At 64.6% G+C, this 54,552-nt stretch carries 60 protein-coding genes and 1 tRNA gene (2 of these 61 running past the window's edge); 41 read left to right on the top strand and 20 right to left on the bottom strand.

What is annotated here, in order from left to right; all coding sequences use genetic code 11:
- From dxs to B2W22_RS17955, 9 genes are all read left to right on the top strand, one after another.
- A protein-coding gene (gene dxs, locus B2W22_RS17995) for a 1-deoxy-D-xylulose-5-phosphate synthase (RefSeq protein WP_175124664.1) crosses the window boundary here: on the top strand, positions 1–1,563 show its 3' portion. The gene continues 300 nt to the left of window position 1, outside the view; only the last 1,563 of its 1,863 coding nucleotides appear in the window; its start codon lies off the left edge, out of view; its stop codon occupies positions 1,561–1,563.
- Between the two features lie 209 nt (positions 1,564–1,772).
- Complete coding sequence (gene folE2, locus B2W22_RS17990; RefSeq protein ID WP_175124663.1) at positions 1,773–2,570, top strand: GTP cyclohydrolase FolE2; 798 nt, start codon at positions 1,773–1,775, stop codon at positions 2,568–2,570.
- A 6-nt stretch (positions 2,571–2,576) separates the two neighbouring features.
- Positions 2,577–3,500 (top strand): DUF817 domain-containing protein, encoded by a 924-nt coding sequence (locus tag B2W22_RS17985; RefSeq protein WP_175124662.1) that lies wholly within the window; start codon positions 2,577–2,579, stop codon positions 3,498–3,500.
- Between the two features lie 186 nt (positions 3,501–3,686).
- Positions 3,687–4,061: a 30S ribosomal protein S6 gene (gene rpsF / locus B2W22_RS17980; RefSeq protein WP_056322467.1), complete on the top strand. Its 375-nt coding sequence runs from the start codon at positions 3,687–3,689 to the stop codon at positions 4,059–4,061.
- Between the two features lie 50 nt (positions 4,062–4,111).
- Positions 4,112–4,435, top strand: coding sequence for a primosomal replication protein N (priB, locus tag B2W22_RS17975; protein WP_175124661.1), 324 nt, complete (start codon positions 4,112–4,114; stop codon positions 4,433–4,435).
- A gap of 99 nt (positions 4,436–4,534) precedes the next feature.
- Positions 4,535–4,807 (top strand): 30S ribosomal protein S18, encoded by a 273-nt coding sequence (rpsR, locus tag B2W22_RS17970; RefSeq protein ID WP_006218308.1) that lies wholly within the window; start codon positions 4,535–4,537, stop codon positions 4,805–4,807.
- A gap of 14 nt (positions 4,808–4,821) precedes the next feature.
- Positions 4,822–5,277, top strand: a complete 456-nt coding sequence (gene rplI, locus B2W22_RS17965) for a 50S ribosomal protein L9 (protein WP_175124660.1) — start codon at positions 4,822–4,824, stop codon at positions 5,275–5,277.
- 131 nt (positions 5,278–5,408) lie between these two features.
- Entirely contained in the window at positions 5,409–6,248 is an 840-nt protein-coding gene (locus B2W22_RS17960; protein ID WP_175124659.1) for an RIO1 family regulatory kinase/ATPase, read from the top strand.
- Positions 6,245–7,627 (top strand): replicative DNA helicase, encoded by a 1,383-nt coding sequence (locus B2W22_RS17955; RefSeq protein ID WP_175138791.1) that lies wholly within the window; start codon positions 6,245–6,247, stop codon positions 7,625–7,627. The genes B2W22_RS17960 and B2W22_RS17955 overlap by 4 nt, the downstream gene beginning before the upstream one ends.
- Before the next feature lie 65 nt (positions 7,628–7,692).
- Here B2W22_RS17955 and B2W22_RS17950 read toward each other — a convergent pair whose 3' ends face one another.
- The 5 genes from B2W22_RS17950 to B2W22_RS17930 form a co-directional block, all read right to left on the bottom strand.
- Positions 7,693–8,670 carry a bile acid:sodium symporter family protein gene (locus B2W22_RS17950; RefSeq protein ID WP_286939037.1) on the bottom strand — a complete coding sequence of 326 codons (978 nt, stop codon included), beginning with the start codon at positions 8,668–8,670 and terminating at the stop codon, positions 7,693–7,695.
- Positions 8,671–8,807: 137 nt separating this feature from the next.
- Complete coding sequence (gene pdxA, locus B2W22_RS17945) at positions 8,808–9,758, bottom strand: 4-hydroxythreonine-4-phosphate dehydrogenase PdxA (protein WP_414631985.1); 951 nt, start codon at positions 9,756–9,758, stop codon at positions 8,808–8,810.
- 48 nt (positions 9,759–9,806) lie between these two features.
- Entirely contained in the window at positions 9,807–10,115 is a 309-nt protein-coding gene (locus B2W22_RS17940; RefSeq protein WP_175184356.1) for a hypothetical protein, read from the bottom strand.
- Positions 10,116–10,197: 82 nt separating this feature from the next.
- Positions 10,198–10,656, bottom strand: coding sequence for an Lrp/AsnC family transcriptional regulator (locus tag B2W22_RS17935; RefSeq protein ID WP_175124655.1), 459 nt, complete (start codon positions 10,654–10,656; stop codon positions 10,198–10,200).
- A gap of 79 nt (positions 10,657–10,735) precedes the next feature.
- The gene (locus B2W22_RS17930) at positions 10,736–11,341 is read right to left on the bottom strand and encodes a hypothetical protein (RefSeq protein WP_175124654.1); all 606 of its coding nucleotides are present in this window, start codon (positions 11,339–11,341) and stop codon (positions 10,736–10,738) included.
- A 205-nt stretch (positions 11,342–11,546) separates the two neighbouring features.
- On the opposite strand from B2W22_RS17930, the gene B2W22_RS17925 reads away from it, so the two are divergent.
- Together B2W22_RS17925 and B2W22_RS17920 are read left to right on the top strand one after the other, a co-directional pair.
- Entirely contained in the window at positions 11,547–11,792 is a 246-nt protein-coding gene (locus B2W22_RS17925) for a hypothetical protein (RefSeq protein WP_056567399.1), read from the top strand.
- 226 nt (positions 11,793–12,018) lie between these two features.
- On the top strand, positions 12,019–12,249 hold the full coding sequence (locus tag B2W22_RS17920; RefSeq protein ID WP_224776755.1) for a hypothetical protein: 231 nt from the start codon (positions 12,019–12,021) through the stop codon (positions 12,247–12,249).
- Positions 12,250–12,261: 12 nt separating this feature from the next.
- Here the strand turns inward: B2W22_RS17920 and B2W22_RS17915 are convergent, their stop codons facing one another.
- Entirely contained in the window at positions 12,262–12,825 is a 564-nt protein-coding gene (locus B2W22_RS17915; protein ID WP_175138786.1) for a DedA family protein, read from the bottom strand.
- Positions 12,822–14,261 carry a PLP-dependent aminotransferase family protein gene (locus B2W22_RS17910; protein ID WP_218345105.1) on the bottom strand — a complete coding sequence of 480 codons (1,440 nt, stop codon included), beginning with the start codon at positions 14,259–14,261 and terminating at the stop codon, positions 12,822–12,824. The genes B2W22_RS17915 and B2W22_RS17910 overlap by 4 nt, the downstream gene beginning before the upstream one ends.
- Before the next feature lie 169 nt (positions 14,262–14,430).
- On the opposite strand from B2W22_RS17910, the gene B2W22_RS17905 reads away from it, so the two are divergent.
- The 3 genes from B2W22_RS17905 (at position 14,431) to B2W22_RS17895 (ending at position 15,478) form a co-directional block, all read left to right on the top strand.
- The gene (locus B2W22_RS17905; RefSeq protein ID WP_286939033.1) at positions 14,431–14,811 is read left to right on the top strand and encodes a hypothetical protein; all 381 of its coding nucleotides are present in this window, start codon (positions 14,431–14,433) and stop codon (positions 14,809–14,811) included.
- Between the two features lie 20 nt (positions 14,812–14,831).
- Positions 14,832–14,908 (top strand) — tRNA-Met (locus B2W22_RS17900).
- 225 nt (positions 14,909–15,133) lie between these two features.
- Positions 15,134–15,478, top strand: a complete 345-nt coding sequence (locus B2W22_RS17895) for a hypothetical protein (RefSeq protein ID WP_175124648.1) — start codon at positions 15,134–15,136, stop codon at positions 15,476–15,478.
- Positions 15,479–15,480: 2 nt separating this feature from the next.
- Here the strand turns inward: B2W22_RS17895 and B2W22_RS17890 are convergent, their stop codons facing one another.
- Positions 15,481–15,768 (bottom strand): hypothetical protein, encoded by a 288-nt coding sequence (locus tag B2W22_RS17890; protein WP_175138784.1) that lies wholly within the window; start codon positions 15,766–15,768, stop codon positions 15,481–15,483.
- A 15-nt stretch (positions 15,769–15,783) separates the two neighbouring features.
- Between B2W22_RS17890 and B2W22_RS17885 the strand changes: the two genes are divergently transcribed.
- Entirely contained in the window at positions 15,784–17,019 is a 1,236-nt protein-coding gene (locus B2W22_RS17885) for a TIGR03862 family flavoprotein (protein ID WP_286939031.1), read from the top strand.
- A gap of 50 nt (positions 17,020–17,069) precedes the next feature.
- On the opposite strand, the gene B2W22_RS17880 is transcribed toward B2W22_RS17885, so the two are convergent.
- Both B2W22_RS17880 and B2W22_RS17875 read right to left on the bottom strand, forming a co-directional pair.
- The gene (locus tag B2W22_RS17880; protein WP_175124646.1) at positions 17,070–17,474 is read right to left on the bottom strand and encodes a hypothetical protein; all 405 of its coding nucleotides are present in this window, start codon (positions 17,472–17,474) and stop codon (positions 17,070–17,072) included.
- Positions 17,475–17,538: 64 nt separating this feature from the next.
- Positions 17,539–17,898 (bottom strand): hypothetical protein, encoded by a 360-nt coding sequence (locus B2W22_RS17875; RefSeq protein ID WP_175124645.1) that lies wholly within the window; start codon positions 17,896–17,898, stop codon positions 17,539–17,541.
- Positions 17,899–18,082: 184 nt separating this feature from the next.
- Here B2W22_RS17875 and B2W22_RS17870 point away from each other — a divergent pair, with 184 nt between their 5' ends.
- The 5 genes from B2W22_RS17870 (at position 18,083) to B2W22_RS17850 (ending at position 22,189) form a co-directional block, all read left to right on the top strand.
- Positions 18,083–18,217 carry an entericidin A/B family lipoprotein gene (locus B2W22_RS17870; RefSeq protein WP_105241420.1) on the top strand — a complete coding sequence of 45 codons (135 nt, stop codon included), beginning with the start codon at positions 18,083–18,085 and terminating at the stop codon, positions 18,215–18,217.
- A gap of 132 nt (positions 18,218–18,349) precedes the next feature.
- Positions 18,350–18,781 carry a BPTD_2524 family lipoprotein gene (locus B2W22_RS17865; protein ID WP_175124644.1) on the top strand — a complete coding sequence of 144 codons (432 nt, stop codon included), beginning with the start codon at positions 18,350–18,352 and terminating at the stop codon, positions 18,779–18,781.
- A gap of 4 nt (positions 18,782–18,785) precedes the next feature.
- Positions 18,786–19,196 (top strand): hypothetical protein, encoded by a 411-nt coding sequence (locus B2W22_RS17860; RefSeq protein ID WP_175124643.1) that lies wholly within the window; start codon positions 18,786–18,788, stop codon positions 19,194–19,196.
- A 99-nt stretch (positions 19,197–19,295) separates the two neighbouring features.
- On the top strand, positions 19,296–20,588 hold the full coding sequence (locus tag B2W22_RS17855) for an aspartate carbamoyltransferase (RefSeq protein WP_056322519.1): 1,293 nt from the start codon (positions 19,296–19,298) through the stop codon (positions 20,586–20,588).
- A 125-nt stretch (positions 20,589–20,713) separates the two neighbouring features.
- On the top strand, positions 20,714–22,189 hold the full coding sequence (locus B2W22_RS17850; RefSeq protein WP_175138782.1) for a diguanylate cyclase: 1,476 nt from the start codon (positions 20,714–20,716) through the stop codon (positions 22,187–22,189).
- A gap of 53 nt (positions 22,190–22,242) precedes the next feature.
- Here the strand turns inward: B2W22_RS17850 and B2W22_RS17845 are convergent, their stop codons facing one another.
- A complete protein-coding gene (locus B2W22_RS17845) occupies positions 22,243–23,142 on the bottom strand; it encodes a recombination-associated protein RdgC (RefSeq protein WP_056567374.1) in 900 nt (299 codons plus the stop codon).
- A 150-nt stretch (positions 23,143–23,292) separates the two neighbouring features.
- Here B2W22_RS17845 and B2W22_RS17840 point away from each other — a divergent pair, with 150 nt between their 5' ends.
- Entirely contained in the window at positions 23,293–23,502 is a 210-nt protein-coding gene (locus tag B2W22_RS17840; protein WP_056322527.1) for a hypothetical protein, read from the top strand.
- 400 nt (positions 23,503–23,902) lie between these two features.
- On the opposite strand, the gene B2W22_RS17835 is transcribed toward B2W22_RS17840, so the two are convergent.
- The 3 genes from B2W22_RS17835 to B2W22_RS17825 form a co-directional block, all read right to left on the bottom strand.
- Complete coding sequence (locus B2W22_RS17835; protein WP_414631984.1) at positions 23,903–25,564, bottom strand: MFS transporter; 1,662 nt, start codon at positions 25,562–25,564, stop codon at positions 23,903–23,905.
- A 195-nt stretch (positions 25,565–25,759) separates the two neighbouring features.
- A complete protein-coding gene (locus B2W22_RS17830) occupies positions 25,760–27,136 on the bottom strand; it encodes a sensor histidine kinase (protein ID WP_286939210.1) in 1,377 nt (458 codons plus the stop codon).
- A gap of 112 nt (positions 27,137–27,248) precedes the next feature.
- Positions 27,249–27,938 (bottom strand): response regulator transcription factor, encoded by a 690-nt coding sequence (locus tag B2W22_RS17825; protein WP_175124640.1) that lies wholly within the window; start codon positions 27,936–27,938, stop codon positions 27,249–27,251.
- A 225-nt stretch (positions 27,939–28,163) separates the two neighbouring features.
- Between B2W22_RS17825 and recA the strand changes: the two genes are divergently transcribed.
- Together recA and recX are read left to right on the top strand one after the other, a co-directional pair.
- Positions 28,164–29,225 (top strand): recombinase RecA, encoded by a 1,062-nt coding sequence (gene recA, locus B2W22_RS17820; protein ID WP_175124639.1) that lies wholly within the window; start codon positions 28,164–28,166, stop codon positions 29,223–29,225.
- Between the two features lie 161 nt (positions 29,226–29,386).
- Positions 29,387–30,115: a recombination regulator RecX gene (recX, locus tag B2W22_RS17815; protein WP_286939025.1), complete on the top strand. Its 729-nt coding sequence runs from the start codon at positions 29,387–29,389 to the stop codon at positions 30,113–30,115.
- A gap of 78 nt (positions 30,116–30,193) precedes the next feature.
- Here recX and B2W22_RS17810 read toward each other — a convergent pair whose 3' ends face one another.
- Positions 30,194–31,111, bottom strand: a complete 918-nt coding sequence (locus tag B2W22_RS17810; RefSeq protein WP_175138779.1) for a LysR family transcriptional regulator — start codon at positions 31,109–31,111, stop codon at positions 30,194–30,196.
- A 184-nt stretch (positions 31,112–31,295) separates the two neighbouring features.
- Between B2W22_RS17810 and metE the strand changes: the two genes are divergently transcribed.
- The 14 genes from metE (at position 31,296) to B2W22_RS17740 (ending at position 44,817) form a co-directional block, all read left to right on the top strand.
- Complete coding sequence (gene metE / locus B2W22_RS17805; protein WP_286939022.1) at positions 31,296–33,593, top strand: 5-methyltetrahydropteroyltriglutamate--homocysteine S-methyltransferase; 2,298 nt, start codon at positions 31,296–31,298, stop codon at positions 33,591–33,593.
- A gap of 286 nt (positions 33,594–33,879) precedes the next feature.
- Entirely contained in the window at positions 33,880–34,482 is a 603-nt protein-coding gene (locus B2W22_RS17800) for a DUF2889 domain-containing protein (RefSeq protein ID WP_175124635.1), read from the top strand.
- A 10-nt stretch (positions 34,483–34,492) separates the two neighbouring features.
- A complete protein-coding gene (sucC, locus tag B2W22_RS17795; protein WP_056567354.1) occupies positions 34,493–35,653 on the top strand; it encodes an ADP-forming succinate--CoA ligase subunit beta in 1,161 nt (386 codons plus the stop codon).
- A 21-nt stretch (positions 35,654–35,674) separates the two neighbouring features.
- Positions 35,675–36,556 carry a succinate--CoA ligase subunit alpha gene (gene sucD / locus B2W22_RS17790; protein ID WP_056567350.1) on the top strand — a complete coding sequence of 294 codons (882 nt, stop codon included), beginning with the start codon at positions 35,675–35,677 and terminating at the stop codon, positions 36,554–36,556.
- Between the two features lie 264 nt (positions 36,557–36,820).
- On the top strand, positions 36,821–37,519 hold the full coding sequence (locus B2W22_RS17785) for a TerC family protein (RefSeq protein WP_105238013.1): 699 nt from the start codon (positions 36,821–36,823) through the stop codon (positions 37,517–37,519).
- A gap of 114 nt (positions 37,520–37,633) precedes the next feature.
- Positions 37,634–38,353: a TerC family protein gene (locus B2W22_RS17780; RefSeq protein ID WP_056322555.1), complete on the top strand. Its 720-nt coding sequence runs from the start codon at positions 37,634–37,636 to the stop codon at positions 38,351–38,353.
- A complete protein-coding gene (locus B2W22_RS17775; RefSeq protein ID WP_255357201.1) occupies positions 38,340–38,462 on the top strand; it encodes a hypothetical protein in 123 nt (40 codons plus the stop codon). Before B2W22_RS17780 ends, B2W22_RS17775 begins: the two co-directional genes overlap by 14 nt.
- A gap of 9 nt (positions 38,463–38,471) precedes the next feature.
- Entirely contained in the window at positions 38,472–39,413 is a 942-nt protein-coding gene (gene hemC / locus B2W22_RS17770; protein ID WP_286939019.1) for a hydroxymethylbilane synthase, read from the top strand.
- Positions 39,413–40,231: a uroporphyrinogen-III synthase gene (locus B2W22_RS17765; RefSeq protein WP_175124633.1), complete on the top strand. Its 819-nt coding sequence runs from the start codon at positions 39,413–39,415 to the stop codon at positions 40,229–40,231. Before hemC ends, B2W22_RS17765 begins: the two co-directional genes overlap by 1 nt.
- A gap of 37 nt (positions 40,232–40,268) precedes the next feature.
- Entirely contained in the window at positions 40,269–41,459 is a 1,191-nt protein-coding gene (locus B2W22_RS17760) for a uroporphyrinogen-III C-methyltransferase (protein WP_175124632.1), read from the top strand.
- A gap of 4 nt (positions 41,460–41,463) precedes the next feature.
- Positions 41,464–43,101, top strand: coding sequence for a heme biosynthesis HemY N-terminal domain-containing protein (locus B2W22_RS17755; protein ID WP_175124631.1), 1,638 nt, complete (start codon positions 41,464–41,466; stop codon positions 43,099–43,101).
- 29 nt (positions 43,102–43,130) lie between these two features.
- Positions 43,131–43,661 carry an inorganic diphosphatase gene (ppa, locus tag B2W22_RS17750; protein WP_175124630.1) on the top strand — a complete coding sequence of 177 codons (531 nt, stop codon included), beginning with the start codon at positions 43,131–43,133 and terminating at the stop codon, positions 43,659–43,661.
- Positions 43,662–43,951: 290 nt separating this feature from the next.
- Entirely contained in the window at positions 43,952–44,647 is a 696-nt protein-coding gene (locus B2W22_RS17745) for a fumarylacetoacetate hydrolase family protein (protein ID WP_128827800.1), read from the top strand.
- Between the two features lie 38 nt (positions 44,648–44,685).
- On the top strand, positions 44,686–44,817 hold the full coding sequence (locus B2W22_RS17740; protein ID WP_056567326.1) for an entericidin A/B family lipoprotein: 132 nt from the start codon (positions 44,686–44,688) through the stop codon (positions 44,815–44,817).
- A gap of 71 nt (positions 44,818–44,888) precedes the next feature.
- Here B2W22_RS17740 and B2W22_RS17735 read toward each other — a convergent pair whose 3' ends face one another.
- From B2W22_RS17735 to B2W22_RS17725, 3 genes are read right to left on the bottom strand one after another with little or no spacing between them, the layout of a single operon-like run.
- The gene (locus B2W22_RS17735) at positions 44,889–46,589 is read right to left on the bottom strand and encodes a PhoH family protein (RefSeq protein ID WP_175138774.1); all 1,701 of its coding nucleotides are present in this window, start codon (positions 46,587–46,589) and stop codon (positions 44,889–44,891) included.
- 55 nt (positions 46,590–46,644) lie between these two features.
- Positions 46,645–47,109 carry a peroxiredoxin gene (locus B2W22_RS17730; RefSeq protein ID WP_286939014.1) on the bottom strand — a complete coding sequence of 155 codons (465 nt, stop codon included), beginning with the start codon at positions 47,107–47,109 and terminating at the stop codon, positions 46,645–46,647.
- Complete coding sequence (locus tag B2W22_RS17725) at positions 47,106–47,567, bottom strand: Mth938-like domain-containing protein (RefSeq protein WP_175124628.1); 462 nt, start codon at positions 47,565–47,567, stop codon at positions 47,106–47,108. Before B2W22_RS17725 ends, B2W22_RS17730 begins: the two co-directional genes overlap by 4 nt.
- Positions 47,568–47,802: 235 nt before the next feature.
- Here B2W22_RS17725 and alaC point away from each other — a divergent pair, with 235 nt between their 5' ends.
- From alaC to B2W22_RS17705, 4 genes are all read left to right on the top strand, one after another.
- Positions 47,803–48,990 (top strand): alanine transaminase, encoded by a 1,188-nt coding sequence (alaC, locus tag B2W22_RS17720; protein ID WP_056567313.1) that lies wholly within the window; start codon positions 47,803–47,805, stop codon positions 48,988–48,990.
- Positions 48,991–49,182: 192 nt separating this feature from the next.
- Entirely contained in the window at positions 49,183–50,487 is a 1,305-nt protein-coding gene (locus B2W22_RS17715; RefSeq protein WP_175138809.1) for a homoserine dehydrogenase, read from the top strand.
- Positions 50,488–50,538: 51 nt separating this feature from the next.
- Positions 50,539–51,948 carry a threonine synthase gene (gene thrC / locus B2W22_RS17710; protein WP_286939012.1) on the top strand — a complete coding sequence of 470 codons (1,410 nt, stop codon included), beginning with the start codon at positions 50,539–50,541 and terminating at the stop codon, positions 51,946–51,948.
- Positions 51,949–52,125: 177 nt separating this feature from the next.
- Positions 52,126–52,347 carry a YgdI/YgdR family lipoprotein gene (locus B2W22_RS17705; RefSeq protein ID WP_056567306.1) on the top strand — a complete coding sequence of 74 codons (222 nt, stop codon included), beginning with the start codon at positions 52,126–52,128 and terminating at the stop codon, positions 52,345–52,347.
- 91 nt (positions 52,348–52,438) lie between these two features.
- On the opposite strand, the gene B2W22_RS17700 is transcribed toward B2W22_RS17705, so the two are convergent.
- Together B2W22_RS17700 and pepN are read right to left on the bottom strand one after the other, a co-directional pair.
- On the bottom strand, positions 52,439–53,458 hold the full coding sequence (locus B2W22_RS17700) for a class 1 fructose-bisphosphatase (RefSeq protein ID WP_175124626.1): 1,020 nt from the start codon (positions 53,456–53,458) through the stop codon (positions 52,439–52,441).
- 10 nt (positions 53,459–53,468) lie between these two features.
- On the bottom strand, positions 53,469–54,552 hold the end of the coding sequence (gene pepN / locus B2W22_RS17695) for an aminopeptidase N (protein ID WP_286939010.1). The gene runs 1,622 nt beyond the window's last position; only the last 1,084 of its 2,706 coding nucleotides appear in the window; its start codon lies off the right edge, out of view; it ends in the stop codon at positions 53,469–53,471.

Here is a 54,552-nt window from a genome sequence, read left to right as displayed (position 1 = left end):
GGCTTCCCGAAGCGCAGCGAATCCGAGTACGACGCCTTCGGCACCGCGCATTCGTCCACGTCGATCTCCGCGGCCCTGGGCATGGCGGTGGCCTCGCGCAATGCGGGCGAACAGCGCCAGCACATTGCCGTGATCGGCGACGGCGCCATGTCCGCGGGCATGGCGTTCGAGGCCATGAACAACGCGGGCGTCACGCCCGACATCAACCTGCTGGTGATCCTGAACGACAACGACATGTCGATCTCGCCGCCGGTGGGGGCGCTGAACCGCTATCTGGCGCGCCTGATGTCCGGACGCTTCTACGCCACGGCCAAGAACGTGGGGCGGGCGGTGCTGCAGCACGTGCCGCCGGTGCTTGAGCTGGCGCGCCGCTTCGAGGAGCACGCCAAGGGCATGGTCACGCCCGCCACGCTATTCGAAGAGTTCGGCTTCAATTACGTGGGCCCCATCGATGGCCATGACCTGGACGCGCTGGTTCCCACGCTGCAGAACCTGAAAGCCCTCGAAGGCCTGCAGTTCCTGCACGTCGTCACGCGCAAGGGCCAGGGCTACAAGCTGGCCGAAGCCGATCCCGTGCTTTATCACGGTCCCGGCAAGTTCGATCCGGCGGTCGGCATCCAGCAATCGAAGGCGCCGGGCAAGCGCACCTTTACGCAGGTGTTCGGCACGTGGCTGTGCGACACGGCGCAGCAGGATGCGCGCCTTGTGGCCGTCACGCCCGCCATGCGCGAAGGCAGCGGCCTGGTCGAATTCGAACAGCGCTTCCCGCAGCGGTATTTCGACGTGGGCATTGCCGAACAGCATGCCGTCACGTTCGCCGCGGGCGTGGCCTGCGAAGGCCAGAAGCCGGTCGTCGCCATCTATTCCACCTTCATGCAACGCGGCTACGATCAGTTCATCCATGACGTCGCCCTGCAGAACCTGGACGTCACATTTGCGCTGGACCGCGCCGGCATCGTGGGCGCGGACGGCGCCACGCACGCCGGCAATTACGACATCGCCTTCCTGCGCTGCGTGCCGAACATGGTGGTGGCCACGCCTTCCGACGAAAACGAAACCCGCCTGCTTCTGTCGACCTGTTATCAGCACCCCGGTCCGGCATCGGTGCGTTACCCGCGCGGCGCGGGCTGCGGCGCGGCTGAAAGTCAGAGCCTCGATACCGTTGAACTGGGCAAGGGCGTCGTCCGCCGCGAAGGCAAGAAAATCGCCATCCTGGGCTTTGGCACGCTGGTGCAGGCTGCGCTGGGCGCCGCCGGCAAGCTGGATGCCACCGTCGCCGACATGCGCTTTGCCAAGCCGATCGACCGCGAGCTGATCCTGGATCTGGTCAGCCGCCACGACGCGCTCGTCACCCTGGAAGACGCCTGCATCATGGGCGGCGCAGGCAGCGCAGTACTCGAGGTGCTGAGCGCCGCCGGCGTGCTGATTCCGGTGCTGCAGCTTGGCCTGCCGGATGAATTCATCGACCACGGCGAGCAATCGGCCCTGCTGGTGGGGCTGGGTCTGGATGCCGCGGGCATCGAGCAGTCGATCCGCACGCGCTACGCCGACCTGTTGAAGTGATCCGGCCGGCCTGATTCCGGCTGATCCTTGCGTCCGAGGACATGCGTCTTCGGACGCAAGGATGAAACACACTGTTCCGGCCCCGCCCGCATGGCTCCGTGGGGTTACCCCTTCTCATTGCGCGTGGCTGGGCGATAATTAGCCCCTTCTCAAGACAACTGGGCCAGCACGTTGCGCCATGGCGGACCGGCCCGGACAGGTAAGCCGAAATGAATTCTCCGATCGACCCCGCCATCGTGATGCCCGACGTCCAGAGCGCCACCGACACGCGGCATATCCCGATCCAGCGCGTTGGCATCCGCGGCGTGCGTCATCCCATGCTGGTCCAGAGCGGCGACGGCTCGGCGCAAGGCACGGTGGCCAGCTGGACGCTGACCGTGGCCCTGCCGCCCGAAGAAAAGGGCACGCACATGTCCCGCTTCGTGGCCCTGCTCGAAAAATACCGCACCACGGCCATGACGCCGGCGCTGTTCCGCACCATGGCGGCCGACATGCTGCCGCTGCTGCATGCCGAACGCGGCGACATCACGGCATCGTTCCCGTACTTCATCAACAAGTCCGCGCCGATCTCCGGCGTGCAGAGCCTGCTGGATTACGAGGTCCAGTGGATCGCGCGCGCGCAGGCCGACCGCGTCGAATTCGAACTCGTGGTCCAGGTGCCGGTCACCAGCCTGTGCCCGTGTTCGAAGGCCATCTCCGAATACGGTGCGCACAACCAGCGTTCGCACGTCACGGTGTCGGCCATCCTGAATGAAGACATCTCGATGGACGGCGTGATCCGCCTGATCGAAGACGAAGGCTCGTGCGAACTGTGGGGCCTGCTCAAGCGCCCCGACGAAAAGTTCGTCACTGAACGCGCCTACGACAATCCCAAGTTCGTCGAGGACCTGGTGCGTGATGTGGCGGCCCGCCTGAACGCGCACCCCGGCATCGCGCGCTATCGCGTCGAGGCCGAAAACTTCGAGTCCATTCACAACCACTCGGCCTACGCCGTCGTCGAAGGCTGAACGCCCGTGCGCCACCCGGCGGCCAGCGACTGGCCGCTCATCGCCGATCTGCAGCAATGGGAAGCGCGGCTGGCCAGCAATCTGGCGAGCCGCGGCCGCTTTGGCGTGGCGCTTTACGAGTTCTTCCGCTTCGGCGTGAAGCAGGCGTGGGCGTGCCTGTTCGGCGGCCTGATGTGCGCGCTGCTGCTGGGCACGCACTGGTGGTATCCCAAGGATGCCGCGCTGGCGCGGTACGACTTCCTGACGCTCGCCGCGCTCGGCATCCAGGCCGCGCTGCTCGCGCTGCGCATGGAAACCTGGAGCGAAGCGCGCGTGATCCTGATGTTCCATGAGGTCGGCACCTGCATGGAAATCTTCAAGACCGCCGCCGGCTCGTGGATCTATCCCGAAGCCAGCGTGCTGCGCATCGGCGGTGTGCCGCTTTTCACGGGATTCATGTACGCCGCGGTGGGCAGCTACCTGGCCCGGGTGTGGCGGTTGTTCGATTTCCGCTTTCGCGCGCATCCGCCGCTGGCCGCGACCGCCGTGTTGTCGGTGCTGATCTACGTGAACTTCTTCGCGCACCATTACGTGATGGACTTCCGGTGGGCGCTGTTCGCCATGACCGCCGTCCTGTTCGCGCGCACGTGGGTGTATTTCCGGATCTGGCAGGTCTACCGGCGCATGCCGCTGCTGCTGGGTTTCGTGCTGGTGGCGCTTTTTATCTGGTTTGCCGAAAACATCGGTACCTTCGCCAATGCGTGGCGCTATCCCAACCAGGCGCAGGTCTGGCAGGCCGTGTCCATCGCCAAGCTGGGATCCTGGTTCCTGCTCATGATCATCAGCTACGTCATGGTCAGCGCCGTCAACCGGCCTCGGGCGATCACCGCCGCCGACCTGCCTGCAACTGGCGGGCAGGAACGTGCCCGAAACGCGTCCCTTATTTCTTAAGCCTACGCCGGCTTGCAAGCGACCGCCCAATCGGTGATAATCGAGAGCTTTCTTGCTCGACCACCCATGGTTTTTGGGTAGCGGGCTGCCCCTTGCGGCGAAACGTCAACGATGTTGATCCACCCATGATGGAAAGCGCGGGTGCAAGACGTTTGGTTAGCAAGACATCCTCAAGGAGTTTTACTCATGCGTCACTACGAAGTAGTGTTTATTGTTCACCCCGACCAAAGCGAGCAAGTGCCCGCCATGGTCGAGCGTTACCAAGCGCTGGTCACGGGCCAAGGCGGCTCGATCCATCGCCTGGAAGACTGGGGCCGCCGTCAACTGGCCTACCCGATCCAGAAGCTCGTCAAGGCTCACTACGTCTGCCTGAACATCGAGTGCGGCCAAGCCACGCTGGATGAGCTGGAACACTCGTTCCGCTACAACGACGCCGTGCTGCGCCACCTGGTCATCAAGACCAAGAAGGCCCAGACCACCCCGTCGATCATGATGAAGTCGGTCGAGCGCGAAGAAGCCCGCAAGGCTTCGGCGGAAGCTGCTCCGGCTCAGGCCGAGTAAGCAGGCTCACGCAGAGCTCATTGCATCAAGTCCCCTCGGTACCAGGCAGGATGAATAAGCTGGAACTCAGCGCCCGCGTTCTCGAATGCGAGCCTTTGCGCCACACACCCGCCGGTTTGCCAGCGCTGGAAATGCTGCTGGCGCACGAGTCGGAAGTCATCGAAGCCGGCCACCCGCGCCGTGTCGAACTGACGATTTCCGCCGTGGCACTGGGAGATCTGGCGCTGCTCTTGAGAAACACCGCTTTAGGGTCTGAATTGCTGGTGCAGGGGTTTTTGGCTCCCGCCCGCAAGGACTCGGTGAAGATCAAGCTGCATCTGCAGCAGGCGCGCAAGATCAGCGGAAGCGCTGGGCGCGATCCGCAGGTGGCCTGAAGGCAATGAGACACAGGGTGCGAGAGCGCCTTCTGAATTCGGATAGGTTATGGGGAAGTGGGCATTGACCCAGTCCCCTCAAACATAAAGGCACATATCATGGCTTTCTTCGGAAAACGCAAAGAAAAACGCAAATTCACGCAGCAGAACCCGCTCTTCAAGCGTCGTAAGTTCTGCCGCTTCACCGCAGCCGGCGTCGAAGAGATCGACTACAAGGATCTGGACACCCTGCGCGACTTCGTGCAAGAAAACGGCAAGATCATCCCGGCTCGCCTGACCGGCACCAAGGCAATCTACCAGCGCCAGCTGGACACCGCCATCAAGCGCGCGCGCTTCCTGGCTCTGTTGCCTTACACCGACAACCACAACTAATCCGGGGCACTGAAATGCAAGTTATTCTGCTCGAAAAAGTCGTCAACCTGGGCAACCTGGGTGAAGTCGTGCGTGTGCGTGATGGCTACGCCCGCAACTTCCTGATTCCCCAGAAGAAGGCCCGTCGCGCAACCGACGCCGCCCTGAAGGAATTCGAAGCCCGCCGCGCCGAGCTGGAAAAGGTCCAGGCTGAAAAGCTGGCCGCTTCCCAAGCCCTGGGCGAGCGCCTGAACGGCTACCAGCTCAAGATCGTTCAGAAGGCCGGCGTTGACGGTCGTCTGTTCGGTTCGGTCACCAACGCCGACATCGCCGAAGGTCTGAAGAAGGCTTCGTTCGAAGCCGTCGAGAAGGCCCAAGTGCGTCTGCCCAATGGCCAGCTGAAGGCCATCGGCGAGTACCCGGTCCAGGTCGCCCTGCACGCCGACGTCGTGGTCGACATCACGGTTCTGGTCGAAGGCGAACTGTCCTGATCCGGCAGTCGCGGTAAAAAGAAGCCGGCCCGCGCGCCGGCTTTTTTTCTTTTTTCAGCCCTGTGCCGATGTCGTGCTGAATGGTGCGCGGCGACGCACCCTCGTTTTACGCTGTCATTCCAGAGGACCTCTTGACTCATCCGCCTGTCCATCACAACGCGCCGCCCGGCCTGCGAGCCTGGCTCGACAGCGTGGATGCGTCGCGTGAACCTTCGGTGCGGGATGTGACGATAGATGGCGTGCGCTGCATCATCAAGCGGCGCCGGCCCGGCATCCTGCAGAGCGTGAGCTATGTGCTGCGCTACGTGCGCGCCTTGTTCCTCGCCGTGGGCTGCAAGGTCTTCCTGGGCGAGTTTCCGCGTCCCAGCGTGCTGTTGCGCAATGGTCTGGCCCACGAAGGGCAGCGCCTGGCGCAGTTGCTGGAAGCAGGGTCGCGCGTCCCCGAGGTGTGGTGGCGGGAGCAGAACCTGCTGGTGCTGGAGTTCGTGGGCGAAGACCTGGCGGACCTCATCCGCAACGAAGACTCCACCTCGCGCATGTGGCTCGCGCGCGCCGCGGCGGCCGATCTGGCCGCTTTCCATGCCCGCGGCATGTGGCATGGCGGGGCGCAGATCCGCAACGTTACGCTGCGCGATGGCGAGATCTGGCGCATCGACTTCGAGGAAAACATCGGCGCGACGCTGTCGCGGCCGCTGGCGCAGGCCTATGACCTGTTCCAGATGCTGGCCTCGCTGGTCTCGCTGCGCAAGTTGGGCGATGCAGATGCGCGCACGCTGGGCAAGCTGGCGCTCGATGTCTACCTGGACTGCAATCCCGACCCCGAGGTCAGGGCCCGCTTGAAGCGCCTGGCGCGCGTGCTGTGCGGCATCGCCATGCCGCTGCGCCCCATCCTTGCCCGATTCCCCTCGCGCGACATCCAAGGGTTTTTCCGCGTCGCGGATATCCTGCAGCCGTTACTATTGAAGCCATGAACACACCCGCCGATTCCCAGCTCGAGTACCTGCGCGTCCCCCCGCATTCCATCGAGGCGGAGCAGTCGGTCCTGGGCGGACTGATGCTGGACAACGCTGCCTGGGACCGTATCGCGGATGTGCTTCTCGAAGAAGACTTCTACCGTCACGACCACCGGCTGATCTGGCACCACATTGCGCGCCTGATTGGTCTGGCGCGCCCGGCCGACGTCATCACCGTGCACGAGTCCCTCGTCAGCGCGGGCAAGGCCGAAGAGTCCGGCGGGCTGGCTTACCTGAATGCCCTGGCGCACAACACCCCGTCGGCCGCCAACATCCGCCGGTACGGCGAGATCGTGCGCGAGCGCGCGATGCTGCGCAAGCTGGTGTCGATCGCGGACGAAATCTCGTCGGCCGCCATGAACCCGCAGGGCAAGGAAGCGCGCCAGCTGCTGGACGAGGCCGAATCCAAGGTGTTCAAGATCGCCCAGGAAGGCGCGCGCGGCGCGGCCGGCTTCCAGGAGATCCAACCGCTTCTGACGCAGGTGGTCGAGCGCATTGACGAGCTCTACCACCGCGAGAGCACGTCCGACGTGACGGGTGTGCCCACGGGCTTCACCGATCTGGACAAGATGACGTCGGGCATGCAGGGTGGCGACCTGATCATCGTGGCCGGCCGTCCGTCCATGGGCAAGACGTCGTTCTCCATGAACATCGGAGAGCACGTCGCCATCGAAGAGGGCCTGCCCGTGGCGGTGTTCTCCATGGAAATGGGCGCGGTGCAGCTCGCCATGCGTATGCTGGGTTCCGTGGGACTTCTGGACCAGCACCGCATGCGTACCGGCAAGCTGATCGCCGAAGACTGGCCGCGCGTCACGCACGCCGTGCAGCTCATGCAGGATGCGCAGGTCTACATCGACGAATCGCCGGCGCTCAGTCCCATGGAAGTGCGCGCCCGCGCGCGTCGTCTGGCGCGCCAGTGCGGCCAGCTTGGCCTCATCATCATCGACTACCTGCAGCTCATGTCCGGCAACGGTTCCGGCGAAAACCGGGCCACCGAAGTGTCGGAAATCAGCCGCTCGCTCAAGGGTCTGGCCAAAGAATTGAATTGCCCGCTGATCGCGCTGTCGCAGCTCAACCGAAGCCTGGAACAGCGTCCCAACAAGCGCCCCGTCATGAGTGACCTGCGCGAATCCGGCGCAATCGAACAGGATGCGGACGTGATCCTGTTCATCTACCGCGACGAGGTCTATAACCCCGATTCGCCAGACAAGGGCACGGCCGAGATCATCATCGGCAAGCAGCGTAACGGCCCGATCGGCACGGTGCGCCTGACGTTCCAGGGTTCCAGCACGCGCTTTTTGAACTTCTCCGGCGCGCAGCCGCGGGACATGTACTGATTCCGCAACTCGCCACCTCGAAAAAAAACCGCGCAGCAGCGCGGTTTTTTTGTACGAGACGGCGATCAGTGCGTGGCGTCGGGGCGCTTGCCGTAGCGCGCCGCAAGTACGCCGCAGACCATGAGCTGGATCTGGTGGAACAGCATCAGCGGCAGCACCACAGCACCCACGGCGTGACCGGCGAACAGCACCTGGGCCATCGGAATACCGCTGGCCAGGCTTTTCTTCGAGCCGCAGAAGAGCAGCGTGATGCGGTCTTCGATGCTGAAGCCGAACATGCGGCCGGCCAGTGCGGACAGGCCCAGCGCCAGCGCCAGGATCACGCCGCAGCTCACGACCAGGCCGACCAGCGCGGGAATCGGGGTGCTGCTCCACAGGCCTTCATTGATGGCCTCGGAGAACGCCGTGTAGACCACCAGCAGGATCGAGCCCTGGTCCACGAACTTCAGCATGGCCTTGCGCTTGTGCACCCACGCGCCGATCCATCGCCGCGCGAACTGGCCCAGCACGAACGGCAGGAGCAGTTGCAGCATGATCTTGCCGACGGCGTCGAACGAGATCGGCGCGCTGCCGGCGTTGGCGACGACCGTGCCGACCAGCAGGGGCGTGAGGAAGATGCCCAGCAGGCTGGAGGCCGACGCGCTGCACACCGCGGCGGGCACGTTGCCGCGCGCCATGGAGGTGAACGCGATGGCCGATTGCACGGTGGCAGGCAGGCAGCACAGGAACAGGATGCCCAGGTAAAGCTCCGGGGTGACCAGCGGCTCCAGCACGGGTTGCAGCGCCAGCCCCAGCAGCGGGAACATCAGGAACGTGGCCGAGAAGATGGTCAGGTGCAGCTTCCAGTGCGTGAGGCCGGCGATGATGGCCTCGCGCGAAAGGCGCGCCCCGTGCAGGAAGAACAGCAGGCCGACGGCCACGTTGGTGATCCAGCCGAACACCTCCACGCCTTGCCCATGGGCGGGCAGGAAGCTGGCGATGATGACGGTGCAGATCAGGTAGAGGGTGAAGCGGTCGGGCAGAAGTCGAACGAGGCGGGACATGGGAAGGGAGGAAGAACGGAAAAGCGGCGGCGCGGGCGCCGGAAACGGGGCGTATTGTAGACCCGCACCGTCGCGGACCCGTCGCGAGAAGGCCGCAAGCGTCCGCGCGCTGAGGCAGTCTGCGGATCTTTACGCGCTCAAGGCGTCATCGCCAGCGCCAGATCGAACGCTTCCACCAGCGATGCGTGGTCGGCCACGCCCTGGCCGGCGATGTCGAATGCGGTGCCGTGGTCCACGCTGGTGCGCACGAACGGCAGGCCGACGGTGACGTTCACGCCGTGGTCCAGGCCCAGATACTTCACCGGGATGAGGCCCTGGTCGTGGTACTGCGCCACTACGATGTCGAACTCTCCGCGGCGGGCGCGCATGAAGACGGTATCGCCCGGCCAGGGGCCGCTGGCATCGATGCCTTCCGCGCGGGCGGCAGCGATGGCCGGTTCGATGATGTCCATGTCTTCGCGGCCGAACTTGCCGCCTTCGCCCGCATGCGGATTCAGACCCGCGACGGCGACGCGCGGCTGCGCGATGCCCATCTGGCGGCAGGCGCGGTCCGCAAGCCGCATCGCGGTCAATTCGGCCTGCGGCGTGATGCGCGCCATGACGTCGGCCAGTGCGACGTGGATGGTCACGAGCAGCACGCGCAGCTCATTGTTGGCCAGCATCATCGCAAAGTCCTGCGTGCCGGAGCGGTCCGCCAGGATTTCGGTGTGGCCCGGATAGTCGATACCGGCCTCGTGCATGGACTTCTTGTTGAGCGGGGCGGTCACGACGGCGCGGATGTGTCCGGCAAGCGCATCGTCGATGGCCGCGCACACATAATCGTAGGCGCCGCGGCCCGCCAGGGCGCTGACCTTACCCAGCGGCAGGTCGGCGGGCAGGGTGGGGCTGCAAGCCACCACCTGGATTCCAGTGGCGTCCGGCCGGGCCTGGCTGATGTCCGCGATCTCGGTGATATCCAGGCGGGCGCCCAATTGCGTCGCCGCGCGGCGCAGCGCGCCAGCATCGCCATACACCACACAGGGCGCGCCCAATCCCTGCGCACAGGCCTTGATGACGATTTCGGGACCGATGCCGGCGGCATCGCCCATGGTGATGCCCACAGGCAGGAGATTGTTCACGATGGTGACCGTGGGCGCTTACTGAGCGGTGTTCTTGGGAGGATCGATGGGCGCGCATTCGAACGTGACCGTGGCGCGCTTGGAACCCAGCCCGGTGGCGTGATTGGACGTCACGCTGGGCTTGACCAGCTTGCGGCCAAGCGACTGGCAGTGCTGGTCGGCGCGCTGCAATGCCTGGTTCTTGATCTCGACCCAGCTCAGCAATTGCGTGCCGGAACTATAGGTGACGCTGTATTGGTCCTTGTTGACGGACGTGACCTCGCTCATGCTGGAACACGCGGTCAACAGGATGAGGAGGGCGGCGGCAGGGGCAAGGCGAGCAAGCATGAAAAATCCAGGATTCGCGACAGGCCCCATTACACCACCATGTGGCGCCCGCCGGAAAGACGCGAAAGGGGCGCGCGGCGGCTCAGGGAGCGGCAACCGCGCTGCGCCGATCAACCTTGCGGCTGAGCACGATCGAGGTCTGCGTCTGCTTCACGCCGTCGATGAGCCCGATACGGTCCAGCAGCGCGTCCAGTTGTTCGTGGGTCTCGCAGCGCAGGAAGATCAGGTAGTCGTAGGGACCGCTGACCGAGGACACTTCCTCGACCTCCGGCATCCGCTCCAGTTCACGGATCACGGCGGCCGGCGTCTTGGGCAGCACGCTGATGAAGCAATAGGCGCGCACCGCCGCCTCTTCGAGCAGCCGGCCCAGGCGCACGCCGTAGCCGGAAACGATGCTTTCACGTTCCAGCCGCGCGATGCGCGCCACCACGGTGGTGCGCGCCAGCCCGAGCTTGCGCGCGAGGATGGCGGCGGGTTCGCGCGCATTGGCCTGCAGAAGGCTCAGCAGTTGCCGGTCGATGGCGTCAAGTCGTTCGTTCATGCGATGAGCGATGGCGTTGAGCGGGAGGGCGAAGTGGCGACGGTACAGGCGCATGCCCGCCCGCGTCAATGCGTTGCCGCTAGCCGTCGGACTCGGGCGGAATGCCGCCGTGATAGATGCGGCCGTCGAACTCGAAGCGCGTGATGGTCTTGTGCGCGGCATCGAAGATGCGGTCGCGGCTGGCGGCGTCCAGGCCGTCGTGGTCCGCAAAGCTGAAACGGCACAGGTCGATGTCGCTGTCATAGAACGCGCTGTGCACGAAGCGGCTGACATCCGATTCGTGCGCAAAATGGGCGAACTCGCGCAGTTGCTCCATTTCGTGGAACGAGCCGTTGCGGCTGACCAGCAGCATGCCGAACTTGCGCTCTTCGTCCGCCATCGGTTCGGGCGGCGGCGCCGCGCCATCGCCGTGCGGATCCTGGCAATCGAAATGCGCGCCGGCCTCACGCATGGCGGCCAGCACGCGTTGCCATTCCGGTTCTTCCAGCGTCAGACGGGCCATCATGTAGAACAGCCGCTGCCGGCCCAGCGTGCGAGGTTCCGGCCCGCCCACATAACTGGGCCAGGGTGTCGAGGCGTCCAGTCCGGCCAGCTCGGCCATTCTGCTGTCGGGATAGCCCAGCCTGTCCTGCAGCCGTTGCAGCGACTGGGCGCTTGGCGGGACATAGTTCTGGATCGTTTTCATGTGCGCGCTCCGGTTGAGCCGGGCGCCCGGAGACAGCGCCGGCGGCGTGCGCCGCGGTGCCTCTTGCGGCTACGCTTCATGCTAGCGCCGCGTCCGGTGCTTGCCTAGCCGCGGCAGGGGAGGCGCGCCGCTTGCTGTCAGCCCTGGCGCGCCCGGCCGCCATGCTAGGATTCGCGCCAGATTTCATCGCCAGGAGGCTTACATCATGGACATCCAGGAACAGATCGCCGTTGTCGTGCACACCATCTCGCATCAGGGTGGGCGCATCGACGCGCTCAATACCACGCTGCTCTCGATGCTGCATCTGGCGAAGAATTCGCCGGGCCTGCGCGAGGCCATCGAGGCGCAACTGGAGCAGAATTACTCCGGCCTGCTGGCGCGTTCCGAGAATCCCCAATACGTCGCGGGTTTCGAAAGCGTGCGTGACATGGTCCTGACCGCCCTGAAGTGATGCGCCCGGCGGCAGTTACCCACAGGTTCTGTGGACAAGCCTTGGGATAGCGCGGGCATAGATTCACAAACTCCTTCAATTACAACGGCTTGCGCGGGGCGGTCAAAAGCGGCGCCATTGCGCCGAAGCAACGCGCAACCGGCGCGCCGCCACGGCAGGCCAAGCCCGGGTAATATGCGGCCCCATGCGGAATCAGTATTCATTGGAAGGCCGGAACCGCGCCCTCGTGGCGCGCGTTTCGGAAGCGGCAAAGCTGGCGGCATTTGACCCCGGCAAGCTTTCCCCCGAGGCGAGGGAGAGCTGGGAGCGCATGGGCCATGGCTTCAAGGCCTGGCACGACTTCGACCAGCGTCACCCGATCCTGCGCCGCCTTGCAAAGCTGCCCATCATCGGCATGCTGTACCGCAACGCGCGCCGCCGCCATGTGCAGCGCGCAAACGGCAAACTGGTGTTCTGAACGCGCCCGCCGCTATTTGCGGCGGCGTGCGTAGACCTGATAGGCCAGCCACACCAGCACGCCGAGCGCTACTGCCACGGCCAGCTTGGTTTCCACGCCGTGCAGGCGTCCCAGCAGCGCTTCGATGGTCCGGCCGAACACAAAACCCAGCAGGCTGAAGCAGAGCGCCCAGATCATGGCGGCGATGGCGTTCAGCACCAGGTAGCGCAAGGCCGGCACCTTGGACACGCCCACGGCAACCGGCCCCACCGTACGCAACCCATATAGAAAGCGCAGCGCCAGTATGAAGCCGTTGGGATATCGGTCGATGGCCGCCAACGCCTTGCCGAACGCCGGCTTGGCGCGGATGCGCTGCACGTAGCGATGGTCGCGGTAGCGGCGGCCCAGCAGGAACAGCAGTTGATCCGCCATGAACGAGCCGGCGAACGCGCAGAGCATGACGTAGGGCAGATGGAACAATCCCTGGTGCGCCAGGAATCCCGCAAACACCACCACGCTTTCGCCTTCCAGGAAGGTCCCGCCCAGCACGGCCCACAGGCCATAGTCCGCGATGAATTGATGCAGTTCCGCGTTCATGCTGTCCTTTCTTCCACGATGCGCGCGAGCGTCACCAGTGCGTGCGAGATCTCCGGCGTGATGCGTTGTCCGCAACTGATGCGCAGGAAGTGGTTGTAGCGGGCGCCATTCGAGAACATCGCGCCGGGCGCCACGCGTATCCCTTGCCGCAGCCCGGCCTCGAAGACGTCCATGCCCGACACGCCCTCGGGCATTTCCACCCAGAGCAGCATCCCGCCTTGCGGCACGCTCAGCCGCGTGCCCCGCGGAAAATGCGCGGCGATCGCCTCGGCGGTCAGGTCGCGCTGCGTCTTCAGTTCTCGCCTCAGCCGGGCCAGATGGCGATCGTAGGCGCGCGAGCCCATGTACTCCGCCACGGCGATCTGCGCCAGCGGTTCGTTGGGCCGGCTTTGCGCGAACTTCAGCATGGCGATCCGGGCTTTCCACCGGCCGCCCAGCAGCCAGCCCAGCCGCATGCCGGGGGCCAGCGTCTTGTGCATCGACGAACAATAGATGACGTTGCCCGTGGCGTCCCAGGATTTCGCCGCGGCCAGCGGGGTATCGTCGTCGGTCAGTGCGCCGTATGTGTCGTCTTCAATGAGCGGCACCTGCTGGCGCTCGCACAGCGCCACCAGCCGCGCCTTGTGCGCGTCGGGCATGACGCAACCGAGCGGATTCTGGAAATTCGGCACGACGACGACGGCGCGGATATTGCCGTGCGTCTGGAAGGCCAGGTCCAGGGCTTCGATCGACAGCCCGTGCTGGGGGCTGGTGGGAATCTCGAGCGCGCGCATGCCGAGGCTTTCCAGGATCTGCAGCAGACCGAAGTAGGCGGGCGATTCCACGGCGATGGTGTCGCCCGGCCGGGCTACGGCACGCAGCGCCAGATTCAGGGCCTCGATACAGCCATGCGTGACGATGACGTCGTCCGGCGTGGCGTTGATGCCGTTGGCCAGCGCGCGACGGGCCAGCACACCGCGCAGGTCAGGATGCCCTTGCGGCGGCACCGGGCTGACCAGCACCTCGGGCGACTGCCGCAGTGCGCGCGTCATCGCCTGCTTGAGCGCCTCCATGGGATAAGCCTGGGGCACCGCCGCGGCCAGCGCAAAGTTGGCGCTGACCGGGTGCGCTTCACATTTGGCGATGAAGTCCGAAACCCGGTCGTGGATGCCGACATACTGCGCCGCGCCCAGGGTCTGGCGGATGTCCGGCTCGGCCACGGGCGGAATGCTGTTGCGGCGAGGTTTCAGCACGAAGTAGCCGGAGCGGGGACGGGCCTCGATCAGGCCATCGTCCTCGAGCTGGCGGCAGGCCTGCAGCGCCGTGGACAGGCTGACATGATGGGTGCGCACCAGCGTGCGAACCGAGGGCATGCGCTGGGCGGGGGCCAGCACGCCCGTCTGGATGGCGCGCCGGTAGTGATTGGCCAGGCGTAGGTACAGCGGTTGAGGTTCCATGCGCCGATCTTGCTCCCCGGGGTTGGACGGTGGGTAGGCACAGATGCAGGCAAAGTACACCATAACAGCCACAAAATCGACCCTCTGCATCGGTACAGAAAGCCGATTTTTGTGGCTGTTGCGCAAAGCAGGGCGCGCGTAGTCTGTGATGGTCCTTCTGGAGATCATCATGACCCCGCATTCCGACCCCGCCTCGCCAGGCCTTCGCCTGGAACTACCCGCCGGCGCCAGCCGGAGTTTCGTCCTGCGCGCAGGCGCTGCCGTTGTCTGCGTCGAAGGCAGCGTGCGCGTCGAGGAAGCGGCAAGCGGCCTGGAAGCCGCAGGCGGCCTGCATCGCGTCGTACCGGCCCGGCTCAACGCGGGCGAGGTTCACGGGGTGTCCTACGGCGGCGCGGTGCGCCTCACCGCGCTGGATAGTGCGCAGGTGATCTGCCTGAATTGCACCGGGCGCCTTGGCACGATCCTGCGCCACGTCGCCAATGTTTTTCGCGGTTTTCTGTCGAAAAACGGAAACATTCGCGTGGGTGCGCTGCACAAGATTTCAAAATGATGTATGATTCACACATCAGACGCGGGGTGGAGCAGTCTGGCAGCTCGTCGGGCTCATAACCCGAAGGTCGTAGGTTCAAATCCTGCCCCCGCAACCAGTTTCAAGCAGTACCCGGTCTCCCGGCGGCGCATTTCAAATGCGCCCGGCAAGACCGCAGTAAAAAAGGCCGCGACATTGTCGCGGCTTTTTTTTCGCCTGGCGATTGCGCTGGGTCATGCCCGGTTCGCGTCCGGAGTTTCCCGGGTGTGCGCGGCCGCACACGGCCGCAACCCTGCGCTACCATGGGCCACGCGCGCTACATTGCCGCACAGAAGGAGTGTCCATGGGAACCGCAAAATACGATCATCCCGGCTACGTTGCTGATACGGGCGCTGAGGGCAAGTACCACGTGGGCATCTGGTGCCCGCACGGGTATCCCGCCCACATCCATATCGGCCGTCCGGCCGACCGCGGCGATCCCTCTGCCTTGCTGAGGCTGCGCATCCCCGACGGCGTGTTCCAGTCGCTGCCCGACGATCCCGAAACCCTATGCCGCCGCGCGCTCGGTCAGGCGCTAGATGCCGGCCTTCTGCGCAGCGTCGCGGTCGACGGCGAATATCAGGAACTGCGTTTCCAGCTCGATGCCGAGCCCTGGTCCGGCCCCATGCACGCGGCCGAGCGCGCCTGACGTCATCCCCAGAACGCGGCAGTTACCCACAGGGATTGTGGAAAACCCTTGGGATAGCTGCTGCGTATATCGGATTTTTCCAGCAAAAACATAGGCTTGGCGCCTGCGGTCAAGAAATGGCCGCTGCGAGCCTTTCGGGACACTGGAACGCGCAGATGCGACGCGCGCTCGTGGGAAGCCCACTGACGCCGTGAGACAATCTGCGTCCCATGGCTGCGCCGTGCTTTCGTCCCTTTTTCTTCCGACTTCTCCCGCATGCTTTCCGCCTTTTCCCGCTCGCGTCCTGTCATGAAGGCGACGGCGCCATGAGCCTGTCCGCCAAACGCGTTGCCGTCATCGGGGGCGGCCCCGCCGGTCTCATGGCGGCGGAAAGGCTGAGCGAGGCCGGGGCGCAGGTAGACGTCTTCGACGCCATGCCCTCGGTGGGACGCAAATTCCTGATGGCGGGAAGGGGCGGCCTGAACTTGACGCACAGCGAGCCCGCCGAGCCTTTCCTTGCCCGCTTTGGCGACGGCGCCCCGTTCGTGCAGCCATGGCTGCAGACGATGGACGGCGCCGGTCTGCGCAATTGGGCGCATGCGTTGGGTATCCAGACATTCGTGGGCTCGTCGGGCCGGGTGTTTCCACAGGAGATGAAGGCGGCGCCCCTGTTGCGGGCCTGGCTTGCCCGGCTGCGCGGACAGGGCGTGCGGTTTCATATGCGACATCGCTGGCTTGGCTGGCGTGGCGACAATCCCGGTGTGGATTTGCTGCGCTTTGCGACGCCCGACGGTGAAGCGCGCCATGCAGCGGATGCGGTCGTGCTGGCGCTGGGCGGCGGCAGTTGGGCCAAGCTGGGATCCGATGGCGCCTGGGTGCCGGATCTGCAGGCGCACGGCGTGCCGGTTGCGCCATTGCGGCCCGCCAACTGCGGGTTCGACGTGGACTGGTCCGATCATTTTCGCAGCCGCTTTGCCGGCCAGCCGGTCAAGTCGGTGGCCATGTCCTGCGGCGGGCCTGGCCGTCAGGGCGAATTCGTCGTGTCCGAAGCGGGCATTGAAGGTAGTCTCGTCTATGCATTGTCCGCAACCCTGCGCGACCAAATCGAGGCCGATGGCAGCGCCGTGGCCATGCTGGATCTTGCACCGGACTGGCCGCACGCAAAGGTGATGGCGGCGGTGACGCATCCGCGCGGCGCCCGCTCGATGTCAAGCCATCTGCAAAGCCGGCTGGGACTGACGGGGGTGAAGGCGGGCTTGCTGCGGGAATGCGCCAGCGCCGAAGACTTCAAGGACCCCGAGCGCCTGGGTCAGCGGATCAAGGCCTTGCCGTTGACGTTGCGGCGAGCTCGCCCGATCGACGAAGCGATCAGCACGGCGGGCGGGGTGGCGTTCCAGGGACTCACGGCCGGGCTGATGCTCAAAGCCGTGCCCGGCGTTTTCTGTGTGGGGGAAATGCTGGATTGGGAGGCGCCGACGGGCGGCTACCTGCTGACCGCCTGCATGGCCAGCGGCGCATGCGGCGCGGCCTGCGTGGTTGATTTTTTGAAGGGACAGGCTTGAAAGGTCTGTCCTGAACTCGCAGCGCTGAGTGGGCTGCGAGCCCCGGAAGATCAGGAGCCCGTCGGATGCGGCGCCATGCTCATCGGCGCGCGGGGCGCCAGATCGCTGACGACGTGACCAACCACCGGCGGCTCGCCTTCGGGCTGCGAGATGATGCCGATCACACGGGTGATGGCGCTGGCGGGAATGGTGGTCCCGTGGGCGGGATCCTGCACCAGCTGCCAGATCGTGGCGTTCGCCATGCCCGTGTCGCCCTCGGTCAGGTCGAGGTTGTCCAGGCAGTTGCGTGCAAAGGAAGACCAATCCGAAGCGTTGCACGGCAGACCGTGTGAGGTTGCCAAGCGGGCCAGGGCCAGCGGCGCGTCTGCCTGGCTCGCGGCGTGCTGGGCAGCGGTGCCCAGCGTGACGTCCAGGGACAGCAGGCGGAGAAACTCAACAACGTTGTCCGTGCTCATCTTGTAGTCTCCTTCCTTTGGGGGCTGTACTCTGCGATCGCCAGCCGGGCCGCTTGCCGGGTTGTCATCCCGGACCTTGTCCCAGCATCGACACCAGCGACTGCTTCAGGCGCGGCGAAAAAATCGGCACCGTATGCGCTACGCCGCTGCGGTCGATGCCTTCTTTGAGTTCGACTGACTGCCCCAGAAAAATTTCCGGAGCGGCAGAAATTTCGTTGTACCGCGCCAGCAATTCATTGACCTGGGCCTGCGCGTCCGCCAGCGTGCTGCTATCCGCCAGCTTGCCGGCGGCATGGGTCTGCAAGATGCGATGCAGGTCGTCGATGAACAGCGCCAGGGCGGCCTGTCCGCGGCACTGGGGCTGTTCCCAGCCCCAGCCTTGCGGGCTGGCGCCAGCGGATTGTGATGCTTGTTTCTTCGTCATGTGCGCATCCTAATCCATTGGCGGCAAATACGCGACAGGCGAGAATGCGTCGCAAGTGTCACCGGCGCGTAAGGGTGGTGACGGTTTTTTGTCGGTGTTGTTACACGTGACCGGCTTGTGTCACCGAGGCGGCCTTTGAGGTATGCTGGGTTCGGTTTTTTCCATGCCCAGACAGGAGATGTTTATGAAGAACAAAGTCTTTCTCGTCATGATGCTATCGATTGCTGCGCTGACGGCGGGGTGCAACACCGTCGCCGGGGCCGGTAAAGATATTCAGCGGGGCGGAGAAAAGATCGAAGGGGCCGCGGAAAAGCGGTAGGGCATCAGGCCCTTTGCCGTCATGACGGCGCAAGGCCACGCAGGAAGTGCCGCACTTGGGCACTTTCGGCGTGGCCTTTTTGCAGCCGCTGGCATAATCGCGAAAGTCCGAATAGCAATGGCGGGAAGAATCATGCGCAAGTCTGTATGGGTGGCTGTCACGTTGGCGGCCACGTTGGCCGGATGCGCCAGCACCGGGGTCTACGAGTCGGAAACGGCAAAGAAGGAAACCTTCAGCGTCGACACCAATTATCAGGCGGCATTCCGCCGTGCCGGCGAATACGTGCGCGCGTGCCATACGCAGGTCAGCCATCCTTATGGCGTCTCTTATGCCTGGCGCCATAGCCTTGGCGAGAAGGGCGCGCCGGACGAAATCCAGCTTTACAAGGTCGGCCAGCCGGCAACCGTGCTCGAGCTGATTTCCGCGGAGGCCGATGGTCCCGCCACCTCCAAGGTGACCGTGACGGTGCTGGGCGAAGGGCGCTGGGACGAGGCCGAGATCGCGGCGGCGCGCAAGTCGATACAGAGCGCGACGCCGACGTGCCGTAGCGCGACCGGCGGCTAATACCATGGACGCCCGCGCCCAGCAGCTCCGCGCAAACGGCACGTCGTTCGCGCTGCTGGCCGGCGCGTTTCGTTTTCTGGGATGGTTGAATGGCGGTGCCGCCCTGATCCTGGTCGGGTTCACATTGGGCATCGTGGGGCCGGATATCGCCGCGCCCGATCTGCAGATTCCCCTGTTGTTTTTCCTGGCTGGCCTGGTGCTGGCAGGCCTGGGGGTGGCGTTTGCGTACCTGGCGCAGGTCAGCCTGTTGCGGCAAGGCTACAGCGGCCATCTGACGCGAGGCCACTGGCCCGCGCAATTGCTGGCGCTGATTTGCTTCGTGGCCAGCATGCTGGCTTTCTGCGCGGCGTGCTGGTTCGCGGCCGGACAGGCCGTGACGGCGACACCACAGGCGGCGGCCTACGCTCAGCGATAAAAGCGCGGGTAAACCCGTATGCGCAAAAATATTGGACTTGTGTAGATGGTCGGAATAATATGCGCACTGCGTATATAAATCCTCTTTTTGGGGCCCGTCATGAGCATCTCCCAGCAAGCCTTTCTGCGCGACGCCATGCGCCGCCTCAACCTCACCCGCGACGTGTTTGCCACGCGCATTGGCGTCAAGCGCCGGGCGCTTGATACCTGGCTTCTGCCTGAAGGTTCACAGGAATTCCGCGCCATGCCGGAAGTTGTGCAGCGCTTCGTCAGCGAAATCGTGCAAAACGGTGTGCTGCTGGAAAAATATACGCAAAGCGTACAAGACGGTCCCTTGCGTGATCGCATCGCCGTTGAAGGCAAGAACCAGCTTCTGTCGGTGGATCAGTTCACCCGCGACTCCGTCGAAGACCTGTTCCGCGTGGCCGACATGATGCAGCCCATCGCGCGCCGTCAGAAGGTCTCGCGCGTGCTGGAAGGCGCCGTGCTGGGCAACCTTTTCTTCGAGGCCAGCACCCGCACCCGCGTCAGCTTCGGTTCCGCCTTCTGCCGCCTGGGCGGCTCGGTGTGCGACACCACCGGTTTCACGTTCTCGTCGATGGCCAAGGGCGAGTCCATCTACGACACCAGCCGCGTCATGAGCGGCTATGTGGACGCGATGGTCATCCGCCACCCCGACCAAGGCTCGGTGGCGGAATTTGCGCGCGCCACGAACATTCCCGTGGTCAACGGCGGCGACGGCCCGGGCGAACACCCCAGCCAGGCGCTGCTGGACCTGTACACCATCCTGACCGAGTTCTCGCGCCTGGGTAAGTTGCTGGACGGCGCGCACATTGCGATGGTCGGCGACCTGAAATACGGCCGCACCGTGCATTCGCTCATCAAGCTGATGGCGCTGTACAAGAACGTGAAGTTCTCGCTGATCTCGCCCAAGGGCCTGGAGATGCCGACCTACATCGTCGAGCAGGCCAGCCGCAACGGCAACATCATCGAACAGAAGTCTTCGCTGGCCGAAGGCCTGGCCGGCGCCGACGTCATCTACGCGACGCGCGTTCAGAAGGAGCGCTTCGCCAACGAAGAGAACGAAGGCTACACGCCGGACTTCCAGGTCAACCGCGCCATCATCGACGCCTATTGCAGCCCCGAGACCATCGTGATGCACCCGCTGCCGCGCGACAGCCGCCCGGGCGCCAACGACCTCAGCGTGGACCTCAACCACGATCCGCGTCTGGCCATCTTCCGCCAGACCGATAACGGCATTCCCATCCGCATGGCGATCTTCGCCGTGCTGCTGGGGGTGGAAGGGCTGGTGCAGCATTCGCTGCGTGATGTGACGTGGCAGCATCCGTCGCATGTCGGTCCCGACGATTCGGTCTTCCACGGCCTGGATTGACGTCAACGGTTCTTGGCGGCGCCGCAAGCGCGGCCCCGCCGCGGTGAATTCAAGCATAATCCGCGCTGGTTTTTCGGGCGCGCGCCGCTGCCAGGCGCGCACGCCGTTCTTGGGCGGATGAGCTTATGTCTTCGAGCAGTACCGGTGTTCCTCCTGCAGCCACCGCAAAGGCGGCCCCCGCAAAGGCGGCCCCCGCAGAGGCGGCCCCCGCAAACGCGGCCGGCGGCCACGATTGCTACCTGAGCGCATCCAACGCGCAGGCCTGGGAGGCGGTCTATCAATCGGTCGACGCCGATACGCGCGGCAAGGTTGCGGCGGTAGTGTCGGACCACGCCACGCAGCTCGTCGACGCCTTCTATTCCACCTTGCTCGCCGATGCCGAGGCCGGCCCGCGGCTCTCGCATGAAATCGTGTCGACCCGCCTGCATCGCGGCATGACGCATTGGCTGAAGGGCCTGCTGTGTGTGCGCGACCAGGGCGACATCGACGTGCTGTTGGCCACGCAGAAAAAGGTCGGCGAGGTCCATGCGCGCGTCCACATTCCGATCCATCTGGTGATGGCAGGCGCCCGCATCCTGAAGAACGAGATTGCGCAGCGTCTGCGCGCAAGCGGTCTGGATGGCATGGCGACATCGGTGGCCACGCAATACGTCTGCAACCTGTTCGATCTGGCGATCGAGCAGATGAGCCGCGCGTTCATGCGCGACATCAACCGCGGCGCGCGCAACGACGAGGCCTATCGCCTCTTCGCGCTGGGGCAGAACATCTCGACCGAACGGGAGCGCCAACGCGCCGCGTTGCTGGAGTGGAGTCAGGCGGTGCTGATCGGCCTGCATTACCGGACGCCAGAGCAGGCGCTGCCGCGTCTGGCAGCCTCGGAGTTCGGTCTGTGGCTGCAGCACAAGGGCGCGGTGCTCTTTGAAAGCGCGCCGGCGCTACGCCAGATCACGGAGGCCGTGGCGCGCCTGGATGACACGGTGCTGCCGCGGATGATGCAAGGCAGCGGCCACGAACAGGAATCGCTGCCCGACCAGGTTCGTGAACTGCAAGAGCTGGTGGCGCGGATCAAGCATCTGCTCAACGGCCTGTTCGACATGGTGGCCGAGATCGAAAGCGGCAGCGATCCGCTCACCAACGTGCTGAACCGGCGATTCCTGCCGTCCGTCATCGGCCGTGAGATCTCGCTGGCCCAGCGTCAGCGGTCGAGTTTTTCGGTGCTGCTGCTGGATATCGATCACTTCAAGGCCATCAACGATGCGCATGGCCACGCGGGCGGTGACCAGATCCTGCGCCAGTTCGCCGAGGTCGTCCATCAGACCTGTCGTTCCAGCGACTTCGTGTTCCGTTATGGCGGCGAGGAATTTCTGGTCGTGCTGGTGGATACGGGACTCGGCGCCGCGCTGGCCGCTGCCGAAAAGCTCAACGCCGAGATCCGCCGGCACCGCTTCATGCTTGCCGAGGCGGGCGCGCTGCAGGTGACGGCCAGCATCGGCGTGGCGACCTTCGATGGCCATCCCGATTACGCGTATCTGATCGATCGCGCCGACAAGGCGTTGTACAAGGCCAAGCAGGCCGGCCGCGACCGCAGCGTCGAGGCATGAAAAAGGGCTGCTCCGTCAGGGGCAGCCCTTGTTGTCGATGCAGGTAAGAAGGCTTAGATCTTCTTTTCGCCGCCCAGCGCCTCGACCAGCTCGGCCATCATCTTGGCCAGCTCGCCGGTCATCAGCATCATGTCGGAATCGAACTTTTCGTCGTCATTCGCGGCGACGCCTTCGTTGCCTTCCTTCAGTACGTCCAGCGGCGCCACGCGCTTGACGTCCAGGCCTTCGGTCAGGACGAACGACACGCGGTCGGCCCAGGTCATGGCCAGGCGCGTGCACTGCTTGCCGGACTGGATGTGGCGGCGCACGTCGTCGGCGTCGATGGAGTGCTTGACGTAGCGAATGGCCGCGCCGCTTTCGCCGGACGAGCGCAGCTCGGTGTCCTGGTCGATGGTGAAGTTGCTGGGCGCTTCGTCCTCGGCCAGCCAGCCGGTCATGGCCGACGCTGGCGATTGGGCGACGTACAGGTTTTCCAGCGGGAAGGGATCGACGCACTTGGCCAGCAGGCCGATGACTTCGTCGGCCTTGGCCGACGCAGCCGCGTCAATGACGAGCCAGTTGTTCTTCGGGTCGATCCACACGCGCGTGTCGCGATAGACGCTGAAGGCGCGCGGCAGAAGCTCGTCGGTGACGCGCTCCTTGATTTCCTTCATCTGCTTGCGGCCCGGCTTGTACCCTTGCTGCTCTTCGATTTCCTGGGCGCGCGCCTTGGCGACCTGGTTGATTACGGTGCCCGGCAGAAGCTTCTTTTCGGCGCGCAGGCTGAGCAGGATCTGGCCATTGACTTCGTGGGCCAGACCGCCGTTCTCGCGCGGGGGCACCCAGCCCAGGCTTTGCATTTCGAGGTTGTTGCCGGACTGGTATGCATGCTTTGCCAGCGTGTCTTCAAGCTGATCGCCGGTCAGGGTCCAGGGCGAGGAGAGGCGGTAAATCTTGAGGTTCTTGAACCACATGAGCGTCGGCCAAAAGGGTTGATTCTATACGACACGGCGGCTTTGCCGAAGGGGCTGAGTACGCCCGCAACAGGCGACACGTTCTGTCACTGACAGCGATCAGCCTATCCGGTAATGTCCCGCGCACCAACGTGAGATTGGAGTAAATACATGAAAATCATTGGCGCGATCCTGATTGTCCTGGGCGTGGTTGCCTTGGCCTACAAGGGCTTCAGCTACAAGTCCGAGGAAACGGTCCTGCAGATCGGATCCGTGAAGGCCACCGCGGAAACCGAGAAGTCGGTTCCCATCCCGACGTGGGCAGGCATTGCCGCGATCGTGGCGGGTGTGGTCGCGATCGGCGTGGGCATGCGTCGTTGATCCGCGCCGGCCGCAAGGCCGGCCGTGTGCCATCGAAAGGCATGAAGAGGGCGGTCGCATTGCGGCCGCCCTTTGTCTTGGCGCGAGCGGTTGCACGATCCGCGGCCACAAAAAAAAGCGGCCCGGCTCAATAAAGAGTCGGGCCGGTACGGGAGCACACAATGCCGCGTCATAAAAGGCTCGCGGGGAACGCGGCATCGGTGTCAGAAGAGCAACCCTGCAATCGTCTGACAGGGGGATCAATCGTCAGGCAATCTTGCGCAAGGCCGTAATCTGAGCGCTCAGTCTACTGGCGCCGGTCTGACATGGTCCTGAAAGTGCGAATAAAAAAAAAGCTCCCATAAGGAGCTTTTGAAAGGCCGGGCAGGCGCAGCAGTCCCGCCCGGCGGGGGATGGTCTATCAGGCGTTGATGTCGTTGTCCTTGGATTCGCGCACGAACAGCGTGCCGATGACCAGGGTCATGACCGCGATGATGATCGGATACCACAGGCCGTCGTAGATGTTGCCGGTGGCAGCCACCACCGCGAACGCGACGGGAGGCAGGAAGCCGCCGAACCAGCCGTTGCCGATGTGGTAGGGCAGGCTCATCGACGTGTAGCGGATGCGCGTCGGGAACATTTCCACCAGCATGGCGGCGATCGGGCCGTACACCATGGTCACGTACAGCACCAGGATCGTCAGCAGCACCACAACCATCACGTTGTTGGTCTGGGCCGGATCGGCCTTGGCCGGGTAGCCGTGGCTGCGGATGGATGCGGTCAGCGTCTTGTCGAGTTCAGCAACCTTGGCCTTGAACTCGGCGGGCGCCAGCGAGCGGCCGTCGAACGAGGTGAACTCTTCGTTGCCGATCTTGACGCGGGCCACCGAACCGGCCGGAGCCGCTTCGTTGCGGTAGTTCACCGAGTTGCGGGCCATGAACGACTTGATCACGTCGCAAGAGCTGGTGAACGACGCGGTGCCCACGGGGTTGAACTGGAACGAGCAAGTGCTGGGGTCCGCGATCACGGTGACCGGAGCGGACGCCTGCGCCTTTTCCAACGCCGGGTTGGCGAAGTGCGTGAGGCCCTGGAAGATCGGGAAGTAGGTCGCGGCAGCGATCAGGCAGCCCGCCATGATGATGGGCTTGCGGCCGATCCTGTCGGACAGCGCGCCGAAGATCACGAAGAACGGCGTGCCCAGCAGCAGCGCGATGGCGATCAGGATGTTCGCGGTGTTGGCGTCGACCTTCAGCGTCTGCGTCAGGAAGAACAGGGCGTAGAACTGACCCGTGTACCAGACTACGGCCTGGCCGGCGGTCAAGCCCAGCAGCGCCAGGAGCACGACCTTCAGGTTCTTCCATTGGCCGAACGATTCGGCGATCGGCGCCTTCGAACCCTTGCCTTCTTCCTTCATGCGCTTGAAGGTGGGGGATTCGTTCAGCTGCAGCCGGATCCAGACCGAGATGCCCAGCAGCACGACCGAGATCAGGAACGGAATGCGCCAGCCCCAGGCCTTGAAGTCGTCTTCGCCCATGAACGTGCGGATGCCCAGGATGACCAGCAGCGACAGGAACAGCCCCAGCGTCGCGGTGGTTTGAATCCAGGACGTATAGAAGCCGCGGCGGCCGTGCGGGGCGTGTTCGGCAACATAGGTTGCCGCGCCGCCGTACTCGCCGCCGAGCGCCAGGCCTTGCAAGAGGCGCAGGACGATCAGGATGGCGGGAGCGGCCAGGCCGATGCTCGCGTAGCTGGGCAGGATGCCGACGAGGAACGTGGACAGGCCCATGATCACGATCGTGACCAGGAAGGTGTATTTACGTCCGACCAGGTCGCCCAGCCGGCCGAACACCAGCGCGCCGAACGGCCGCACCGCGAAACCGGCCGCGAAGGCCAGCAGCGCGAAGATGAAGCCCGCGGTCGGGTTCACGCCGGAGAAAAAGTGTTGGGCAATGATGGCTGCGAGCGAGCCGTACAGATAGAAGTCATACCACTCGAACACCGTGCCGAGTGAAGACGCGAAGATGACCTTGCGCTCCTCCTTGGTCATCGGACGCGGATCCGCGGATGGACCGCGGCCTGCCATGGTAGTTGTGCTCATGATGTCTCCTCGTTTTTTAGGCCGGCGGTTTTCCGCCGTGCTTGACCCTCCGTCGGCGAGACCGACATCGAGCTATCGCCACATTGGGGGCCGAGGCTGACGAGGTTCTGACGTGACCCTTACTTGAATCTTAAAATTGAAACAAACAGTAAACGCGCCGGGGAAGGCTAGGGATAGTCCTTAGCTGTCGGACGTCTCGGATGGCGGCGTGTAGAGGGGAAAAACGACACGGATGCGGGTGCCTGGCAAGTCGGAGTGTTCGGTGGGATGGTCGCCGATTTCGACGCTCGCCTGATGCTTCTGCGTGATTTCGCGCACGATGGCCAGGCCCAGGCCGCTGCCGTCGGATGACGTGCCCAGCACGCGGTAGAAGCGGTCGAACACGCGCTCGCGTTCGTCGGGCGCAATGCCCGGTCCGGAGTCCTCGACTTCCAGGATGCCTTGGCCGTCCGCTTGCAGCACGCGCACGGTGATATGGCCGCCGCGCGGGGTGTAGCGCAGCGCGTTGTCGACCAGGTTGTTCAGCAGCTCGGCCAGCAGCAGCGGATTGCCATTGATCTCGACAGGCGTGTCCGAGCCTTCGAACCCCAGATCTGTGCTGAGCGACAGCGCCAGCGGCACCCAGTGCATGGTCTGCTCGTAAGCGATGGCGTTGATGTCCGTGCGTGTCAGGCCGATCGCGCTGGGATTTTCAGCCCGGGCCAGCAGCAGCAACTGATTGACGAGCCGGGTTGCGCGCTCAGAACCGGTCACGAGCTGGCGCAGGCTGGATTGCATTTCCTCGGGACTGGCGTCCCGCAGCGCCAGTTCAGCCTGTGTGCGCAATCCCGCCAGGGGCGTCTTCAACTGGTGCGCCGCGTCGGCCACGAAACGGCGCTGCGCCTGCACGTTGGCGGACAGGCGGTCCAGCAGGTCGTTCATGGCCGCGACCAGCGGGGCAATCTCGGAAGGCGCGGCGCGTTCGTCGATGGGCGAGAGGTCGTCGGGCCGGCGTGCGCGCAGCCGCTGCTGCAGCGCATTCAACGGCGCCACGCCGCGCGACAGGCCGAACCAGACGAGCAGCACGGCGATGGGCAGCACCACGAACTGCGGAATGATCACGCCCTTGATGATGTCGTTGGCGAGCTGCGTGCGCTTTTCCACGGTCTCGGCCACGATGAACAGCGCGGGCTGCGTGCCGGGCAGGTGCAGGTCCACCCAGGCGAAGGCCAGCCGGATGCCAAAGCCGCGCAGCGTGTCGTCTTCGTACTGGACTTCGCCGGGGCGGGGCTGGCCCACGGTCGTCGGCAGCGGCAGCGCGCGGTCGCCGCCCAGGTATTCGCCGCGGCTGCCCAGCGCCAGCCAGAACACGCTGTCGGTCTCGTCGGCGCGCAGCACGTCGCGGGCGGCATCGGTCATCTTCAGCACCGCGCGGCCATCCTGCGCGTGAACCTGGCGCGTCAGCACGTGCAGGTTGTTGGCCAGAGCCCGGTCGTACGGCACGTTGGCGATGTTCTGCGCCACCACGTAGGTGATGGCGACACTCATGGGCCACAAAAGGAACAGCGGCGCCAGCATCCAGTCCAGGATCTCGCCCAGCAGCGACCGTTGCGGCGGCGCGAAACTCGGGCCCTTGGACCCGGCTTGCATGATGTCCAGGGCTTCCTGGTTGAGCGGCTCTGGAGCGGGCTCAGCTTGCGAGGTACGCCGCACCCTGGTCCCGCTCAAGACAGTAGCCCAGGCCGCGCACGGTGACGATCTTCACGCCGCTGGGCTCGAGCTTTTTGCGCAGGCGATGCACATAGACCTCGATGGCGTTGGTGCTGACTTCCTCGCCCCATTCGCACAGGTGGTCCACGAGCTGGGTCTTGCTGACCATGCGGCCGCTGCGCGTCAGCAGGATCTCGAGCAGGCTGACCTCACGCGCCGACAGATCCAGCGTCTGGTCGTCGACGATGGCGACGCGGCCGGTCTGGTCAAAGAGCAGCTTGCCATGCTTGAGCATGGTGCCGCCGCCTCCCGCGCCGCGTCGCGTCAACGCCCGCACGCGGGCTTCGAGCTCTGACAGCGCGAATGGCTTGGCCATATAGTCGTCGGCGCCCAGGTCCAGGCCCTTGACGCGCTGTTCGATGCTGTCGGCGGCGGTCAGGATGAGGACGGGCAGGGCGGAATTGCGGGCGCGCAGGCGGCGCAGCACTTCAAGTCCGGCCAGTTGCGGCAGGCCGAGGTCCAGGATGAGCAGGTCGAAAGCCTGGGCGGCCAGCGCGGAATCGGCGGAAAGACCATCGCGCACGGCATCCACGGCATAGCCGTTGTGGCGCAACGAGCGGGACAGGCCGTCGGCCAGGATGCTGTCGTCTTCGGCGATCAGGATACGCATGGGCTGCTGCTAGGAAGAAACACCGCGGCCCGGGGGCGGAAAAAGGGCAAAATACCGGGATCGCTCCGGATTCTGTCACACGCCGCCGGGCTTGCCACTCAGGGTATACGTGCAAAGAACTGGCACACTGGTTATTTGTCCAGTACAATCCGATGCCATAATCTGAACCTTATTGCCAGACCCGCAGTTTTCCGACTTCCAGATACGTTACAGACAGGACTCCTCATGGACGACAAAACCACCAAGGCCGCCGCTTCGGAAAAAGCCAAGGCGCTTGCCGCCGCACTTTCGCAGATCGAAAAGCAGTTCGGCAAGGGCTCGATCATGCGCTACGGCGACAACGAGGTCTCGCACGACATCCAGGTGGTTTCCACGGGCTCGCTCGGTCTGGACATCGCGCTGGGCGTCGGCGGCTTGCCGCGCGGCCGCGTCGTTGAAATCTACGGTCCGGAATCGTCGGGCAAGACCACGCTCACGCTGCAGGTCGTCGCCGAAATGCAAAAGCTGGGCGGCACCTGCGCCTTCGTCGACGCCGAACACGCCCTGGATGTCCAGTACGCCTCCAAGCTGGGCGTCAATCTGTCCGACCTGCTGATCTCGCAACCGGACACGGGCGAACAGGCACTGGAAATCACCGACGCGCTGGTGCGCTCGGGCTCGGTCGACCTGATCGTCGTCGACTCGGTGGCCGCGCTGGTTCCCAAGGCTGAAATCGAAGGCGAAATGGGCGATTCGCTGCCCGGCCTGCAGGCCCGCCTGATGAGCCAGGCCCTGCGCAAGCTGACCGCCACCATCAAGAAGACCAACTGCATGGTCATCTTCATCAACCAGATCCGCATGAAGATCGGCGTCATGTTCGGCAACCCCGAAACCACCACCGGCGGCAATGCGCTCAAGTTCTACGCATCCGTGCGTCTGGACATCCGCCGCATTGGCTCCATCAAGAAGGGCGACGAGGTCGTCGGCAACGAAACCCGCGTCAAGGTCGTCAAGAACAAGGTGGCGCCGCCGTTCAAGCAGGCTGAGTTCGACATCATGTACGGCGCGGGCATCTCGCGCGAAGGCGAAATCATCGACCTGGGCGTGGCCGCCAACGTCGTCGACAAGTCGGGCGCCTGGTACAGCTACAACGGCAACCGCATTGGCCAGGGCAAGGACAACGTCCGCGAATACCTGAAAGAACACAAGGACATGGCCATCGAGATCGAAAACCGCGTCCGCGAAAACCAGGGCATTGTCAGCCGCGCCGCTGAATTCGTGCCCACGGCGGAAGACACCGCCGAGTAATCTCGGGCATCCGACTGGGCTCGCCGCGGTTCGGGCTAGCCCCTTCGCCGGCCCGTCTGGGCTGGGAAACGCGGCAGGCGCCACTTGGGCCTGCCGTTTTTTTCTTGGGCCTGCCGTTTTTCCCTTGGGCCTGCCGTTTTGTTTAGCAAGCAGGAAAGCGCATGAGCTGGAAATCGACTCCCGCATCTGCCGAGCGCCAACGCGCCAGGTTGGACGACGAATTCGAAACGGTCGCCAAGCCGCAAGGCTTGCGGCGCACGTCCGATGCGCGGGTGGCCCGCGAGGCCGCGGCGCCTGACGATTCGGCCGATGGCGTCGAACCCGCCGGCCTGTGGCAGCGCAGTTCCGAGCAACGTAGTTCCGCTCAACGCGGCGCCGCGCGCGGCCGGCGCGCCGACCCTGCCGACAGCGCTGGCGAGGCAACCACGTCTGATGGCAAGCCGGCCCGCAAGGGGCCGTCGCTGAAGATGCGGGCAGTGGGGTATCTATCGCGGCGCGAACACGCGCGCGAAGAACTGGCGCGCAAGCTGGCCGCTTATGCCGAAGACGCAGCCGAAGTCGAATCCGTGCTCGACGCGCTCGAGAAAGAGGGCTGGCTGTCCACCGAGCGCTTCGCCCAAAGCCTGGTCCATCGACGCGCCTCACGGCAGGGTGCGGCGCGCATCGTGCAGGAACTGCGCCAGCACGGCGTGGACGACAATCAGGTGGCGGAATTGCGCGACCAGCTTCGCGCCACCGAATACGACCGGGCGCTTGAGGTCTGGAAAAAGCGCTTCAGCGCCAAGCCCGAAGATCGCACCGTCTATGCAAAGCAGGCGCGCTTTCTGGCCAGCCGCGGTTTCGCGCACGACGTCATCCGGCGCATCCTGGGCGAGGGCGACGAAGACTGACGCGGGGAGCGGCGGGCGTTGTTCCCGCGGGCGTCGGCCCAGCCGGCGCCGCTGCAGTCGCCGCTGTCCCTTACGTGATCACTTCGCCGACTTGATGCCCGACAGCGTCTTGAAGCAGACGTCGCGGGTAATGGTCAGAAATTCATCGATGTAAGAGGCGTCCGTGTCTTCGCTGCGCACCGTCGCATACAGCGTGCGCCACACGCCTTGCGGGCCCAGGCGGCAAAGCCGCAGCCATCCCTGATTCATGTATTCCGTCAGCGCCCAATTGGGCAGGGCTGCCACGCCGCGATTGCTCGCCACCAGTTGCGCAATGATCGGCGTCAGCTCGGCCTTGCGGATGGCGGCCGGCTCCACGTCCGCCGGGTCCAGGAAGGCGGTAAAGACGTCCAGGCGCTGCTTGTCCACCGGATAGGTGATCAGCGTCTGGTCCGCCAACTGCTCCGGCATGACGAATTTGTTGCCGGCAAGCGGGTTGGATTCGGACACGGCCAGCACCAGTTCATATTTGAATAGCGGCAGGTAGTCCACTGCGTCCAGCGGCTGCGGGTCCGACGTGATGACCAGGTCCAGGTCGCCGCGCACCAGCGCGGGCAGGGGGGCGAAGGAGAACGCCGCGGACAGGTCCAGCGCCACATCCGGCCATTGCACGCGGAAGGCGTCCAGCGCCGGCATCAGCCACTGAAAGCAGGAATGGCAGTCGATCGCCAGGTGCAGCCGGCCGGTGCGTCCTGCAGCCAGGCGCTGCAAATCGCGCTCCGTGGCGCGGATGCGCGGCAAGACCTCGTCGGCCAGCGCCAGTACCCGCAAGCCCGCCGTCGTCAGCCGGGCCGGCCGCGTGCGGCGATTCAACAGGGGCGTACCCAGCCGGGTTTCCAGGTCCCGCAATTGATGCGACAGCGCCGATTGAGTCAGGTGCAGGCGCTCTGCAGCTTCCTGCAGGCTGCCGCCGTCACGGATGGCGGTCAGTGTTTCAAGGTGGCGAATTTCCAGCATCGGGGCGGCTTCATACAAGACGAAACTACAAGGGCATCCCGGCGACGAATCTAGCTTCCCGGGACCAAGCCGACATTCTATGAGGTTTCTTCATCTTATGAATGTAGACATTGATTTTGATTCATTTTGATTTGGCGTCAGAATGCTCGTCACTTGAACAAATTTTGTGGGATGGCGAGTTCACATGACTACGATTCATAATTTGGGATTCCCCCGCATTGGCGCCCAACGCGAGCTCAAGCGGGCCGTTGAAGGCTATTGGGCCGGCAAGCAAACCGCCGCAGCATTGGAGGAAACGGGCCGCGAACTGCGCGCCCGCCATTGGCGCCTTCAGGCGGCGGCGGGCGTCAAGCTTGTGCCCGTGGGCGATTTCGCGTGGTACGACCAGATCCTCGAATGGACGACCCTGCTCGGCGCGGTGCCCGCGCGCTTCGGTCAGAAGGACAATGAGCCGGTCTCGCTGGACACGCTCTTTCGCATGGGCCGCGGACGCGCGCCGTCGGGCAAGCCCGCCGCCGCCTGCGAAATGACGAAGTGGTTCGATACCAACTACCACTACATCGTCCCCGAGCTGGTGCCCGGCCAGACCTTCCGCGTTGCCCGCGACACCCTGTTTGAACAGGTCAAGGAAGCGCAGGTGCTGGGTCTGCAGGTCAAGCCGGTCATTCCCGGCCCGCTGACCTGGCTGTTCCTGGGCAAGGGCGACGCATTCTCCGGCGGCCCCGCCGATGCCGGCAAACTGCAGCTTCTGACGGCGCTGCTGCCGGTCTACCAGGACGTGTTGGCGCGCTTTGCCAAGCTGGGCGTCGAGTGGGTGCAGATCGACGAGCCCATCCTGGCGCTCGATCTGCCGCAAGCCTGGCGCGACGCGTTCAAACAGGTTTACGAAACGCTGTCCGCCAACCCGGTCAAGCTGCTCGTCGCGACCTACTTCGATGGTCTGAAGGACAACCTGCCGACGGCGCAGGCCTTGCCGGTGGCCGGTTTGCACGTGGATCTGGTGCGCGCGCCGGAGCAGCTGGCCGCGGTGGTCGCCGGCCTGAATGACGGGCAGGTGCTGTCCGCGGGCATCATCAATGGCCGCAACATCTGGCGCACCGACCTGGACGCTGCCATCGCCACGCTGGCTCCGGTCGCGCGCCAATTGGGCGACCGCCTGTGGCTGGCGCCGTCGTGCTCGCTGCTGCACGTGCCGGTCGACCTGGAAAGCGAAACGGATCTGGACGCCGAACTCAAGAGCTGGCTGTCCTTTGCCGCCCAGAAGCTGGATGAGCTGAGCCTGCTGGGCCGCGCGCTCGACAGCGCCACGGACCCGACGGTGCAGGATGGGCTGGCCGCGCAACGCGCTGCACTGGCCGCGCGACGCGCTTCGGCGCGCATCCACAATCCGGCCGTGGCCCAGCGCATGGCTGCCGCCCCGGGCGTGTCGCGCGACCGAGCGCCGTTCGCCGGCCGCATCGCGCGCCAACAGCAGCAGCTGGGGCTGCCTGCCTATCCCACCACGACCATCGGCTCGTTCCCGCAAACCACCGAAATCCGCGCGCTGCGCCGCGACTGGAAGGCCGGCGCCCTGACGGATTCCGCGTACGAAGCCGCCATCCGCAAGGAGATCGAGGAAGTCATCCGCTTCCAGGAAAAGGTGGGCCTGGACGTACTGGTGCACGGCGAGCCCGAGCGCAACGACATGGTGGAGTATTTTGGCGAGCTGCTGGCCGGCTTCGCCTTCACGAAGAACGGCTGGGTGCAGAGCTACGGCTCGCGCTGCGTGAAACCGCCGATCATCTTCGGCGACGTGGCGCGCCCCGCGCCCATGACGGTCGGCTGGTCGTCCTACGCGCAGTCGCTGACCGATAAGCCGGTCAAGGGCATGCTGACGGGCCCGGTCACCATCCTGCAATGGTCGTTCGTGCGCGATGACCAGCCGCGCGAACAGACCTGCCGCCAGCTTGCGCTGGCCCTGCGCGACGAGGTCGTGGACCTGGAAGCGGCCGGCATCAACGTCATCCAGATCGACGAGCCCGCCATCCGCGAAGGCCTGCCGCTGCGCCGCGCCGACTGGCAGGCGTACCTGGACTGGGCCGTGGACTGCTTCCGCCTGTCGACCGCCGGCGTGCGCGACGAGACGCAGATCCACACCCATATGTGCTATTCGGAGTTCAACGACATCATCGAATCCATCGCGGCCATGGACGCTGACGTGATCACGATCGAAACGTCGCGGTCCAATATGGAACTGCTCAAGGCGTTCGAGGATTTCCGTTACCCGAACGACATCGGCCCCGGTGTGTACGACATCCACTCGCCCAACGTGCCCGAGGTGGACTGGATGGTGGACCTGATGAACAAGGCTGCCGCCCGCCTGCCCAAGGAGCGCCTGTGGGTGAACCCCGATTGCGGCCTGAAGACGCGTGCCTGGCCGGAAACCGAGGCGGCACTGATCGGCATGGTCCACGCGGCCCGCGCGCTGCGCTGCGCGGCCTGAAGCCATGGGCCAGCCCCGGCGCGCGGGCGCCGGGCGCCGCATTCCCCCGCCCGGCCGTGCTCCCTTGCGCGCGCCGGGTTTTTTGCGATCCACCGACGGTGAATCCAGGGCCGATCTGGCGACGGCCCAACGCGAGTGGCCGCCGCCGCGCATGCCAGCGTGTGGGATAGCGGGCCATCCCCCGGCCAATTAATACGATTGCGGCAGGCCGCCTGCGCTATACTTTGAAGGTTTTGTTGCCGCGCACCATTACGCGCTGGCCGTCTCTGCCCCGCAGGCCCCACGCATGCCCTTGCCACCGCCGGATTGTCCTCGTCAGCCGCTGCATACGCGTTCCATACGTGTGCAGTCGTACGCGCGCGACGACGGCAACTGGGACCTGGAAGCCGAGCTTATCGACGTCAAGGCGTACGATTTTCCCAAGCGCGACGGCGAGATGTTCAAGGCGGGGCAACCCATCCACCATATGCACCTGCGCATCACCATCGACGAACAATTCTCGATCGTGGCGGCTCAGGCCGTCTATGACGCGGCGCCTTACGGCGAGCATTGCAAGGCCATCGAGCCGGCGTACACTGACCTGATCGGCATGAACCTGCTCAAGGGGTTCCGTCGCCAGGTCAAAGAGCGGTTCGGGCATGTGGAAGGCTGTACGCACATGACCGAACTGTCGCAGGTGCTTCCCACCGCGGCGGTCCAGACGATGGCCAACCGCCGGCGGCAGGAACCCAACCCGAACCGGCGTCCATTCCAACTGGACGGCTGCCATGCGCTCAGCACTGGCGGCCCTGTGGTGGCTGAGCATTATCCCGAGTGGTACACCGGGGGTAGCGCTGAGGCATCGGCCGAGTCGTCCTCCGATTCACCTTCTTTTTCTCATACGTCCTGACAGGTAACACATGAAAATCCACGAGTATCAAGGCAAGGAACTGCTGAAGCAATTTGGCGTCCCCGTGCCGCGCGGGATCCCCGCTCTTTCCGTCGACGAGGCCGTGGCTGCCGCTGAAAAGCTGGGTGGACCGGTTTGGGTCGTCAAGGCACAAATCCACGCGGGTGGCCGCGGCAAGGGCGGCGGCGTCAAGCTGGCCCGCTCGCTGGACGACGTCCGCAAGCTGGCCTCCGAAATCCTGGGCATGCAGCTCATCACGCACCAGACCGGCCCCGAAGGCCAGAAGGTCCGCCGCCTGTACATCGAAGACGGCGCCGACATCCAGAAGGAATACTACGTGTCGCTGGTCACCGACCGCGCCACGCAGAATGTCGCCTTCATCGCTTCCAGCGAAGGCGGCATGGACATCGAGGAAGTGGCTCACTCCACGCCCGAAAAGATCATCACCGAATACATCGACCCGCTGACCGGCCTGTCCGCCGAGCAAGCCACCAAGATCGCCAACGCGATCGGCCTGCCCGCCGACTCGACCGCCCAGGCCGTTGACGTGTTCCAGAAGCTCTACAAGTGCTACATGGACACCGACGCCTCCCTGGTCGAAATCAACCCCCTGAACCGCGACAGCAAGGGCAACATCATCGCCCTGGACGCCAAGTTCAACTTCGACTCCAACGCCCTGTTCCGTCACCCGGAAATCGTCGCCTACCGCGACCTGGACGAAGAAGATCCCGCTGAAATCGAAGCCAGCAAGTTCGACCTGGCCTACATCCAGCTCGACGGCAACATCGGCTGCCTGGTGAACGGCGCCGGCCTGGCCATGGCCACGATGGACACCATCAAGCTGTTCGGCGGCGAGCCGGCCAACTTCCTGGACGTCGGTGGCGGCGCCACGGCCGAGAAGGTCACCGAAGCCTTCAAGATCATGCTGGCCAACAAGAGCGTCAAGGCCATCCTGGTCAACATCTTCGGCGGCATCATGCGCTGCGACGTCATCGCCGAAGGCGTGATCGCTGCTTGCAAGGCCGTCAACCTGAACGTGCCGCTGGTCGTCCGCATGAAGGGCACCAACGAAGAGCTCGGCAAGAAGATGCTGGCTGAATCGGGTCTGCCCATCATCAGCGCCGACACGATGGCCGAAGCTGCCACCCGCGTCGTAGCCGCCGTCAAGTAAAGAGAAAATCAAGGATTCACAATGTCGATTCTGATCAACAAGGACACCAAGGTCATCACCCAGGGCATCACGGGCAAGACGGGCCAGTTCCACACCCGCATGTGCCGTGAGTACGCCAATGGCAAGGCCGCCTTCGTGGCCGGCGTGAACCCCAAGAAGGCTGGTGAAGACTTCGAAGGCGTGCCGATCTTCGCATCGGTCAAGGACGCCAAGGCTGACACCGGCGCCACCGTGTCGGTCATCTACGTGCCGCCCGCCGGCGCCGCTGCCGCCATCTGGGAAGCCGTCGAAGCCGAGCTGGAACTGGTCATCTGCATCACCGAAGGCATCCCGGTCCGCGACATGCTCGAAGTCAAGAACCGCATGAAGGCCAAGGGCAGCAAGACGCTGCTGCTGGGCCCGAACTGCCCCGGCCTGATCACCCCGGACGAAATCAAGATCGGCATCATGCCCGGTCACATCCACCGCAAGGGCCGCATCGGCATCGTCAGCCGTTCGGGCACCCTGACGTACGAAGCCGTGGCGCAAGTCACCGAACTGGGCCTGGGCCAATCCAGCGCTGTCGGTATCGGTGGCGACCCCATCAACGGCCTGAAGCACGTCGACGTGCTCAAGCTGTTCAATGACGATCCCGACACCGACGCCGTCATCATGATCGGCGAAATCGGCGGTCCGGACGAAGTGAACGCCGCGCAGTGGGCCAAGGACAACATGAAGAAGCCGGTCGTCGGCTTCATCGCTGGCGTCACCGCCCCTCCCGGAAAGCGCATGGGCCACGCCGGCGCGCTGATCTCCGGCGGCGCCGACACGGCCGACGCCAAGCTGGAAGTCATGGAAGCCTGCGGCATCCGCACCACGCGCAACCCCTCCGAAATGGGCAAGCTGCTCAAGTCGGTGCTGTAAGTCTCAGCATTGCGCAATAAAAAGCCCGCTTCGGCGGGCTTTTTTTCGTCCATCTTTTTGGTGATTTCTTAGGGTAATCCCGCGTCCAGGAAGCGGTCGGGGCAATCATACGGAAAGCTGAACGAAACTATAATGAAAGAAATTTTGCGCGTACCAGCAAGAATGCCGTCGGGCTCGCACCAAGACGGTCAGTACGTTTCTCCGTTCAAATTCATCCATTAATTTGGTTTTGTCCTAGGGGGATCACACCTAGGAAAGAGAGGCATGGAACTCAGTTCAGCGGCATTCTGGATCGCGTTGCTCCAGATCATTTGGGTCAACATTCTGCTATCAGGCGACAACGCCGTGGTTATTGCGCTGGCGGCGCGTTCACTGCCTCCGGCACAACAGAAAAAAGCGATCGTGGTCGGTTCCGCCGCTGCGATCATCATGCGTATCGTGCTGACGCTCGTGGCGGCCAAGTTGTTGCTGCTGCCGTGGCTCAAGCTGATCGGCGCACTGCTTCTGGTCTACATCGGCGTTACGCTGCTGCTGCCGGAAGGCGAAGAAGACGGCGCCGGCAAGACGCAGGGCAATCTTTTCACCGCCATCCGCACCATCATGATCGCCGACCTGGTCATGAGCCTGGACAACGTGGTGGCCGTCGCCGCCGCGGCAATGGGCGATACGACGTTGCTGGTGCTCGGCCTGGCCATCAGTATTCCCCTGGTCATCTTTGGCAGCACGCTGCTCCTGAAGGTCATCGAACGTTTCCCGCTCATCGTCTGGGTCGGCGCGGCGCTGTTGGGCTTCATCGCGGGCGAACTGCTGGTGGGCGATCCGGCTTTGCAAGAGCCCGTTGCGCGTATTGACGCCGCGCTGGGTGTGACGCAGCATAGCTTCGCGCTGATGTCGGGCGCACTCGGTGCAGTGCTGGTGCTGCTGATTGGTAAAGTTTTACTGATGCGCCAGAAAGCTGACTGAAAGCTGAACTACAATAATATGTTTTTCTAAATAAACCTGCCGCGCGAAGGCGCGCGGCAGGGCGGCCGGGCCGGGACCGGCCATTCTTTTCATAAATGCCTTCGGGGGTTCAAAGTGCTTGAGTTTTTTCAGACGCTGAGTTGGGCAGCGGTATTCCAAATCATCCTTATCGACATCCTGCTCGGCGGCGATAACGCTGTCGTGATCGCGCTGGCGTGTCGCAACCTGGCGCCCAAGCAACGGATGCAAGGCATTTTGTGGGGCACCGCAGGGGCAATCATTCTGCGCGTCGTGCTGATCGCCTTCGCAATGCAGCTTCTGAACATCCCGTTCCTGAAGGTCGTGGGCGCGCTGCTGCTCGTCTGGATCGGCGTCAAGCTTCTGGTTCCCGAAGACGATGCGCATGGCGACATCAAGGGCGGCACATCCATCGTCGCGGCCATCAAGACCATCATCATCGCTGACTTCGTGATGAGCCTGGACAACGTGATCGCCATCGCCGGCGCCGCGCAGAATGCGCATGCCGACCATCAGCTGGGTCTGGTCATCTTCGGCCTGGTCGTCAGTGTGCCGATCATCATCTGGGGCAGCACGCTGGTGCTCAAGCTCATTGACCGCTATCCGCTGGTCGTCACCTTCGGCGCGGGCCTGTTGGGCTGGATCGCTGGTGGCATGCTGGTCACCGACGTTATTGTCGAGCGTCAATTTGGCGTTCAGCCGACTACGGTTAAAATCGCCGCTGAAATTATTGGCGCCTTGCTCGTTGTTGTCCTTGGACGGTGGCTTGCAAGCCGCAAGAACGCTTCCAAGGAATCAGCACATGAGTCTGCGTAGATCCACCGATCCCCAGCAATCCGAATCGGGCCTGAGCCTTCTTCAGGGTCTGTTCGTGCTGGCCATCCTCGGCGTAGTCGCGACGATCATCGTCTCCAACTTCGTTTGATGGCATCACGTGTCTCTGCCGCAACGTCTGGTCATTGCGACCCGCGCCAGCCGGCTTGCCCTGTGGCAAGCCGAGCATGTGCGCGATCGGCTGCGCACGCTGTACCCAGCGTGCGCAGTTGAACTTCTTACCCTGACGACCCGAGGCGACCAGATCCTCGACCGCACGCTGTCCAAGGTGGGCGGCAAGGGTCTGTTCGTCAAGGAACTCGAAAACGCGCTGCTCGACGGGCGCGCCGATCTCGCCGTCCACTCCCTCAAGGACGTGCCGGTGGATCTGCAAGCCCCGTTCGAGCTTTGCGCCGTCCTCGATCGCGCGGATCCGCGCGATGCCTTCGTGTCCAACCGGTATGCCTCGCTGGCGGACTTGCCCGCAGGCGCCGTGGTCGGCACGTCTAGTCTGCGCCGCGAATCCCAGATCCGTGCCCGGTTTCCCGCCCTGGTGGTCAAGCCCCTGCGCGGCAACCTGGATACGCGCCTCGGCAAGCTCGACAAAGGCGACTACGCCGCTATCGTGCTGGCGGCGGCGGGTCTGGAACGTCTTGGCATGGGCGAGCGCATTCGCAGCCTGCTCGACCCGGCCGACAGCCTGCCGGCCGCAGGGCAGGGCGCTCTCGGCATTGAAATCCGCGACGATCGCGACAACATGCGTGCGTGGCTCGCGCCGCTGGTCAGCGCAGATACCACCGCCTGCGTGCTCGCGGAGCGCGCTGTGTCTCGCAAGCTGGGCGGCTCCTGCCAGGTTCCTCTGGCCGCGTTTGCCCAGATCGCCGGCGACACACTGTCGCTGCGCGCGCTGGTCGCGTCGCCCGACGGCACCCGCATCGTTCACGCCACGCACACCGGTCCGGTGGATCAGGCCGAAGCCATCGGCGAAGCCGCCGCCTCCGAATTGCTGGACGCGGGCGCCGCGGCGATCCTCCGCGAACTCCTGCACAACGAGCCGCACTGATGGATCCGGCGTTTGCAGCCGCCGAAGGGCCGCGCATCGCCATCCTGACGCGGCCCGCGGGGCGCAACGAAGCGCTGGCTGGCCGCCTGCAGGGCGCCGGTTGGCAGCCTTGCATCCTGCCCGCGCTTGAAATCCATCCCATCTCCGTCGCATCCGAAGACCTGCCCCGGCCTTCGGCGTTCGACCTCGTCGTGTTCGTCAGCGGCAATGCGGCCCGCCAGTACCTGAACCAGCTTTCCCAGGCTGAAGGCGCCGCCGATTGGCCCGCGGGCGTGGCCGCGGCCACGGTCGGGCCCGCCAGCGCACAGGCGCTGCGCGAGACGGGCTTTTTTGGCGCGAATACAACAGTTCTGCATCCGGACGAGTCCGCACCCACCCACGATTCCGAGGCGCTGTGGCGAGTGCTCGAGGCCCAGCCTACGCTGCCCGCGCGCGTGCTGGTGGTGCGTGGCACCCAGGGACGCGATTGGCTCGGCGACAAACTCGAGGCCCATGGCGTCCACGTAACGCGTCACGCCGCCTACCAGCGGCGCGCGGCTGACTGGACCTCTGACCAGCTTGGCGCACTGCGGCGCTGGGCCGAAGCGGACGTCTCTGCCACTTGGCTGCTCACCAGCGGGGAGGGCGCAGACGCCGTCCAGAATCAGCTTCACGCAGCAGGTCTGACTGACTGGTGGCTGCGCTGCCGCTTTGTGATCACGCACCCCTCGCTGGTGCGCCGCCTGCCACCGTCCTGTCATGGCGCGTCCGGAGCGGCGATGGTAAAAATCTGCGTGCCGAACGACGAGTCGATATTCCAGGCTTTTGTTGCTGCTTGATTCGTTGGTTCGGACTGACACCGAATACAATCGCGTCATGACAGATAAGACTCCCGCTACCGATTCGGCCGTTCATCCGGCCGCCCCGGACGCAAGTGCGTCCGCATCGGCCCCGGCCGACTCCGTCAAGGCCCGTCCGGCCAAGCGCGGCAGTGGCCCCTTGGTCACCGCCCTGATAATCGTCATCCTGCTGGCCGTTGGCCTGGGTTATGCGCTGTGGAAGCAACGCACCCAGTTCGTCTCCGCCGGCCGCGAAGTCGCAACGCGCCTGGATACGCTCGGCGCCGACGTCGCGCAAGCCCGCAAGGACACCCGCGAAGCCCTCGCTCTGGCGCAGGCGCAGTCGGGCCGCGTCGCCGAACTCGAAGACACGCTGCGCGAGACGCAAAGCCAGTACAACGCCCTGCAGCAGGCTTGGCAGAACTTCAACGACAGCGCCAGCGACGAACTGCTGGCCAACGACGTCGAGCGTCTGCTGACGATCGCCAACCAGCAATTGCGTCTGGCGGGCAATGTCTCCAACGCGATCGTTGCGCTGGAAACCGCCCAATCGCGCCTTGCGCGCGCCGACCGTCCGCGTTTCTCCAGCCTGCAGCAATCCATCAACGGCGACCTGGACCGCCTGCGCGCCGTGTCCACCGTCGATATCCCCGCCCAGTCGGGCCGCATCGAGCGCCTGGTCGCGCTGATCGGCAAGGCGCCGCTGCTGGTGCCGGACACCGTGTCGCCCGGCGTGGCGCCGGTAGGCCAGGCCCAGCCTCCCGCGCCGGCCCCCGTCGTTGATCCGCAGGCAGGGCTCCCCGCCGACGCGCCCTGGTGGCAGCGCTGGCGCGCCGAAGTCGCCTCGTGGCCTGGCCGCGCGGGCTCCGCGCTGGCCCATGAACTTGGCGGACTCATCACCATCCAGCGCGTGGATGAACCCGCCGCGCTGTTGTTGTCGCCCGAGCAAGCCGATCAGGTGCGCGGCACGCTGCGCCAGCGGCTGCTGACGGCGCAATTGGCAATGCTGATGCGCCAGCCGTCCGTCTGGAAGAGCGAGCTCGATAACGTCGGTTCGACGCTGTCCAAATACTTCGATGGCCGTTCGCCCGACACCGTCGCCGCGCAAACCCTCGCGCGCGAGCTGGCCCAGACCGACATCGCCGTGCGCATGCCGGACGTGGCGGACAGCCTGAATGCCGTCGCGGCCTTGCGCGCCGCGGGCTTCAAGACCAGCGAGCAGGACTGAGCTCATGCGTACCTGGTTCTGGACCCTGCTGCTCGCCGTCGTCGCCGTCGCCTTGGCGGTGGTTCTGCGCTCGCATTCGGGCAACGTGCTGCTTCTGGTGTGGCCGTGGCGCATCGAGATGTCGCTGACGCTCGCCGTCCTGCTCATCGTCGCGACGTTCATCATCCTGTATGTCGGCCTGCGCCTGCTGGCATGGCTGCTCGCCATTCCCGATCGCGTCCGGGCCTGGCGCGGCAAGCGTGCCCAGGCGCGCGACCATGAATTGCTGGAACGTGGCTGGATTGGTCTTCTCGAAGGCCGCTATTCCCATGCCGAAAAAGACCTGACGAAGCTTCTGGACCAGACCAAGGTCCGTACGCGCCGCGTCCTGGCCGCGCTGTCGGCCGCCCGTGCCGCGCATGGCCTCGGTGAATTCGACCGGCGCGATCGCCTGCTTGCCAACGCGCAGGAACAGGCCGGCACGGATCCCGGCCTGCTTGAAGCCACGGCCACGGTTTCCGCCGATATGCTGCTGGATCAGGGCCGCGCCGAGCGGGCCTTGACCGTGCTGGGGCCACTGGCCGACGGTGGCGCGCGCCATCTGCACACCATGCGCCTGCTGCTGCGCGCACATACGGCCTTGAATCACCAGGAGCAGGTATTCACGCTGGCGCGCGGTCTTCTGCGCCGCAATGCATTGGGCCGCCCTGAAGCCGACGTGCTGATCGACGCGGCCGGCGCCGCGCGCCTGCGGGCTGCGGCAGGCCAGGATGCCTGGCGCCCCATCTGGAAGGACCTCAAGGCCGAAGAGCGCCTGCTGCCTGAAATCGCCCTGGCGGGCGCGGCGGCCTTCGAAGCCGCTGGCGAACCCAACGAAGCCGCCCGTGTGCTGGAGTCGGCCATCGCCGTCAAGTTCAATCCCGCCCTGGTGGCGGCCTACGCCCGCTGCGACGCCGAACACGTGTCGCGCCGCCTGGCCAAGGCCGAAACCTGGCTGCATCAACGTCCTACCGATCCCGACCTGCTGACTGCGCTGGGCATGCTGTGCCTGAACGGCCAGCTTTGGGGCCAGGCCGAACGCTATCTGCTGCGCAGCCTCGCGCGACGCAGCGATGCGCAAACGCATGCATTGCTGGGCAGTCTCTACGATCGCCTGGATCGCCCGGTCGACGCCGTGCGCCACTGGCGCCTGGCGACGGCCGCCAGCATGGCTCTGCCCGTGCTGGCCTCGGATGCAGCGCTTCCCGCCGCGGACACCGGTTCGGATCCCTACCGCGTGGACGCCGAAGGCGGCTATGCCGTCGGCCTGTCGGACACCGACAGCGACACGGACGTCGGCGGCGATTACCCGGCCTTGCCCGCTGGTGCCGCGGCAGCGCCCGTCGCCGCGTCGGCCTCGGACTACGTGTTGGACCCGGACGCGCGCGTCAGCAAGGCACAGCACGACCGCGCCCTTGCACCCGAAGATGCGCCGCTGGCACGCGGCACGTCCGACATTGATGAATACTTCGACAGCGCGCCGATCCCGGCTGCCGCTTTCGACGAGCCGGTGCCCACGTACGCACCGATGCCTGCGCCTGCGGCGCCCGCCGCCAAGCCGGCGCCGCCCGCGGCGCCCGTGCCGACCACCAAGCCGCCGTTCAAGGACGACGGCTCGATTTGAATATCTTTTCAGACAAACAAGGTTGAACCATGAGTCTTGATCGCGTCTCCCCTGGCAAGAAGCTGCCCGAAGACTTCAACGTCATCATCGAAATCCCCATGAACGCCGACCCGGTGAAGTACGAGGTCGACAAGGATTCCGGTGCGATCTTCGTTGACCGCTTCATGCTGACGGCCATGCACTACCCGTGCAACTACGGCTACATCCCCCAGACCCTGTCCGAAGACGGTGACCCCGCCGACGTGCTGGTCCTGACGCCGTTCCCGATCCAGATCGGCGCCGTCGTGCGCTGCCGCGCCATCGGCGTGCTGGAAATGGACGACGAGTCGGGCGGTGATGCCAAGCTGCTGGCCGTGCCGATCGAAAAGCTGTACCCCCCGTACCGCAACATCAAGTCCTACGAAGATCTGCCGACGGAAGACATCTCCCGCATCCAGCACTTCTTCGAGCACTACAAGGACCTGGAAAAGGGCAAGTGGGTCAAGGTCAAGGGCTGGAAGGGCGTGGACGCCGCACACGAGGAAATCGTGCGCAGCGCCGAGCGCTACACCAAGGGCTGATCGGGCTATCGGCCAGCCGGCATCATCGCGCCGGCTGGCACTTTCCTGCGGCGCGGCCGCGACGGCTGCGGCCAGTCGCAGCCGCGCCGCTGTCTTATGGGCGCCCGATCCATCCGGCACTCGCTTTGGCCGCAGAAAGGGCTACACTCGCGAGTGCTTTTTCAAACGCCCGGCCGCCCAACAACAACACCGCCCCATCGCGGGGTCACAGGGCAAGCCAAGCGCGCGCGCGTCGGGGTAATATTTTTCCCGGTTTTTCCGGTCACGTATTTGTCATAGGTTGATAGCTCATGGACTACGTTTTGCCTCCCCAGCCGCCCGTCGCGGTTCCCGTTGCCGGCAGCGCCGCGCTGTTCCCCGTGCGCCGCGTGTATTGCGTCGGCCGCAATTACGCCGAACACGCCAAGGAAATGGGTTTCACCGGCCGTGAAGATCCGTTCTTCTTCTGCAAGCCCGCCGACGCGGTGCTGTTCGTGGCCGATGGCGAAACCGGCAAGATGCCGTACCCGCCCAAGACGTCCAACCTGCACTACGAAATGGAGCTGGTCGTGGTGCTGGGCAAGGGCGGCCGCGACATCCCCGTCGATCAGGCCAACGAATGCGTGTGGGGCTATGCGCTGGGTCTGGACATGACCCGCCGTGACCTGCAAGGCGAAATGAAGAAGCAGGGCCGTCCCTGGGAAATCGGCAAGGCGTTCGACCAGTCCGCGCCGCTGGGTCCCATCCACCCGCGCAGCGTGGTCGGCACGCTCGACAAGGGCGCCATCTGGCTGGACGTCAACGGCGAGCGCAAGCAATCCAGCGACATCTCGCAGATGCTGTGGAACATTCCGGAAAGCATTTCTTATCTGTCGGGCCTGTTTGAACTGCAGCCCGGCGACATCATCTTCACCGGTACGCCTGAAGGCGTGGGCGCCGTGCGCCAAGGTGACGTGATCACTGGCGGCGTCGAAGGCCTGGGCGAACTGCGCGTGCAGATCGCCTGAGCATAGGCGCTTTCATCTTTTCATTTTGGAGTTAGAGCATGCGCGGCAAGTTTGTGCTGACTGCCTTTGTCGTATTCGGCTTCGTGCTGGCCGGTTGCAATACCGTTGCCGGCATGGGCAAGGATGTGTCCCGGGCGGGCAATGCCATCACCAACGCCGCCGACAAATAATCGGCGCGCGGCAGTGAAAAAAAGCCCCTTGAGCAATCAAGGGGCTTTTTTGTTGCGAGCGCGAAGAAGAACTACAGCACGTCGCCCGCGTAGTCGGCCAGACGCGAACGTTCGCCGCGTTGCAACGTGACGTGGCCGGAGTGCGGCCAGCCCTTGAAGCGGTCGACCACGAACGTCAGGCCGGAGCTGCCTTCGGTCAGGTAGGGGGTGTCGATCTGGGCGACGTTGCCCAGGCAGATCACCTTGGTGCCGGGACCCGCGCGGGTGACCAGCGTCTTCATCTGCTTGGGCGTCAGGTTCTGCGCTTCGTCGATGATGAGGTACTTGTTCAGGAAGGTGCGGCCGCGCATGAAGTTCAGGGACTTCACCTTGATGCGCGAGCGGATGAGGTCCATGGTAGCCGCGCGGCCCCAGTCCCCGTTGCCTTCGCCATCACCCATGTTCAGCACGTCGAGGTTGTCTTCCAGCGCGCCCATCCAGGGCAGCATCTTTTCCTCTTCGGTGCCAGGCAGGAAACCGATGTCTTCACCGACAGGCACCGTGACGCGCGTCATGATGATCTCGGTATAGCGCTTGGTTTCGAGCACCTGCGTGATGCCCGCCGCCAACGCCAGCAGCGTCTTGCCGGTGCCCGCCTGGCCCAGCAGCGACACGAAGTCGCATTCCGGGTTCATCAGCAGGTTCATGGCGAAGTTCTGCTCGCGGTTGCGCGCCGTGATGCCCCAGACATTGTTCTTGCCGTGGGTGTAGTCGCGCAGGGTGGCCAGCACCGCCATCTTGCCGCTGACTTCGCGCACCTGCGCGTACAGCGGCATCTGGCCTTCGAAGTAGACGAACTGATTGACGACGAACTGCGAGCACAGCGGGCCGTGGATGCGGTAGAAGGTGGTGCCGCCCTGTTGCCAGGATTCGACGTCCTTGCCGTGCTTGTTCCAGAAGTCTTCGGGCAACTGCATCACGCCCGAATACATCAGGTCCGAGTCTTCAAGGACGTGGTCGTTGAAGTAGTCTTCGGCGGCCATGCCCAGCGCGCGCGCCTTCAGGCGCATGTTGATGTCCTTGGACACCAGCACGACCTCGCGCTGCGGGTACTTTTCCTGCAGGGCGCGCACCACGCCCAGGATCTGGTTGTCGGCCTTGCCCATCGGCAGGTCCGAGGGCAGGGTGCTGTGGATGGCCGTGGTCTGGAACATCAGGCGGCCCGTGGCATCCTTGTTGCCCAGCTTGGCCAGCTCAAGGCCTTCGTCCAGGTGCGTGGCGTCCTGCACCAGCGAATCGAGCGACCGGCTGACCTGGCGCGCGTTGCGCGCGACTTCCGACATGCCCTTTTTCTGGTGGTCCAGTTCTTCCAGCGTCATCATCGGCAGGAAGATGTCGTGCTCTTCGAAGCGGAAGAGCGAACTGGGATCGTGCAGCAGCACGTTCGTGTCCAGCACGAACAGCTTGCGAGGTTCATTCTGGGCGCGCGCCTTGCCGCGCTTGGCGGGGGCGGGCGCGGCCTTGGTCTGCTGGCGCGCTGGGGCGCGAGCGGCCGGCGCGGCGGGGGGCGGTGCCTGGTGAGCGGGCGACGGCGTGTGGGCTTTGCGTGCCGGCGCCGCCATGCCTTCAAGTTCTGGTTGTACCAGCAGTTCGTCCTCGTCTTCGGCGAGGGCTGCCTGGGTGTTGGACCGCGCAGCGGCAGTCTTGGTGGTGCGGGCCTGCGCCCGGGCGGATTCGCCCGAGGGGAAGGTCAGGATGGCTGCGGGGCGGGTAGGCAACTTCGGAAGCGGCATATGCGTCACTCTCCTGTTTGGGCCGGCTATAGCGCCTGACGGGTTTCCTGTGCGGCTAACCGATGCTTTTGGCGGCTTGCAGGACTTCCTTGGCGTGGCCCGGGACCTTCACCCCGCGCCACTCCTGCACCAGCACGCCATAGGCGTCGATCAAGAAGGTGCTGCGTTCGATGCCGCGCACCTGCTTTCCATACATGTTCTTCTGCTTGATGACGCCGAACAGGTTGCAGACGGTTTCGTCGGCGTCGGAGATGAGAGGGAAAGGAAGCTCGTACTTGGCCTTGAAATTCTCGTGCGACTTCAGCGAGTCGCGCGAGATGCCGATCACGATCGCACTGGCCGACAGGAAGTCGCCATGCAGATCGCGGAAATCCTGGCTTTCGGTGGTGCAGCCGGGCGTGTTGTCCTTGGGGTAGAAATACAGGATCACGGCCCGCCCCTGGCATTGTTCAAGGCTGATGGGGCCTATCGTGCTTTCGGCGGTGAACAGCGGGGCGGGTTTGCCTATGCTCGGCGTCATTGACTGGTAGCTCCATTGGGCGGGATGAGGGCGACGACCACGCGCCGTCCCTCAGCCATCAGGATGTTGTAGGTGCGCGAGGCGGCGTGGGTGTCCATCGTTTCCACGCCAATGCCCACGGCCAAAAGGGGACGCAATACTTCAGGGCGCAGGAACTGCTGCTTGCCGCCGGTGCCCACCAGCAGGACTTCGGGCGCGTTGGCCGGCCGGCTGGGCGCGGCTTCCGGGGCATCCAGAAAATCCAGGGGGTTGCGGGCGGGCTCGGACAATCCGGCTGCCTGGAGCAAGAGGGAGGAGGTAATGTCGGCCGGCGACTCAACGGGCCAGATGGTCACTTCGCCTTCGGGGCCGAAAGCGACCGAGGAGGAAAAACGTACCTGGTTGACCTCGATATAGCCATCGCCGTAAGCGGTGACAGTGTTAAGAGCGGCCGTCGCAGGATCGGTATGCAGCTTCAATAAAAACTCCGGCTATACGTGCTTGATAATAGCGCATCGGACACGGCGCATGTTGCAACGTATCCACGAGGGAAAAGGGGCTTTTTTTTCCCATTTGCCCCTCAGGCGTCGTTGCGCTAGATTACAGGGTTTTGCTGCGCTGCAATCGTGTGCTGGCGCGGTTCTAAGCTCCCCTTTCCCCTTCGCGCGACCGCGCCCTGGTCTTTTTGCCTTTTCGCCCCTAAGGATTCCCATCATGAGGAAGTTCTCTCGCATCGAGCGTTTGCCCCCGTACGTTTTCAACATTACCGGCGAGCTCAAGATGGCGGCGCGTCGGCGTGGCGAAGACATCATCGACATGTCGATGGGCAATCCGGATGGGGCGACGCCCAAGCACATCGTCGACAAGATGGTCGAGGCGACCAGCCGTCCCACCACCCACGGCTACTCGGTGTCCAAGGGCATCCCGCGTCTGCGCAAGGCGATCTGTGACTGGTATCAGCGCCGCTACGCGGTCGAGTTCGATCCGGACTCCGAAGCCATCGTCACCATCGGTTCCAAGGAAGGCCTGGCCCACCTGATGCTGGCCACGCTGGACCGCGGCGACACCGTGCTGGTGCCCAATCCCAGCTACCCGATCCACATCTATGGCGCCGTCATCGCCGGCGCCAACATCCGTTCCGTGCGCATGACGCCGGGCGTGGACTTCTTCGAGGAACTGGAACGCGCCGTGCGCGAATCCATCCCGAAGCCCAAGATGATGGTGCTGGGCTTTCCCAGCAACCCGACCGCGCAGTGCGTCGACCTGTCGTTCTTCGAGCGCGTGGTCGCGCTGGCCAAGGAACACGACATCCTCGTCGTGCATGATCTGGCCTACGCCGACATCACGTTCGACGGCTACGTGGCCCCGTCCATCATGCAGGTGCCCGGCGCGCGCGACGTCGCCGTCGAGTTCTTCACGATGAGCAAGAGCTACAACATGGCAGGCTGGCGCATCGGCTACATGGTCGGCAACCGCGAGCTCGTGAACGCGCTCGCGCGCATCAAGAGCTATCACGACTACGGTACGTTCACGCCGATCCAGGTGGCGTCCATCGCCGCGCTGGACGGTCCGCAGGACTGCGTGAACGAAATCGTGGCGCAGTATCAAAGCCGCCGCGACGTGCTCGTGCGCGGCCTGCATGAAGCAGGTTGGAATGTGGAAATTCCCAAGGCGTCCATGTACATCTGGGCGCAGATCCCCGAACCCTACCGGGCGATGGGCTCTTTGGAATTTGCCAAGCGTGTCCTGTCGGATGCGAAAGTGGCCGTGTCCCCCGGGATCGGCTTCGGCGAGTATGGCGACGAATACGTGCGCTTCGCTCTTATCGAAAACGAGCAGCGTACCCGCCAGGCGGTGCGCGGCATCAAAGATATGTTCCGCAAGGACGGTCTGCTGAAGTGATGAGTGCCCACCCCCGCAGCGCTGCGCGCTTCCCCCTCTAGGGGGCATGCCTGCGGACCGGCGGAGCCGGATCCGCGGCATCCCGATAAGGGGCGACCGCTTTCTTGCGGCGGGGGTGCTGCGAGGCATCACTTGGCATTACGGAGAACTGAAATGAATTCCCCTCAACGCCCGCCCGCAGAGGGCGGCGCGATGAAACCCATGAAGGTGGGTCTGCTGGGTCTTGGCGTGGTTGGCGGCGGCACGTGGACCGTGCTGTCCCGCAACGCCGAGGAAATCGCGCGCCGCGCTGGCCGCCGCATTGAAGTCGTTCGCGCCGCCGTGCGCGACGTGGAAAAGGCCCGCGCCCGCGTGGGCGATTCCATCGTGGTTGATACGGACGGTCACGCGCTGGTGCGCGATCCTGAGATCGACATCGTCGTCGAGCTCATCGGCGGCGACACGCTGGCCCGCGAGCTGGTGCTGGAAGCCATCGCCAACGGCAAGCATGTGGTCACGGCCAACAAGGCGCTGCTGGCCAAGCATGGCAACGAGATCTTCGCCGCCGCCTCTGAGCGCGGCGTGATGGTGAACTTTGAAGCCGCCGTCGCCGGTGGTATCCCCATCATCAAGGCGATCCGCGAAGGCCTGACCGCCAACCGCATCCAGTGGGTGGCCGGCATCATCAACGGCACCACCAATTTCATCCTGTCCGAAATGCGTTCGCGCGGCCTGCCGTTTGCCGACGTGCTGGCCGAAGCCCAGCGGCTGGGTTACGCCGAAGCCGATCCCACGTTCGACGTGGAAGGCGTGGACGCCGCGCACAAGCTCACGCTGCTGGCCTCGCTGGCATTCGGCGTGCCGGTGCAATTCGACCGCGCCCACATCGAAGGCATCTCGCAACTGGCAGCCGAAGACATCGAGCACGCCGAGCGCCTGGGTTACCGCATCAAACTGCTTGGCATCACCAAGCGCCGCCCCGACGGCATCGAGCTGCGCGTGCACCCGGCGCTGGTGCCGTCCGAGCGTCTGCTGGCCAACGTCGAAGGCGCGATGAACGCGGTGCTGGTCAAGGGCGACGCCGTCGGCCCCACGCTGTATTACGGGCAGGGCGCGGGCGAAGAGCCCACCGCCTCGGCCGTCGTGGCCGACTTGGTCGACGTGACGCGCCTGCACACCGCCGATCCGGGCAACCGCGTGCCGCATCTGGCCTTCCAGCCGGACGCCATGTCGGACACGCCCATCCTGCCGATCGAACAGGTCAGCACGTCCTACTACCTGCGCCTGCGCGTCGACGATCAGCCGGGCGTACTGGCGGACATCGCCCGCATCCTGGCCGACCGCGGCATTTCCATCGGTTCGATGATCCAGCAACCGTCGCACATCGGCGGCGCGGACATCATCTTCCTCACGCACGAGGCCATGGAAGGCAACGTCAACCAGGCCATCGAGCGCATCGAATCGCTTCCGTTCGTGCGGTCCAAGGTGACGCGTCTGCGCGTGGAGAACCTGACCTGATGAAGCCTGGCTCCCTCGCCAGGGAGTCCGGCCCATCGAGGAGCCATTGATATGAAATACATCTCGACGCGCGGCGGCATGGCCCCGCTCGAATTCTCCGACATCCTGCTCGAAGGCCTGGCGCCCGACGGCGGGCTGGCCGTGCCGCAGACGCTGCCCCAGGTCACTGCTGACACGCTGGAATCCTGGCGCGGCCTGTCGTATGCCGACCTCGCATTCGAAGTGCTGTCGCTGTTCGCCACGGACATTCCCGCGGACGACTTGCGCCGTCTGACCCGCGCCGCCTACACGCCGCAGATCTTCAGCAGCGAGGACATCGTGCCGCTGCGTCCGCTCGACGGCGGGCTGTCGTTGCTGGGCTTGTCGGAAGGGCCGACGCTGGCGTTCAAGGACATGGCCATGCAGTTTCTTGGCCAGGTTTTCGAATACGTGCTGGAAAAGCGCGGCACCACGCTGAACATCGTGGGCGCCACCTCCGGCGACACGGGCTCGGCGGCGGAATACGCGCTTCGCGGCAAGAAGGGCGTGGCGGTGTTCATGCTGTCGCCGCATGGCCGCATGAGCGCCTTCCAGCGCGCGCAGATGTACTCGCTGCAAGACGAGAACATCCACAACATCGCCGTGCGCGGCGTGTTCGACCAGGCGCAAGACATCGTCAAGTCGCTGGCCGGCGACCTGGACTTCAAGAGCCGGTATCGCCTGGGCGCCGTGAACTCGATCAACTGGGCGCGCATTGCCGCCCAGGTCGTCTACTACTTCCACGGCTGGCTGCGCGCCACCGAACGCGCCGGACAGCAAGTGTCCTTTGCCGTGCCGTCGGGCAACTTCGGCAACATCCTGTCGGGTCACATTGCCCGCCGCATGGGCTTGCCGATCCGCCGCCTCGTGCTGGCCACGAACGAGAACAACGTGCTGGAAGAGTTCTTCCGTACCGGCGTGTATCGTCCGCGTCCCGCCGAGCAGACGTACGCCACCTCCAGCCCGTCGATGGATATCTCGCGCGCCTCCAACTTCGAGCGCTTCGTGTTCGATCTGGTGGGCCGCGATACCGATCGCGTGAAGGCGCTGTGGACGGCGCTGCCGCGGGATGGCGCGTTCGATCTGTCCGACATGAAGGATCAGTTCGAGTCGCAGTATGGCTTCGTGTCGGGCGCCAGCTCGCATGTGGACCGTCTGGCGACGATTCGCGCCTTGTACGACGCTACTGGCGTGCTGGTCGACCCGCACACCGCGGACGGCGTGAAGGTCGCGCGCGAATTCGTCGAGCCGGGCATCCCCATGCTCGTGCTGGAGACCGCGCTGCCGGCCAAGTTCTCCGAGACCATCGAGGAAGCGCTTGGCCGTCCCGCGACGCCGCCCGGCAACCTCGCCGATCTTGAATCGCTGCCGCAGCGCGTCGAAGTGATGGACTGCGACGAAGCGTCCGTACGCCGTTTCATCGAGGCGCACGCCAAGGTGTAAGCACGCTTGCCGCTTGTATACGGTTGCAACCCCTCTCAGGCGCCCCCTTAGAGGGGCTTTTCTTTATTGGGGCCGGGTCCGATTACGTTCTTAAGCATTTTGCGCACAACCCGACACGATTTCGGGGGTCGATTCGGCTAGAGTGAAATCACTATTCAACACTCGGAGAACACGACCATGAACCTGAAGACCATGACGTTGGCCCTGGTGATGACCGGCGTTGGAGTACTGGCCGGATGCTCGTCGCCTTCGGTTATCAACCAACGCGACGGATCTTCGACCGTAGCGCCCGACGAGCCCGAATACGACAAGAAGTCGGGCATGTATGAATACGAACAGAACGGCAAGAAGGTTCAGATCAACAAGGACGACGTGAAGTCGATCGAAGAGGTCAAGTAAGCCAGCCTGACTCTTTACTGTCTGCACCAAGCAAAAGCCCCGGCTGTCATGGCCGGGGCTTTTGTTTTGGTGCGGAACGAACGGGCGCAGTTTACTTGCCCGCGTCCTCGGCGTGGTAGCGGCCCACGCGTTCGACTTCGTTCTTGGAACCCAGGATCACGCTCACGCGCTGGTGCAGCTTTTCAGGCTGGATGTCCATGATGCGCTGCGTGCCGTTGATGGCCGCGCCGCCCGCCTGTTCGATCAGGAAGCTCATGGGGTTGGCTTCGTACATCAGGCGCAGCTTGCCGGCCTTGCCGGGTTCGCGCGCGTCCCACGGGTACATGAAGATGCCGCCGCGGGTCAGGATGCGATGCACGTCCGCCACCATCGAGGCGATCCAGCGCATGTTGAAATCCTTGCCCAACGGGCCGGTGGAGCCAGCCAGGCAGTCGTCGATGTAGCGCTTGACCGGCGGGGCCCAGTGCCGCATGTTCGACATGTTGATGGCGAATTCCTTGGTGTCTTCCGGCACGCGGATGTTCTCGTGCGTCAGCACCCACGATCCCATTTCGCGATCCAGGGTGAAGCCCACGACGCCGTTGCCGATGGTCAGCACCAGCATCGTCTGGGGACCGTAGACGGCGTAGCCGGCCACCACCTGCTTGTTGCCCGGCTGCAGGAAGTCGTCTTCGCAGACGGGGGCGCCCGACACATCATGCGGCGCGTGCAGCACCGAAAAGATGGTGCCGATGGAGACGTTCACGTCGATGTTCGACGAGCCATCCAGGGGATCAAACAGCAGCAGGTATTCGCCCTTGGGGTAGCGGTTAGGGATCAGATGGATGGTTTCCATCTCTTCCGAGGCCATGGCCGCCAGGTGGCCGCCCCATTCATTGGCTTCCAGCAGGATCTCGTTGGACAGCACGTCCAGCTTCTTCTGGACTTCGCCCTGGACGTTTTCGCTTTCCAGGCTGCCAAGCACGCCGCCCAGCGCGCCCTTGCTGACCGCATGGCTGATGGCCTTGCAGGCGCGCGCCACCACTTCGATGAGCAGCCGGACTTCCGGCGCCAGGGCTTGGGCGGAGCGTTGCTGCTCCACCAGGTATTGAGTCAGTGTTTTACGTTTCAAAAGGATCTCCCTATGCGGCGAATTCTAAAGCCTTGGATACGATTTCCTGCACGTTGCGCGACAGACCGTCGTGCTGGCGCACTTTTTCAAGCGCGGCCTGCATGGGCGCGCGCAGCGTGGGGACGAAGCGCGACCAGTTGTCCAGCGCACGCGCCAGGCGCGCGGCGATTTCCGGGTTCAGCGCGTCCAGCGCCAGCACCTGCTCGGCCCAGAAGGCATAGCCCGAGCCGTCCGGATGGTGCATGCCGCGGGCGTTGTTGAGGCAGAACTGGAAAATCAGCGCGCGGGCGCGATTGGGGTTGCGCAGCGTGAAGGCCGGGTGCTTCATCAGCTCCCGGGCGGTCTGCACGGTTGTCGAGCGGGCGGCCGCCTGCAACGCGAACCACTTGTCCACCACCAGTGGATTGGCGCTCCATTTCGTATAGAAAGCGGCCAGCGCCTGCTGCGGGAAGTCGCCTTGTCCGAAATTGATCAGGGCAGTCAGCGCGGCCATGCTGTCGGTCATGTTGCCCGCATTGGCGTACTGTTGTTCGGCCAGGCGCTGGGCTTCGGGCTCGCCGGCCGCCATCAGGTGGCTGAGCGCCAGATTCTTCAGGGCGCGCATGCCGGCGGGAATCGGGGCAGGGCTGTACTCGCCCGGCGTCTGGTTCTCGTCGAAGGCGCGGCGGAACTCGGCCTGGAGTTGACGGCCCAGTTCGGCGCGCAGGAAGTCGCGTGCCACGGCCAGAGCGGGCGGATCCACCTGCTGCATGCGTTCGGCCAGTGTCTTTTCCGACGGCAGCGCCAAGGCGCGCGCACGGTAGGCGGCATCCAATGCGGGATCGGTGAGCAACGCGCGCCAGGCGTCGATGAAAGCCGCCTCGGCGTGCAGCGTACGGCCCGCCTGGCGGGCGTCCGCGAGCGCCAGAATCTGGCGGGTGGCCAGTTCCTGGCCGGCTTCCCAGCGCGCAAACGGATTGCCGTCGTGTGCGGACAGCAGCGCCAGTTCTTCGTTGGACCAGTCGTAATCCACGATGACCGGCGCGGAGAAGTCGCGCAGCAGCGAAGGCACGGGCCGTTCGGCGATATCTTCGAACACCCATTGCTGGCTTTGC

The sequence above is a fragment of the Achromobacter sp. UBA4530 genome (genome assembly GCF_002388205.1).
GTDB lineage: Bacteria > Pseudomonadota > Gammaproteobacteria > Burkholderiales > Burkholderiaceae_B > Achromobacter > Achromobacter animicus.
This window is presented reverse-complemented; position numbering and strand designations above follow the sequence as displayed.

Bases quoted from the DNA above. Each gene is read 5' to 3' on its own strand.
- B2W22_RS17735 (WP_175138774.1), bottom strand. From the start codon at position 46,589: ATGCCGCTTCCGAAGTTGCCTACCCGCCCCGCAGCCATCCTGACCTTC.
- metE (WP_286939022.1), top strand. From the start codon at position 31,296: ATGACTACGATTCATAATTTGGGATTCCCCCGCATTGGCGCCCAACGC.
- B2W22_RS17915 (WP_175138786.1), bottom strand. From the start codon at position 12,825: ATGAACGCGGAACTGCATCAATTCATCGCGGACTATGGCCTGTGGGCC.
- B2W22_RS17940 (WP_175184356.1), bottom strand. From the start codon at position 10,115: ATGCTTGCTCGCCTTGCCCCTGCCGCCGCCCTCCTCATCCTGTTGACC.
- B2W22_RS17895 (WP_175124648.1), top strand. From the start codon at position 15,134: ATGGGAACCGCAAAATACGATCATCCCGGCTACGTTGCTGATACGGGC.
- B2W22_RS17870 (WP_105241420.1), top strand. From the start codon at position 18,083: ATGAAGAACAAAGTCTTTCTCGTCATGATGCTATCGATTGCTGCGCTG.
- B2W22_RS17830 (WP_286939210.1), bottom strand. From the start codon at position 27,136: ATGCTGGCGCCGCTGTTCCTTTTGTGGCCCATGAGTGTCGCCATCACC.
- pdxA (WP_414631985.1), bottom strand. From the start codon at position 9,758: ATGGGCGATGCCGCCGGCATCGGTCCCGAAATCGTCATCAAGGCCTGT.
- B2W22_RS17825 (WP_175124640.1), bottom strand. From the start codon at position 27,938: ATGCGTATCCTGATCGCCGAAGACGACAGCATCCTGGCCGACGGCCTG.
- B2W22_RS17860 (WP_175124643.1), top strand. From the start codon at position 18,786: ATGGACGCCCGCGCCCAGCAGCTCCGCGCAAACGGCACGTCGTTCGCG.
- B2W22_RS17905 (WP_286939033.1), top strand. From the start codon at position 14,431: ATGACCCCGCATTCCGACCCCGCCTCGCCAGGCCTTCGCCTGGAACTA.
- alaC (WP_056567313.1), top strand. From the start codon at position 47,803: ATGAGGAAGTTCTCTCGCATCGAGCGTTTGCCCCCGTACGTTTTCAAC.
- B2W22_RS17730 (WP_286939014.1), bottom strand. From the start codon at position 47,109: ATGACGCCGAGCATAGGCAAACCCGCCCCGCTGTTCACCGCCGAAAGC.
- B2W22_RS17865 (WP_175124644.1), top strand. From the start codon at position 18,350: ATGCGCAAGTCTGTATGGGTGGCTGTCACGTTGGCGGCCACGTTGGCC.
- B2W22_RS17745 (WP_128827800.1), top strand. From the start codon at position 43,952: ATGGACTACGTTTTGCCTCCCCAGCCGCCCGTCGCGGTTCCCGTTGCC.
- B2W22_RS17715 (WP_175138809.1), top strand. From the start codon at position 49,183: ATGAAACCCATGAAGGTGGGTCTGCTGGGTCTTGGCGTGGTTGGCGGC.
- B2W22_RS17850 (WP_175138782.1), top strand. From the start codon at position 20,714: ATGTCTTCGAGCAGTACCGGTGTTCCTCCTGCAGCCACCGCAAAGGCG.
- rplI (WP_175124660.1), top strand. From the start codon at position 4,822: ATGCAAGTTATTCTGCTCGAAAAAGTCGTCAACCTGGGCAACCTGGGT.
- thrC (WP_286939012.1), top strand. From the start codon at position 50,539: ATGAAATACATCTCGACGCGCGGCGGCATGGCCCCGCTCGAATTCTCC.
- B2W22_RS17910 (WP_218345105.1), bottom strand. From the start codon at position 14,261: ATGGAACCTCAACCGCTGTACCTACGCCTGGCCAATCACTACCGGCGC.
- B2W22_RS17810 (WP_175138779.1), bottom strand. From the start codon at position 31,111: ATGCTGGAAATTCGCCACCTTGAAACACTGACCGCCATCCGTGACGGC.
- B2W22_RS17755 (WP_175124631.1), top strand. From the start codon at position 41,464: ATGCGTACCTGGTTCTGGACCCTGCTGCTCGCCGTCGTCGCCGTCGCC.
- B2W22_RS17705 (WP_056567306.1), top strand. From the start codon at position 52,126: ATGAACCTGAAGACCATGACGTTGGCCCTGGTGATGACCGGCGTTGGA.
- B2W22_RS17785 (WP_105238013.1), top strand. From the start codon at position 36,821: ATGGAACTCAGTTCAGCGGCATTCTGGATCGCGTTGCTCCAGATCATT.
- B2W22_RS17765 (WP_175124633.1), top strand. From the start codon at position 39,413: ATGGATCCGGCGTTTGCAGCCGCCGAAGGGCCGCGCATCGCCATCCTG.
- B2W22_RS17835 (WP_414631984.1), bottom strand. From the start codon at position 25,564: ATGGCAGGCCGCGGTCCATCCGCGGATCCGCGTCCGATGACCAAGGAG.
- B2W22_RS17875 (WP_175124645.1), bottom strand. From the start codon at position 17,898: ATGACGAAGAAACAAGCATCACAATCCGCTGGCGCCAGCCCGCAAGGC.
- folE2 (WP_175124663.1), top strand. From the start codon at position 1,773: ATGAATTCTCCGATCGACCCCGCCATCGTGATGCCCGACGTCCAGAGC.
- recA (WP_175124639.1), top strand. From the start codon at position 28,164: ATGGACGACAAAACCACCAAGGCCGCCGCTTCGGAAAAAGCCAAGGCG.
- B2W22_RS17930 (WP_175124654.1), bottom strand. From the start codon at position 11,341: ATGAAAACGATCCAGAACTATGTCCCGCCAAGCGCCCAGTCGCTGCAA.
- B2W22_RS17740 (WP_056567326.1), top strand. From the start codon at position 44,686: ATGCGCGGCAAGTTTGTGCTGACTGCCTTTGTCGTATTCGGCTTCGTG.
- B2W22_RS17935 (WP_175124655.1), bottom strand. From the start codon at position 10,656: ATGAACGAACGACTTGACGCCATCGACCGGCAACTGCTGAGCCTTCTG.
- B2W22_RS17845 (WP_056567374.1), bottom strand. From the start codon at position 23,142: ATGTGGTTCAAGAACCTCAAGATTTACCGCCTCTCCTCGCCCTGGACC.
- B2W22_RS17950 (WP_286939037.1), bottom strand. From the start codon at position 8,670: ATGTCCCGCCTCGTTCGACTTCTGCCCGACCGCTTCACCCTCTACCTG.
- rpsF (WP_056322467.1), top strand. From the start codon at position 3,687: ATGCGTCACTACGAAGTAGTGTTTATTGTTCACCCCGACCAAAGCGAG.
- B2W22_RS17855 (WP_056322519.1), top strand. From the start codon at position 19,296: ATGAGCATCTCCCAGCAAGCCTTTCTGCGCGACGCCATGCGCCGCCTC.
- B2W22_RS17840 (WP_056322527.1), top strand. From the start codon at position 23,293: ATGAAAATCATTGGCGCGATCCTGATTGTCCTGGGCGTGGTTGCCTTG.
- sucC (WP_056567354.1), top strand. From the start codon at position 34,493: ATGAAAATCCACGAGTATCAAGGCAAGGAACTGCTGAAGCAATTTGGC.
- rpsR (WP_006218308.1), top strand. From the start codon at position 4,535: ATGGCTTTCTTCGGAAAACGCAAAGAAAAACGCAAATTCACGCAGCAG.
- B2W22_RS17955 (WP_175138791.1), top strand. From the start codon at position 6,245: ATGAACACACCCGCCGATTCCCAGCTCGAGTACCTGCGCGTCCCCCCG.
- B2W22_RS17800 (WP_175124635.1), top strand. From the start codon at position 33,880: ATGCCCTTGCCACCGCCGGATTGTCCTCGTCAGCCGCTGCATACGCGT.
- B2W22_RS17925 (WP_056567399.1), top strand. From the start codon at position 11,547: ATGGACATCCAGGAACAGATCGCCGTTGTCGTGCACACCATCTCGCAT.
- B2W22_RS17880 (WP_175124646.1), bottom strand. From the start codon at position 17,474: ATGAGCACGGACAACGTTGTTGAGTTTCTCCGCCTGCTGTCCCTGGAC.
- priB (WP_175124661.1), top strand. From the start codon at position 4,112: ATGAATAAGCTGGAACTCAGCGCCCGCGTTCTCGAATGCGAGCCTTTG.
- sucD (WP_056567350.1), top strand. From the start codon at position 35,675: ATGTCGATTCTGATCAACAAGGACACCAAGGTCATCACCCAGGGCATC.
- B2W22_RS17885 (WP_286939031.1), top strand. From the start codon at position 15,784: ATGAGCCTGTCCGCCAAACGCGTTGCCGTCATCGGGGGCGGCCCCGCC.
- ppa (WP_175124630.1), top strand. From the start codon at position 43,131: ATGAGTCTTGATCGCGTCTCCCCTGGCAAGAAGCTGCCCGAAGACTTC.
- recX (WP_286939025.1), top strand. From the start codon at position 29,387: ATGAGCTGGAAATCGACTCCCGCATCTGCCGAGCGCCAACGCGCCAGG.
- B2W22_RS17890 (WP_175138784.1), bottom strand. From the start codon at position 15,768: ATGACAGGACGCGAGCGGGAAAAGGCGGAAAGCATGCGGGAGAAGTCG.
- B2W22_RS17760 (WP_175124632.1), top strand. From the start codon at position 40,269: ATGACAGATAAGACTCCCGCTACCGATTCGGCCGTTCATCCGGCCGCC.
- B2W22_RS17775 (WP_255357201.1), top strand. From the start codon at position 38,340: ATGAGTCTGCGTAGATCCACCGATCCCCAGCAATCCGAATCGGGCCTG.